The following is a 48,574-nucleotide window of genomic DNA, read 5'->3' on the forward strand; positions in this document are numbered from 1 at the left end:
TAATCGAGGACCTCGTCGAAGTTGTTGCCAACAGCCTTGAGCGCTGCGCTGTTTTTTGGACCCAAATACCCTTTTATGGAAAATATCAGCCTTTCGCCCGGCTTTATCTCTCTTTTGTCTCGCGCGACCGTTACGTGGAGGCCCTCCTCGCCTATCGGGTTGGCCTCGATAACCTTCGCCGGCTCATCGGGAATGCACCCCATGGTAAAGTACTTGCTGTCCACGGCCACCCAGTTGGCATAGGTCTTGGGGCCCTTCCCCTTGCTTATCTTCTTTATGGTGAACCTCTTGACGTCCGTGCCGATTTGCGCCACGAGCCCCTTGAAGGAATACCGGTCTCCCGCCAGCGCCCCACTGTAGACCTGTGAGATCTCCAGGCCCGGGACAACCTGCATGCTGTAGGGGGTTGTGTTGTGATATTCCGTCACCATATCGACCAGGTAGGAGTCCCGGTAAAATGTGTAGGTCCGTTGGATCTTGAATCCCTCGCGGGAGCTCCAGGTGAGGGTGAGCGCTCCCTTCTCCTCCTGGACGATATCCAGGGATTGCTTGTCGGCCTGAAAAACGAAGTCGGCGGGCAGGGGGGGGCTGAAGTTGCCCAGCAACATATCAAAGGGCAGGGGCCTTAGGCTTCCCTCCCCGACGATATTCACCGGTACCCCCTCTTTGCCGGGGCTATCGCGGTACTTTTTGAGGTCGAAGTGCTCGAACCCCCCGCCGCTGGTACGCAGCAGGGCCCGGTAGCGGGGAGTCTCCACCTTGATAGATCGGGGCGCCTTCTTTTCTGCGGGTCTCAGCGCACCCGTGTCGACCCTCGGCTTCTCCGGCACCTCTTGTATCTGTTCCCCCGGCGGTTTCACCAGGGCCCCCGTTTCGGGAGGCTTCACCTCTTCCACCTGCTCTGGTTCTCCGGGGCTTCGCTTCTGCTGCTTCTGCATGTACATCTGAAAGGCAAACAGAACCGCGAGAGACAGCACCATCGCTAATAGCGTTCTCTTGACCATTTCCAAACCTTTCTTCTGATGTTCTTGGGGAAATCGACTCCGCCGGGAAAGAGGGGGCTGCACCGGAGAATCCTGGCTACTCCCTGCAAAAGGCCGATGATCGACCCGTTAAGCAAAACCGCCTCGATCATGTATTCAGAGCAGGTGGGATAATACCTGCAACACCGGGGCAGCATCGGTGAGAGAATCCTCCTGTACGCCCGCACCGCCCCGATTATGGCTCTGCCCGTCATATCAGGCATCGTCCTCACCGTCAAGCGATCCCAGAGCCGCCCGAAACTCTCCCGCCACATCCTCCAGGCCGCGAATGCCCTTTAAGTCCTTCACGATTGCCACCATGTCAATGCCCTCGGGAAGGCCCGCCTTTTCCAGGCGGAAGGTTTCCCTGAGTAGCCGCTTGATTCTGCTCCTTCTTGCCGCCCCTCCTACTCTGCGGCTGATGGAAATGCCGAGCCTCCTTTTTCCCTCATCCTTTCGATATACGTAAAAAATGAAGTGGTGGGTAACAATCCTCCTGCCTGACGAGAGCACCTTCTTGAATTCGGAGGGCCTTCGTAATCGCTCTTCCCTGCCAAAACCAAATAGCTTTGCCATCTACTTTCTATTGCTTCCCGCCGGCAACCGCAGCGAGCCGTTTTCTTCCCTTGGCTCTCCTTCGTCTCAGAATTCGTCTCCCCCCCGCTGTTGACATTCTCTTTCTGAAGCCGTGTTTCCTGTGCATTCTCAGGTTGGAGGGCTGGTACGTCCGCTTCATCTCTCACCTCGCTATCAGAACTCGACCAAGTGATATAGTCTATTTTTCCTTTATCACAAAAGTCAACAACAAATACAGCCCCCCTTCTCTTCCCACGCCGGGCGGGAGGGAGAAATATTTTTTTACTTTCTTCTTGAAAACCCCCCTTCCCTGTGCTAATCTTCCAACTACTTCGTTGTGAGAATCAAGGGTTAACCTACCTCTTAAGGGAACATATTTGCCGCAGAGCGTTTTTTTGGCTGTTTTATTTTGGGGAGGGGTCTTTTTCGCTTAAAACACAGGGGCTTGCAGACTTATCCACAGATGTGGACAAGCCTGTTAATAACTTTTATCCCTGCGAGAATCTAGTGTCCTTGAATTGAACCGATTATTGCCTTGTTAGGGAGTGAAAAGGTGCGTTTTTGAAGTTTTGGGAAGACATACTGCTGGAGCTCGAGAAAAACCTCTCAGATCAGGTCGTGGACACATGGTTCAGGCCCCTGCGATATGTTGCCTTCGAGAATAAGAGCCTCTTGATGGAAGCGCCCCATCGGTTCTTCCGCGAGTGGATCGAGGAAAACTACCTGGAGCAGTTCCTTGCCACGGCTTCCCGTGTTGCCGGCAGCGAAATCTCCGTGCGGTTCATCGCAAACGACTGGGAGGAGAACGGCAACGCCATCTTCGATGGTCGGCCGCTGACACCGCATCCCCCCGAACCGGCAAGAGACCGGGTCTCCACCATTCTCAACCCCCAGTATACCTTTGAAAACTTCGTCGTCGGGCACAGCAATCAGTTCGCCAATGCGGCCTGCCTGGCCGTCGCGACGAACCCGGCAAGGCACTACAACCCGCTCTTTATCTACGGTGGCGTGGGCCTGGGAAAAACGCACCTGTTAAACGCCATCGGGAACCACGCGCTCAATAACAACCCGACCGGGAAGGTATGCTTCATGAGCTCGGAGAAGTTCACCAACGAGCTCATCACATCGATTCGCTTTCAGAAGATAGATCTCTTCCGGGAGAAGTTCAGGAGCGTCGACATACTCCTCATTGACGACGTTCAGTTCATTGCCGGTAAAGAGCGGACGCAGGAGGAGTTCTTCCACACCTTCAACGACCTCTACAACTCCAACAAGCAGATCGTGGTCACATCGGACAACCTCCCAAAAGACATACAGGATCTCGAAGAGCGGCTGCGCTCCCGCTTCGAGTGGGGGCTCATCGCCGATATACAGCTTCCCGACGTAGAGACGAAAGTCGCGATCCTCAAGAAGAAAGCCGAGATGCTCCGCATCGCGCTTCCCGACGACGTTGCTTTCTTCCTCGCATCGTCCGTGAAATCAAACATCAGGGAACTCGAAGGATCGCTGAAGAGGCTCCACGCATACTCTTCCCTCGCAAACAGGGACATAACGCTGAATCTCTCCAAGGAGGTCCTCTCCAGCATGCTCCCGGAGGGAGACAGGAACATATCCCCCGACCTGATCATGAAGGTCGTTGCGAGCTTCTTCCAGACGAAGATGTCGGACCTCAAGTCGAGCAGGAAACACAAGGTAATCACCCACCCGCGTCAGATTGGCATGTACCTGATGCGCCAGTTCACCAACCTCTCGCTGCCCGAGATCGGCCAGAAGTTTGGAGGGAGGGACCACTCGACGGTTATCCACGCCGTGAAGAAGATAGAGAGCAGGATAGCCGAGGACCCGCAGACCCAGCAGATCGTCGACAATCTAATCAACCTCCTGAAGAGTTCCTGATACTCCGGAGTGGAAATGCTGTGAACAAGCCTGTTTATAGTATCCCCTTTTCTGTGGATAAAAGATCAGGCAATGCAAATCTTGCAAGATGTGGTATAAACAGGTACGGTATTCAACAGCGGTGATAACAAAATTCATCCAAAAGAACGACCAGTTGGACACCTGTTCACAATTTCACAGCCCTTACTACTACTATTGAATTTATAAATATACTTAATACCAAAAGAGAGAGGGGTGGATAACATGGAGTTGATCATCAGCAAACAGGCTATTGAAAAGCTTCTCGCCAGGCTTCAGGGTGTTTCGGAGAAGCGTCATGCCATTCCTGTCCTTTCACACTTCAACCTGGAAACGAGCAAAAACCGGGTAAATGTAACGGCAACGGATCTGGACATCATCATTCGTGACTTTTGCGAAGCAGATGTAAAGAAAGAGGGGGGATACCTGATACCGACGCGAAAACTTCTCGATGTGGTGCGGGTGCTTCCCACCGAGACGGTTACGGTGAAACTTCTGGAAAACGGATTTGTGGAGGTAGTTTCGGGAAAGAGCAAGTTCAAGATCGCCGGCCTGCCGGTGAAGGAGTTTCCCGATCTCCCCGGAAAGGAGGAGGGAGAGTCGTTTACGATCCAGGCCGCGGTTCTGAAGTTCATGATAGACAGGGTGATAAGCTTCACGTCGACGGAAGACACGCGTATCGAGGTGTCGGGGGTGTTCTTCGAAAAGGTAGACACGGGGGAAGGAGAAAAGCTCCGCCTCGTCGCTACCGACGGGCACCGGCTCGCCTACGTCGAGGAGAGGGTCGACGGTTTGCCGGAGAGGCTCAGAGAGGGGATCATCGTTCCGAGGAAGGGTGTTGGCGAGCTCCGGAAGATGATAGACGAGATCGCAGGGGACGTGTCTGTCAGCGTGGGAGAGAACTTTCTCAGCGGCAGCCTGGATGGATCGGAGATAACAATCCGGCTCATCGGCGCAGAGTTCCCCGTGTACCGGGAAGTGATACCCGGTGCGTTTTCGAGGAAGGCCGTGGTGGACCGTGAGAAATTCAGCGAAGTGCTCCGAAGGGTATCGGTGATAGCAACGGAAAAGCTGAAATCCGTTATCCTCAGCCTCGAGGGAACCGAGATGGAAGTGTCCTCTGTGAGCCCCGATTACGGTGAAGCGAGCGACTACATCGATGTGAAGCTGGAGGGTGATGGGCTGAGGATTGGTTTCAACGCGCGGTATCTCCTCGACGTGACCGCAGCGTCGGGGGGGGAGAATCTCGTCATAGACATATCGAACGAGCTGTCACCGGTTCTTTTCAGACCCGAGGGGAGGGATGACTTCGTAGCCGTCGTGATGCCCATCAGGACGGCCGTGTAGGGAATGTTTCTGTCTTACCTCGAGCTCGAGAACTTTCGGAACATCGGGTCCCAGGGGATAAACCTTCAGCGGGGGATAACCGTCCTCTGGGGTGAAAACGGGGGCGGGAAGACGAACATCCTCGAGTCGATCTACTTTCTCTCCTACCTGCGCCCCCTTCGGCGCGGCGGCGTTGCCCAGCTCGTCCGGCATGGCGAGAGGGAGTCCCGGATAACCGGGAAAGTGAGAAGCGGCAGGGATGGCGAGGATCTCAGCGTTTTCCTGAAGCGGGGCGAACGGGTCACCGCGCTGCGGCAGAACAAGAGGGCGGCGAGCTTCAGGGAGTACGTGGGAGGCCTCTACAGCGTCGCCTTCGTGCCGGAGGATATCAGGGAGCTCTTCGGCCCACCCCCGGGCAGAAGACGGCTTATCGACCAGAGCGCCGCAATGGGAAAGCCCCTTCACCTCGATGTCCTCATGGCCTACCTGCAGTGCCTGCGGCAGCGCAACAGGCTCCTCTTCCTCATCCGGGAGGGGCGGGCGGAAGAGTCCACCCTCGAGCCCTTCGACAGGGAGATGAGCCGCCTTTCCATGGAGCTGTCCTCGCGCAGGAGGGAAGCGCTCCAGAAGATAGAGGGGCACTTTCAGTCCTGCTACGAAGCGATTGACGGTGAGGGCCGGGTGCGCCTGGAGGGAAAAATAGCCTTCGACGAGCAGGAGTTTGCGCGCTCGAGGGCCCGGGACATAGAGAGAGGCGCATCGACCTACGGCCCTCACAGAGATGACTTTTCTGTGCTGGTGGACGGCGAGGACGGGAGGCTCTTTGCCTCACAGGGAAAAAAGAGGGTCATTGCCGTTGCCTTCAGGCTTTCCCAGGCGCTTCTCCTCCATGATCTTTCCGGCCGGAGCCCGGTCATGCTGCTCGACGACATAACCTCCGAGATAGACCCCGGGAGGAGAAGGAGGCTCCTTAATATGATAGAGAAGCTGGGATTTCAGACCATCGTGACAACGACCGACGCGACCCTTATCCGCGAAGGATTTTCTCGCGAAGTGAGAGCTTTAAAGGTTCAAAAGGGAAGCATTCTGTAGTAAAATAGATTGGTTTTAAGAAAATGCCGTTGAGGCGGGGGTGCAAAGCCGTATGGAAAAGACGGATTCTTCCGAAAATGGTGGAAACATAAAGGAAAGTTTATACACGGCCGACAAGATAAAGGTTTTGAAGGGCCTCGAGGCGGTGCGCAAGAGACCGTCCATGTACATCGGGAGCACCGACTCCTACGGGCTCCATCAGCTCGTGTACGAGGTCGTCGACAACAGCGTGGATGAGGCGGTAGCGGGGCACTGCAACCAGATAAGCGTGGTCATACACCCGGACAACTCCGTCCTGGTGGAGGACAACGGCCGGGGCATCCCCGTTGAGGTGCACAAGGAGGAAAACCGCTCGGCCGCCACGGTTGTCCTGACGACCCTTCACTCGGGCGGGAAGTTCGACGGCTCCACCTACAAGGTGTCCGGGGGGCTGCACGGAGTCGGCGTGTCCGTGGTGAACGCCCTCTCGGAATGGCTGGTGCTCGAGGTGAAGCGGGAGGGAAAGCGCTACGAGCAGAAATTTTCGCGCGGCCGCCCCGAGACGGACCTGGAAATTTCCGGCACAACGAAAAAGCGCGGCACGCGGGTAACCTTCCTGCCCGATGGGCAGATATTTCCGGAAGTGGACTTCTCCTACGACACCATCGCGGGGAGGCTCCGGGAACTGTCATTTCTCAACGCGGGGCTGAAGATATTCGTATCCGACGAGCGAACGGGAAAGTCGGACGAGTTCTACTACAAGGGCGGGATCAGAGCCTTCGTTCAGCACCTGAACAGAAACAGGAGCGCCCTCTTCCCGAAACCCATCTACATCCTGGGTGATCGGGAAAACACCATCGTGGAGGTCGCCCTCCAGTACAACGACTCGTACCAGGAAACGGTGTTGTCCTTCGCCAACAACATTCGCACCCACGAAGGGGGCTCACACCTGGTGGGGTTCCGCAGCGCCCTGACCCGCCAGATAAACAATTACGCAAACAGCAGGAACCTCTTGAAAGGGGTAAAGGAAAACCTGCAGGGGGACGATGTCCGGGAGGGGCTTACCGCGGTCATCAGCGTAAAGGTCCCCGAACCGCAGTTCGAAGGGCAGACCAAGACGAAGCTCGGAAACAGCGAGGTGAAGGGGGTTGTGGACTCCCTGGTTTACGACGGGCTGATCAACTTCTTCGAGGAGAACCCGTCTGTCGCGAAAAAGATCGTGGAAAAGGGGACCGAGGCGGCACGGGCCAGGGAGGCGGCACGGAAGGCGAAGGAGCTCACCAGGAGAAAGGGGGCCCTCGATTTTTCGACGCTCCCGGGAAAACTCGCTGACTGCCAGGAAAAAGACCCTCTTCTCTGCGAGCTCTTCATCGTGGAGGGTGACTCGGCGGGCGGAAGCGCCAAGCAGGCCCGGGACAGGCGTTTCCAGGCCATACTCCCCCTGAAGGGAAAGATCCTGAACGTGGAGAAGGCCCGGTTCGACAAGATGCTCTCATCGCAGGAGATACGGACGCTCATCACGGCACTTGGAACGGGGATCGGAAAGGACGAGTACGACCCGTCGAAACTGCGCTACGGTAAGATCATCCTCATGACCGATGCCGATGTCGACGGGGCGCACATCAGGACTCTCCTCCTGACCTTCTTCTACCGGCAGATGAAGGAGATGCTCGAGCGGGGCCACCTCTTCATTGCGCAGCCGCCCCTGTACGGCGTCAAGAAGGGGAAGGCGAGCAGGTACCTTCAGGACGACGAGGACCTGGAGGAGTACCTGATCGACAACGGCAAGGAGGGGGTCAAAATCATACGGAACCACAGCAGCCCGATAATCGGCGCACGGCTGCTTACCTTTTCAAAAAGGATTGGCCGTTTCAAGAGCCTCATCGAGAGGAAAGGGCGCAAAGGGTACACCGAGGAGTTCGTCAAGCAGCTTGCCCTCGACGGCAGCCTCGATGCGGGCAGGATGGAAGACCGCGCCTTCCTCAAGGGCTATTTCAAAAAAATGGGGGATATCCTTGCCGCACCGGCATTGCAGATCACGGACTTCTCTTTCCAAGTGGACGAGGAGGAGGGAAACGGGAGTTATTTTGCATGGGTTTCCCTCAAGGAGAAAGGGATAGTGCGGTCCTGCAGGATCGACCACCGCTTCGTTGACTCGAGCGATTTCAAGGAGATGAAGTCGCTGGGGATCTCGCTGAAAAACACGGCCGAGCTGCCCTTTCTGGTGAGCGCAAACGGCGACGAAAGGGAGATCGCCGACTACCTGGAGCTTTTACGTCTCGTCACGGAGCAGGGAAAGAAGGGAGTCTACGTCCAGCGGTACAAAGGCCTGGGCGAGATGAATCCCGACCAGCTCTGGGAAACGACGATGAATCCCGAGACGCGGGTCCTGAAGAAGGTCACCGTGGAGGATGCGATCTACTCCGACGAGATATTCACCATTCTCATGGGGGACAGGGTGGAGCCGCGAAGGGAATTCATAGAGAAAAATGCCCTTGAAGTTTCCCACCTCGATATTTAATAATTACACGTTGGCCAACCGTTAACAGGAACCAAGACAGGGAGTTTGTCCCATGGAGCCGGGAAAAAACATACATTCGGTGACTATCGAAGACGAGATGAAGCGCTCCTACCTGGATTACGCCATGAGCGTCATCGTGGGGAGAGCGCTCCCTGACGTGCGGGATGGCCTCAAGCCCGTCCACCGGCGCATACTTTTCGCCATGAACGAGCTCGGCAACGACTGGAACAAGCCGTACAAGAAGTCGGCACGGATCGTCGGGGACGTGATCGGGAAGTTTCACCCCCACGGGGACACTGCCGTGTACGATGCCCTTGTGAGGATGGTTCAGGACTTTTCCCTCAGGTATCCCCTCGTTGACGGACAGGGGAACTTCGGCTCCGTCGACGGTGACGCTCCTGCCGCGATGCGGTACACGGAGGTCCGCCTTCAGAAGATAGCGGGCGAGCTTCTGCGCGATATAGAGAAGGAAACGGTCGATAAAGTCCCCAATTACGACGGGTCCCTGGATGAACCGACGGTCCTGCCCGCCAGGATTCCGAACCTGATCGTCAACGGTGCAACCGGCATTGCCGTGGGGATGGCGACGAGCATCCCGCCACACAATCTGAGCGAGGTGATCGACGCGCTCGTCGCGCTCATCGCGAACCCCCACATCGCCAATGAGGAGATGATGCAGTTCGTGCGGGGCCCCGATTTTCCCACGGGCGCCATCATCTACGGCACGGAGGGGATCAGGGAGGCGTACAGGACCGGGAGGGGGTCGGTCACGATCCGGGCCCGCGCCTACATGGAGCAGGCCAAGAGGGGGGACCGGGTGAGCATCATCGTGTCGGAAATCCCCTATCAGGTAAACAAGGCACGGCTCATCGAAAAGGTTGCCGATCTCGTGAAAAACAGGCAGATCGAGGAAATTTCCGATATCAGGGACGAGTCGGACAAGGAGGGGACGAGGATCGTCTTCGAGCTCAAAAAGGACTCCATCCCCGAGGTGGTCCTGAACAAGCTCTACAAGAACACCCAGATGCAGACCAGTTTCGGGATCCAGTTCCTGGCCATAGCAAACAACCAGCCGAAGACCTTCGCCCTGAAAGAGCTCCTCTCGGAATTCATCCTCTACAGAAAGGAGATCGTAACACGCAGAACGCTCTTTGACCTCGAAAAGGCGAGGGGAAGGGCGCATATCCTGGAGGGGTTGCTGATCGCCCTGGCCAACCTGGACGCAGTTATCGAACTCATCAAAAAGTCGAAAGACCCCAAAGTGGCCAGGGTCGGCCTGATGGAGAGATTTTCCCTCTCAGACAAACAGGCGGGGGCCATTCTCGAGATGAGGCTCCAGCGGTTGACGGGCCTCGAGAGGCAGAAAATAAAGGATGAGTACGCCGAGATCAAGAAAACGATCACGACCCTCGAGGCGGTACTGGCAGACGAGAAAGTAATGATGAAAGTCATCGCCGATGAGCTCATCGAGGTGCGGGAGATGTACGGCGACGAGAGAAAATCCCAGATCATCGAAGAGACGGAGGATCTGGGCATAGAGGACCTGATCGTCGATGAGGAGATGGTGGTAACCGTTTCCCACAGTGACTACATAAAGAGAAACCCCATCAGCTTCTACCGGGCCCAGAGGCGCGGAGGGCGCGGCAAGATCGGGATGGCCACCCGTGCCGAGGACTTTGTGTCGAAACTCTTCATTGCCACCATGCACTCCTATCTTCTGTTCTTCAGTGACCGGGGAAGAGTCTACTGGCGCAAGGTCCACGAGATCCCGGAAGCGTCGCGCACGGCAAAGGGAAGGGCTATTGTCAATCTCCTCCGCCTTCAGCCGGGTGAGAACATAACGGCCGTTCTTCCCGTCCGGGAATTCGAGCCGGGGAACTACATCATCATGGCCACGGAGCGGGGCCTGATCAAAAAGACGGACATGATGGATTTCAGCCGGCCCCGGAGCACGGGTATCATCGCCATATCGCTGAGGGACGAGGACCGGCTGATCGAGGCGGCGATATCATCGGGAGAGGACGAGGTAATTCTCTCTACCCGCAGGGGGCTTTCCATACGATTCAGCGAGAAGGACGTTCGGGGGATGGGGAGGCAGGCCACGGGCGTCAAGGCGGTGAATCTGGGCAAGGATGACATCGTGGTGAGCATGAAGATCGTCAGAGGGGGCGGGACGATCATGACCGTTACCGAGCTCGGATACGGGAAGCGCACGCCGGAGAGCGACTACCGGAAGCAGTCCAGGGGAGGAAAGGGTATAATCACCCTGAGGGTGACGGGAAAGACGGGACACGTGATCGGCTCGATATTCGTTAGCGATGACGACAACCTCATGCTGATTTCAGATAAGGGGAAAATCATCCGAATAAGGGTAAATGAGGTGCGTGTGGTCGGCAGGAATACCCAGGGAGTGAGACTGATGGAGATGGAGGAGGAGGACAGGCTGAAGGCGATAGACCGACTTGCGGAGAAAGAGGAATGACGCCTAGAGCGCTGAGAGGATTTGCCTGCGCCGTTCTCCTTGCCCTGTGCGCGGGCTGTGCGGAACCGGCAAAGAGGCTCTACGATGAAGCCGGTGCGAGCGCCAGCCAGGGAAAATGGGACAGGGCAAAGGAGATCTACACCACGCTCCTGGATATGTACCCCCAGTCGCGCTTTGCGCCGGGCGCAACGGAGAAGATCGCCGATATTTTCGCCTTCGTCGAGCGGGACTTCGAAGCGGCGATCGAGATGTACGACCTGCTCCTCTACAACTATTCCCAGTCCTCACTTGCCCCCGTGGCCCTTATGAAGAAGGCCGAGATATTGAAGGAGCGGAGGCAGGACCCCGTGGCGAGCCAGGAGCTGCTGGAGAGGCTGTACCAGAACTACCCCGGCTTCAGCGAGAGGGATCACGTCCTGATTCTCATGGCACGCTGCCTCGAGAGCACGGAAAATTTCACCCGGCAGCGGAAGTATCTCCGGGAGCTCATACTCACCTATCCTGATTCCCCTCACGCAGCGGAGGCGCACTACCTCTACGGCATGTCCTGCCTGGCCGACGGGCTCATCGATGAGGCGCTCCTGACGTTCAAGAACTTTCTCTGCGATTACCGGAACACCCGGTTTGCAGCGAGGGCGGAGATCGGTTACGCGGAAGCGCTTCAGGAGAAGCACGGCAAAAGCGAGGCGGCGAATTATCTCACGGCGATAATCGATCGCTACTCCACGCCGGAAAGGGGCATCCTGGCGGAGCAGATAAAGGTTCTTCAGAGCAAGGTACCCATCTCCCGGATCAAAATTCCCGGCAAACGACTCAGGGGGCGACGCTGATGGGCGGTAATGTTTACCGCTTCACCCAGAAGGCAAAACTGGAGGATCTGATACGCCTGGTCGTGGAAAACGACATTTCCGCGGACCGGCTCGAGGAGATCGCGGGCGACATGGTGCGCTTCGGCGACAGTGCCGTCCGGCCGCTTCTTCGGGAGCTCGACTGTGCAGAAGACGAGGAGAGCTTCAGCCGCCTCACCTACGTGATCGAGTGTCTCCAGAACTCCAGTTTCGTTGCGCCTCTTTTGAAGATGCTCCTGACGAGGAAGCTGTCACAATCCTTCCGGGCGCAGATACTCAACGTGCTGCACAATTTCGACGTCGATATATCGGATACCCTCCTCGGAGGGGTTTCGGGTGACCTGAGGGTTATGACGGAAAGTTTCGTCGATCTCACGATCCGGGACGAGAATCTCCTGGAGAACTTTCTCGAGGAGTTCCAATACCTGGGCTTCGACCTCCAGCAGAACATCATTCGGAGAATCGCCTCGACCAAGAGCACCCGCTCGGTGTTCATCCTTTTCATCATCGCCTCGGCGTATAACTCGTCCGTTGCCCTTCACGCCGCACGTGAGCTCGGCAGGATCAGGGATGGCATGGCCCTCTCAGCCCTCCGGCGGCTGATAAAGCGCACCCGGAGCCCGGAGGTGAAGATGCAGGCCGTGCGCTCCGTGCGGAGGCTGGAGCTTCTGGGCGTGAAAAAGGAGAGGAGGTTCTACCGTTTTCCCCAGGGGCCTATCTACCGGGTCGTGGTGAGCCGGGCGGACGGGATGGACGAGTTCACCGTCACCGTTTCCCGCTTTTACGATGAGAGGAAAAGATCCCTCGCCATGAGCATCTTCCAGGTAAACAGGTCATACGGCATCGTGGAGTGTTACGGGAATTTCAAGACCTCCCGGAAAGCCTTCGACAGCATCGTATCGGGTTTTGTGCGAGCCCGCAGCTCCCTCGAAGTTCCCTTCGAGTACGGGCTGCGCCTCATCCGGCACGGGATGTTCCTCACGGAGAAAAACGAGGGGCTCTACCCTGCCGAGATGCACCTCCGGGAGCAGATCCTGGACGCGGAAGATGTGTATCCGCAGGAGCACGAACACCTGATCAGGGGCCTGAGCCTGGAGGACGTCAGGGAGAACCTGGCCCTTCTCGAGAAGAGCGCCCACCTCATTTCCCTGCCCGAGTGTTCCGAGTGGATCCTCACGTCGAAGAGGACCTTCGAGTACGCCGAGGAGCTCGCGAAGGATCCGGCGCCGGAGAAACCATACGCGGATGACCCGAAGAAAAGGAGCCTTTTGAAGCAGTACATAAGGGAGTGCCTGTATCCCCTGCGTGATATCATCAGGGAGAGGCTCCTGTTCACGGCGGAACTGATGCAGCAGGGGGGCAGGTCAGCCAAGCACGTGAGGATGGCCCTCTGTGCGGCCCTCAATATTGGCGAGGGGGGAAATGTCTCCTTTACCCATCACCCGTTCATCGAGGCACTGGCGCGGGAGTCCCTCAGGGAGGCGGTAGAGTACCTGAGGGAGGGGGCTGACTATAAGGGTCTGTTCTATGAATACGGGGATGAGGAGTGAAGGCGGGGAAAAGATAGCGATTCTCGGGGCCGGATCCTGGGGAACGGCCGTTGCCATCGCGCTGAGCGTGAAGTTCAAGCAGATCTCGCTCTGGGCCCACCATGATGTAAATCTCGATACCATACGGGATACGGGCGAAAACGCCCTTTTCCTGCCGGGTTTTCGCATTCCCCCGAACGTGGCCCCCTCTTATGACCTTGCAGAGGTGATCGGAGGGGCCGAAATCGTCCTTTTTTGCGTTCCCTCCCTCTTTGCCCGCCAGGTGGCGGCTCGGGCGAGCCGGTACATGGAGAAAGGGCAGATTCCCGTCTCTCTCTCGAAGGGGGTCGAGACGGAAACCCTGAAACGGGTGAGCGAGATACTCGTGGAAGAGCTTCCAGAGGAGCAGGGGAGGCGGGTCTCGGTGCTCTCGGGCCCCACCTTTGCCCGGGAGGTCGCGGGCTTTAAACCCGCTGCTGCGACCATCGCCTCGGCGAGCCTCGATACCACGCGGATTCTCCAGAAAAAGCTGAGCACGCCCCATTTCCGGCTTTATGGAAACGATGATGTCGTCGGGGTAGAGCTCGGGGGGGCCGCCAAGAACGTCATTGCCATCGCAACGGGAATTGCCGATGGGCTCGGGTTCGGCCTGAATGCGCGGGCTGCGATCATCACGAGGGGGCTCGTGGAGATGAAGCGGCTCGGCGTGGCCTTCGGGGCTTCCCGGGAGACGTTCAACGGGCTGGCGGGCCTCGGCGATCTCATTCTCACCTGTACGGGTGACCTGAGCAGGAACAGGACCTTCGGGCTCCGCCTGGGCCGGGGGGAGAGCGCCCGGGAAATCCTGAGCGGGATGCTGATGGTCGCCGAGGGGGTGAAGACGTCTGTTTCGCTCCATGAGATGAGAAAAAAAGCACGGGTGGAGATGCCGATAGCAGAACAGGTGTATCATATATTATATGAGGGGAAAAAACCCGGGGCCGCGGTGAAAGAGCTCCTGGGGAGATCCCTGAAGCTGGAGAAAGAAGAGGAAGGGTGAAGATGGAGGATCTGAAGGAGAAGGTCGGCAGGGTACGGGAGCTTCTGCACGAGAGAAACGGGCTCCTCCTTGCGCACAATTATCAGCGTGACGAGGTCCAGGAAATCGCTGACGTGACCGGCGACTCCCTCGGTCTCAGCATGGAGGCGGCCAGGTCCGACGCCGAGGTTATCGTTTTCTGCGGCGTCCACTTCATGGCGGAGAGCGCCGCTATCCTCTCTCCGGACAAGAAGGTGATCCTCCCCAGGATCGAGGCGGGGTGCCCGATGGCCGATATGGTCACGGGAGATGATCTCAGGGAGTTTCGGGAGAGCAACAGGGAGCACGTGGTCGTCACCTACGTGAACTCGACGGCGGAAGTGAAAGCCTACACCGATATATGCTGCACCTCGGCAAACGCCATTTCGGTAGTCAGGCACATTCCGGAAGACAGGAAGATCTTCATGGTGCCCGACAAGAATCTCGCCCTCTATGTGGAAAAAAAGTCGGGGAGAAAACTGGAGTGGTGGGACGGCTACTGTCCGACCCACGACAGGTTGACTGCGGAAGAGGTGCGGAAAATGAAGGAGGCCCACCCCGACGCCTTCGTGGTGGTGCATCCCGAGTGCAGGCCGGACGTGGTGGAGATGGCAGACCACGTCTGTTCCACGTCGGGCATGTATACATACTGCAGGGAGTCGGCGGCGAAGAAGTTCATCATCGGCACGGAGATGGGCATTCTCTACAGGCTCAGGAAGGAAAATCCCGACAAGGAGTTCTATCTGGCGTCCGAGGTGCTCATCTGTCCGAACATGAAGCTGACAACGATAGATGACATCATCGAGTGCCTGGAGGGAATGAAGAATATCATCACCGTCCCCGAGGAAATCCGGGTGCCGGCGAAAAAAGCCCTCGATGCGATGCTCGGGGTGCCGAGAGACTCTTAAGTACCGTTATGGCCGATCAGCCGGGTAAAACAGCCCGAAATATGCAGAGCGCGGTGGGAAATGCGGCGGGGGTAACGTATGTGAGGATGGCCCCGCTCTCGGGCATCGTCTACGCCCTTTGCCAGCGCATAGGCAAGGGGGGCGATCGGGCGGTTCTCGTCGTTCCCGGGAAGAGGGAGGGAGAGGAAGCCCTCGTATGCGCCGAGACGTTCCTGGGAAGCGGGCATGCCCACATGCTCTCCCACTACGAGCTCAATCCCTACGAGGCATCATCGCCCGACCCCAACATCGTGGCCAGGCGCATCGAGACCCTCTTCGCGGTCATGGAGGGACGGTGCCGCCTGCTGGTGTCGACGGCGGAGGCATTCTCTGCATTCACGGCACCACCGACACAGCTTCGGAATATGCGGTTCGGCGTGGAGAGGGGTACGATCCTGGACAGGGAAGCGCTCCTCGGGTGGCTTGTTGGCGCCGGGTTCCAGCGGATCCCCGAAGTTTCGGACCCGGGAGACTTTGCCGTCAGGGGGGGCATAGTCGATGTGTTTTCGCCGGCCGTCAAGCTCCCCGTCCGCCTGGAGTTTGCCGGTGACGTGATCGAATCCATCCGGCTGTTCGACCCCTCGTCGCAGAGGACGGTTAAGAGTGCCGATGCGATCACCCTCTATCCCGCCTCTGAAATCGTCTGGCCCGTGAACGACCGCCCCTTGACGGAGGACCCCCTGCCCGGCGGGGTGGAAGATTTTTTGAGCGCGGGGGTCAGGTTTCCCGGCATAGAGTTTTTCATGCCCCGCATTTACGGAAAAAGGGGCGCAGCCCTCGACTATTTTAAAGGCCCGCCCCACGTCGTCATATATGATTACGCCGAGGTGAAGAAGCGGCAGCAGTTCCTGGCAGCCCTCGCGAGGGACATTTTTCGCAAGGGGGAGGAAGGCCTGCCCGCACCGGAGGAGCTTTTTTCCGAGGGGGACGGCGCCGGAGCGAAGGCGAAGGGCCAGACCCTGACCCTCATAGACAATTTTTTCAACAGGCCCGCGGAGAGAGAGCTGTTCGGCATCGACATCTCTTCCCCGGGGGGCCCATCACATCCCCGAAGGTCCCCCCTCCAGCTCAAGGGCGCCTTATCCCTTATTCAGAAGTCCCGGAAAAAGGGGATGCGTTGCTGTATCGTGGTACCCAGCCCCTACCGGCTCGACGTGATGAGAAGGATCATGGAGGAGAACGGGGTACATCCCCTGTCCACCATCGAAGACGGGCGGGGCGGATTCTCCGCGTGGCAGGGCGTGGCCCTTGCCACGTCAGGGATGAAAAGTGGATTTATCAGCAATAAAGGGGCAATTTTAGTCATCACAGACCATGATATCTGGGGAAAACGTACCTATTATAGGGATTATAAGCCATCTGACCCGGAAAAAGAAAGAATCGGGCTTCTTTCGCTCAGAAAAGAGGATTATGTGGTTCATGATGACTACGGAATCGGGCTTTTTGCCGGCCTTAAAACCATGAAAGTGGGGGGTAATACCGTAGAATTTGCGGTTATCGAGTATGACGGGGGTGATCTGCTCTATCTGCCCACGTACCGGCTGGACCTGATCCAGAAGTATGTCGGCGGCGACGGAAAGGGCCTGAAGCTCGACCGTCTTGGAGCGCGGCGGTGGGAGCTGGCAAAGCGCAGGGTCCGGGAGAAGGTGGAGCAGGTGGCCGCAGAGCTTCTCTCCATCCACGCAGAGAGAGAGGCATCCGAGGGGTTCGCCTGCGATCCGCCCGACGCCGCCTTCGAGGAGTTTGCCGCCGGCTTCGAGTTCGAGGAGACGCCGGACCAGGAGAGGGCGATAGGCGAGGTCATCGAAAACATGACGAACTCCCGCCCCATGGACAGGCTGGTCTGTGGAGACGTGGGGTATGGAAAGACGGAGGTGGGGCTCCGGGCGGCGTTCCTGGCCGTGATGGCGGGCAAGCAGGTCGCGGTCCTCTGCCCCACGACGGTGCTGGCACAGCAGCACTTCAAGACGTTCCGGGAGAGGTTCGAGAACTTTCCCGTGAGAGTTGCCTCGTTGAGCAGGTTTGTGAAGAGCAAGGAACAGAGGACGATACTGCAGGAGCTTGCAGGCGGCAGGCTCGACATCCTCATAGGAACCCACCGGCTCCTGCAGGGCGACGTGATTTTCCGGGACCTTGGCCTGCTCGTCATCGATGAAGAGCAGAAGTTCGGGGTGATGCACAAGGAGAAGTTGAAGAAGATGCGGACCACCGTGGATGTTCTGACCCTTTCTGCGACCCCCATTCCGCGCACGTTCCACATTGCCCTCTCCGGGATAAAGGACATAAGCATTATCCAGACGCCGCCGAAGGAGAGGTTGTCCGTCCGCACATTTGTGGTGGAGTTCTCCGAAGAGATTATCAGGGAGGGCATCGGAAGGGAGCTTCGGCGCGGCGGCCAGGTATATTACATCCACAACAGGATCCAGACCATCGGGAAGACGGAGCGGTTTCTCCGGGAGCTCTTTCCCGAGGCAAGGATAGAGGTGGCCCACGGCCAGATGGGCGAGGATGCATTGAAAGGGGTGATGAGGCGGTTCTACGGAGGCGGGGTGGATGTGCTGCTCTGCACGGCGATCGTCGAGTCGGGCCTCGATATCCCGAGGGCCAACACGATGATCGTCGACCGGTCCCACACCTTCGGCCTCGCCCAGCTCTACCAGCTCCGGGGGAGGATAGGCCGGGACCGGAGAAGGGCGTATGCCTACCTGATCGTGCCGCCGAGAAAAGCCCTTTCCCCGGAGGCCGTTGCGCGGCTCTCGGCCATCGAGGAGCTGTCCGAGCTTGGTTCGGGGTTTCAGATAGCCTCCTACGACCTCGACATAAGGGGAGGGGGTGACATTATCGGGCCAAGCCAGTCCGGGCACATCCAGCACGTGGGCTACGAGATGTACCTCCGGTTCCTCGAAGATGCGGTGGCCAGGCTGAAGGGAAAATCACCGGGCAGGAAGGCGCTGCCCGATGCGGAGCTCGGCGTGCCCGTGTTCATACCCGATGAGTACATTCACGACCCCCAGCGGAAGCTCGATTTTTACCGGAAGATCGCCCTGGTCCGCTCTGATGAAGATTACGACGAGGTCTTCCTCGAGCTTACCGACAGGTTCGGTGCGCTTCCCGAACCGGTTTTCAACCTGCTGCGGATTGCCCGGCTGCGATCCCTCCTCTCGCGGGAGGGCGTAAGGGAGCTCAAGGCCAGCGAAGGGAGAATCCATGTCTCCTTCGATGCGGACGCAGCCATTGACCGGAACCACATTGCGGGACTCGTCGCGAGAAAGGGGGAGAAGTACGGTTTTGACCGCCGCGGGATCCTGGTGGTCCGGACGGAATTTGACGGGACGAACTGGGATCGCCTGGTTTCCGACATGAATGCGGTCCTGGGCGGGGACAAGCTGGAGGGCGGGTTTTTCGGACGGGGAATTGCGAACCCGCGCGGAGACCGCTAAGATTATAACCATGACCGTTACCGGGTGGAAAGGGGAGATGTGGGATTGTACATGACGAAAACCATACGCGTGAAACGCGCCCTTGCGGGTATCCTCAGCGCCCTTCTTGTCTCCGGCTGCAGCGGCCTGTCGGACAATCAGGCCGGCAAGAAGGTGAAAGAGGTCGTTGTGGCCACGGTGGATGGTGGAAACATAACCCAGCGGGATCTTGCGAACGAGATCCTGGAAGTAAGGGGGTTTTCTTCGACCCTCGACGTCGAGGGGGCGACGAGGGAAGAGATCGTCAAGGCCCTTCAGCGCCTCATCCGCAAGGCGCTCATCATTGAGGAGGCGAAGAAGATGGGCGTCGACGTCGACGAAGGTGAGGTCGATCAGGAGATCATGCAGATAAAGGGCGACTATCCCGAGGGGACATTCGGAAAACTGCTGCTGAAAGAGGGAATCGATGAGAAGGTCTGGAAGGAAAAGCTGAAGCAGACCCTGCTCATCAAGAAGGCATCGGAGATCATCAAGGACAGGGCAACTCCCGCAACGCAGAAGGAGCTCTACCGATACCTGGCGAACAACAAGATCACCCTGAGAAAGAAAGTCGTCGTGCCGAAGAGGTGGTACCTCATCGAGTACGTATTTATTTCCAAAGACGATGCGGAAAGGGCCCGGGAGCTCGTCCAGAACAGCGATGGCTCGAAAGATGCAGAAATTTTAAACAGCGCCTCCCTTCCCGCCACCATTTACGACCTCGGTTATCTCTCGGAGCGGAGGATCGGCAAGGACTACGTGAATGAAGTGACGTCTCTCGAGGCACAGGGGGTTTCCAGGATCGTGAAGCTCCCGAGCTCCTACGCTTTTTTCCGGGTGCGAGATGTCCAGGAAAAGCACGTGAAGAGAAAGGAGGAGGCAATAGAGGAGATAAAAGGGAAGATCTCGATGCAGAAAAGGGAGGAATTCCTCTCGAAATGGCTGCAGCAAAAGTACAACGAGTCCACGATAAAGATAAACGAGGCGGCCCTCGGAAAGCTGGAAGGGGTGGGAAAGGGGGACCGATGATGAAGAGGATATGCGCGATGCTCCTTACCCTCGCTGCGCTCGCTGCGGGCGCTGAGCTGGCAGCCAAGGTCATCGATGGGGTTTTCATCAATATCAACGGCAACGCGGTGACCTACTCAGAATTCAGAGAGTTCGTGGCCCACCGGTTGCGGATATCAGAGGGGGACGCCGAAGAGTTCCTGAGCAAAGAGCGCTCCAGGGAGAAGCTGAAAGGCCTCACCAATGCATTCATCGACGCCAAGCTGATAAGCTTCGAGCTCGAAAAGCTCGGGGACAGGGTGAAGAAGCAAGATCTTGACGGCGTGATACAGCGGATCCTGGATGAAAACGGGTTCACCGAGGAGGATTTTGAGCAGGTCCTCGGGCGCGAAGGCATAACCCTTGGGGCATACAGGCAGAACCTCCGCCAGGAGATGGAAAAGAGCCGGGTTATCCGTGCCCTGAAGGGCAAGGAGGTGCTGGTTACCGATGAGGAGGCGAAGCATTTCTACCTCGAAAACCGGGATCGCTTCAAGCGGGACTTCAAGGTTATGCTCACCATGCTCTCGTTTCCCCTCCAGTTGCCCGAGGAGCGGGATGAGCTGATCCGGTTTCGCGAGATCGTCTCCGGTGCCGATGAAATTGTCGAGCACGGGGGCAAACTGGAGGAGGTGAGGGATTTTTTGCAGAGCAGGGGCATTCCCGTGAAATCCTCTGTCCTGGGTCCGGTGTCGGTGGACGACCTGAGCGGGGAGCTCAAGGACGAGGTTGCAAGCCTTTCCGGAGGGGAGACCTCCCGGTCGACGATCGTAAAGGACAGGGTCGCCTTCATCCAGGTGGCGGAACGGCAGGGAGGAGAGTACATGCCGTTTGAGGACGTGAAGGGGGCAATCAATGAGGAGATGGTGAGCAAAAGGAGCATCGGGGCGATAAAGGAGATAATACGGGATCTGCGCTCCCGTTCCTACATCGAGGTCTACCTTCAATAACGGGTCGCATGTCGCGGGAGTGTGGACTGCAGGATAATCTGCCCGTGGATGTGCATCTCTGTGTGTGCTCGCTTCATCCATCTATTGAGGAGTCATGGCCAGGCCAAAGATTGCGATTACCATTGGTGACCCGGCAGGTGTGGGACCGGAAATCATAGCCAAGCTTCTTGCCCAGGGCTCCATCTTCCGGCGATGTGAGCCGGTGGTGTACGGCGACAGCAAGATCCTGCAGAGGGCGTGCAAACTGATCGGCGTTCCGGGTGACGTTACCCGGGACGGGCTCGCCGTCGGGAAACGTGCCGTGTCCGTCGTCAGCCCCCTCGGGAAAGAGTATTCGAAAGGTCGGGCCAGGGACGGGACGGCGTGGGGATCGGTGTTGATGATGGAAGCGGTGAAAAGAGCGGTACTCGATGCGATGGAGGGCAGGGTTGCGGCTGTCGTTACCTGCCCCATCACCAAGGAAGGGATCGGGCGCGCGGGCTATGCCCATCCCGGCCACACGGAGTTCATTCAGGAGCTCACGGGAGCGGGAAGGGTCGTCATGATGCTCGCGGGGAAGCGCCTGAAGGTGGCTCTCGTTACCACCCACGCTTCCCTCAGGGAGGCGGTGTCGATGATTGACGAGGAACGGGTATTTGAGACGATAGAGATCGTGTGGAGGGACTTTGTGAACAAGCTGGGTTACGAGGAGCCGAACATAGCGGTTGCGGGCCTGAATCCCCACGCGGGAGAGGGGGGCCTTTTCGGCCGGGAGGAGGAGGATCACATCCTCCCGGCTGTTCACAGGGCCAGAAAAAGAGGGATGAATGTTTCGGGCCCCTATCCCCCCGATACGGTCTTTCGCCGGGCGTACAACGGCGGGTTCGACGTGGTCGTCGCCATGTACCACGACCAGGGGCTGATACCGCTGAAGCTGGTCCACTTCGACACGGGCGTGAACGTTACCCTGGGGCTTCCCGTGGTCCGCACCTCGGTGGACCACGGAACGGCCTACGATATCGCCTGGAAGGGGATCGCCCGGCCCACGAGCCTTCGCTCCGCGGTGAACTTTGCCCTGGACATGATACGGGGAGGCGCGCGTGGCCATCGATAAAATCGTGATAAAGGGAGCGCGTGAGCACAACCTGAAGAACGTGTCGGTGGAGGTCCCCCGGGACAGGCTCATCGTCATAACGGGGGTCTCGGGTTCGGGCAAGTCCTCTCTGGCCTTCGACACCATATACGCGGAAGGCCAGCGCAGGTACGTGGAGTCTCTGTCTGCCTATGCCAGGCAGTTTCTCGAGCTGATGGAGAAGCCAAACGTGGATTCGATAGAGGGGCTTTCCCCGGCGATTTCCATAGAGCAGAAGAGCGTGAGCAAGAACCCGAGATCGACGGTGGGGACGGTTACGGAAATTTACGACTATCTGCGGCTCCTCTTTGCGTCGGTCGGCGTGGTGATGTGTCCCCACTGCGGAAAGGAGATACGGTCACAGACGGTGCAGCAGATGACCGACGCGGTTCTGGCCATGGGCGAAGGGGCGAGGGTCGTGATCATGGCACCCGTGGTCCGGGGAAGGAAGGGTGAGTACAAAAAGGAGATCGAGCGGTTCAGAAAGGACGGTTTTGTCCGGATACGCGTCGATGGACAGATCTGCGACCTTGCAGAGGAGATCACCCTCGACAAGAAGAGAAAGCACGATATCGAGGTGATCGTCGACAGGATAGTGGTCAGCGAGGCGGCGCGCAGCAGGATTGCCGAATCCCTCGAGCTCGCGCTGCGGATGGGCAGCGGTGTGGTTACGATTCTGGATCACTTCGGAAAGGAGGGCTACTTCAGCGAGCGTTTCGCCTGCCCCGAGTGCAACTTCAGCCTCCCCGAGGTATCCCACCGGCTCTTCTCTTTCAACAACCCCTACGGGGCCTGTCCCGCCTGCGCCGGCCTGGGGGTGACGAACCATTTCGACCCGGATCTGGTGGTTCCGGATCCTTCCAGGTCGATACGGGAAGGGGCGATTGCCCCCTGGTCGAGGAAGGGCGTGCCGTCCCCGTACTACACGGCCATCCTCGAGTCGCTCGAGGAGCACTACGGGTTTTCCATCTACACTCCCTTCCGGGAACTTCCCCGGAACGTTCAGAACGTGCTCTTCTACGGCTCGGGAGAGGAGGAGATAAAGTTCTACTACGACGAGGGGAGGAGGAGGCATTTCTACTGGAGGCCCTTCGAGGGATTGATAGCGAACATCGAAAGACGCTTCCGGGAGACCGATTCGGAGGCGGTGAGGGAGGATCTGGAGCGGTACATGCGCCAGGTTCCCTGCAGGGATTGCGGCGGGGCCCGCCTGAACAGGGACGCGCTCCAGGTGACCGTGGGCGGCAGGAACATTTACGAGGTTACCCGGCTGGCGGTCAAGGAGGCAATCGGCTTTTTCGATCACCTCCCCCTCGGTCAGAAGGAATTTCAGATCGTAGAGCGGGTCCTCAAAGAGGTTCGGTCCCGCCTGGGATTCCTGGCGAACGTCGGTCTCGACTACCTGGCTCTCAACCGGGCATCGTCCACCCTGTCGGGCGGGGAGGGCCAGAGGATCCGGCTGGCCACCCAGATCGGGTCTTCCCTCGTAGGCGTGATGTACATCCTCGACGAGCCCAGCATCGGCCTTCACCAGAGGGACAACCGCCGCCTCCTCAGGACGCTGATGGAACTGCGGGACCAGGGAAATACGGTCATCGTCGTCGAGCATGACGAGGAGACGATAAGGAGCGCCGATTTCATCATCGACATGGGTCCGGGGGCGGGCATGTCGGGCGGAGAGGTCGTCGTGTCGGGCACCCTGGATCGAGTCTGCTCGGCCAAGGAGTCGATTACGGGGAAATACCTGTCCGGGCAGAAGACGATAGAGGCCCCCGATGAGAGAAAGGGAGGGACGGGGAAACACATCCGGGTTTTAGGATGCAGGGGGAACAACCTGAAAAACATCTCCGTGAGGATACCCCTGGGCGTCATCACCTGCGTGACGGGGGTCTCCGGGTCAGGAAAGTCCACCCTGGTGTTCGATACCCTCAGGCCCGCCGTCGCCAACCGCCTGACGGGGTCGAAGGACCGCCCTGCCCCCTTCGAGAGGCTCGAGGGAGTGGAGGACATCGACAAGGTCGTCAATATCGACCAGTCACCCATCGGCAGGACGCCGCGGTCGAACCCGGCCACCTACACGGGGGTGTTTACCTACATCCGGGAGCTCTTTGCCATGCTTCCCGAATCCCGGGCCAGGGGTTACCGCCCGGGGAGGTTTTCCTTCAACGTGAAAGGGGGAAGGTGCGAGGCCTGTCAGGGCGAGGGCGTCATCAAGATAGAAATGCACTTCATGCCCGACGTGTACGTGAGCTGTGACCTGTGCAGCAGGAAACGGTTCAACCGGGAAACGCTCGAGGTCACCTACCGGGGGAAAAACATAGCCGACGTTCTCGGCATGACGGTGAACCAGAGCTCCGAGTTTTTCCAGAATATCCCGAGAATCAAAAGGAAATTGCAGACGCTGAAGGATGTGGGGCTGGGGTACATCACCCTCGGCCAGAGCGCAACCACCCTGTCCGGCGGCGAGGCGCAACGGGTGAAGCTGTCGCGGGAACTTTCCCGGAGAGATACGGGCAGGACCCTCTACATGCTCGATGAGCCCACGACGGGGCTGCACTTCGACGACATAAAGAAGTTGCTCAGGGTCCTTACCATGCTCACGGAAAAGGGAAACACGGTGATCATAATCGAGCACAACCTCGACGTGATAAAATCAGCGGATTACATAATCGACCTCGGCCCCGAGGGGGGAGACGAGGGAGGGTTCCTGGTGGCCCAGGGAACCCCGGAGGAGATTGTTCGGGTCCAGGACTCTTTCACCGGACGGTACCTGAAAAAGCTCCTCGGCAGGGGAAAGGCGAAGGTGGCGATCGGGAAATAAAACAGCTCCACGTGCAGAGATCAACGTTCACGGGCAAAGGGAATCGACTTTTACTCGAAAACTACGGGCGGGGAAATATCCCCTGTGAACCTCGAACAGCCCTTCAGGGAAAGTGCTCTCTTTTTCGGTTGACCGCCGTTTGTTTTTGTGTTAGAAATCCACAATTTGTTGCTCACGTCACCTGCGGGGGCGACAGAGGTTTCGAGGGTCCCTTTGGGGGGCAAAAAGAAAAAATCAGTTCTCTTCCGGGAAATCGGCAAGTATGCCGCCCTCGGCCTCGAAATGGCCCTGTCGGTGATCATCGGGCTCGCAATCGGCGCTTTTCTGGATAAGAGGTTGAAGACAGGTCCGTGGCTGACCCTGCTCTTTCTTGTCCTGGGCTTCGCGGCTGGCCTGCGCAGCCTCATCCGGGCGGCGCTCAAGTCGCAGAAGGAGATGAACAACGAGGAAGAATCGGACGGGAAGCCTTGAACGAGGGAAAGGTACCCAGAAGGATTGAACTCCAGATCCTCCTCTCTGCGGCGGCAATAGCGGGCCTTTTTGTGATCTTTAACATGGCGGGGAAGGTGCCCGGGGTGATCGCAGGAGGCCTCGTTGCGTATCTGAACTTTTTTTTCATCAGGGTCATCATCCTGAGGACTTTTGCGCGGAAGGACAAAATCAGATTTGCAATCGCTCTGTTATATGGTGTAAAATTCCTGGCGGTCATCCTCGTCGTATACCTGATCGTCAGGAGCAAACGGTTCGACATGGTGGGTTTCCTCGCCGGGTTTTCGAGCCTTCTGCTGGGGATTCTCCTGGAGGGGATTCGCAGGGCCATATGGGAAGACAGGCCGCCGGAGGAAAGCGGATGAAGGTGAAAAGATCGGTGCCACTCGTTCTGGGTATGCTGGCTTTGCCGGGCGTGGCGCATGCCGCCGGAGAGCATGGATTTTCCTGGTTCAACCTCCTGAAGATACCGGGGGTCCCCCCGTACATCCTTGCTGCTGCGTGCGTCGCGATTTTCATCCTCCTCCTCTCCTTTCTCGCCGTGGGGTCGAAAAAGCCCGAGGACCTGCTGATTCCCGATGCAAAGTTCAACCTCAGGAACCTGCTCGAGCTCATCGTCATGTTCGTCTACAGCATCGGCAAGGACATCATCGGGGAGGAGATGAAAAATTACATGCCCCTCATTGCGACGGTGTTCATCTATATTCTGTTCATGAACCTGCTCGGGCTCGTCCCCGGCTTTTTGCCGCCCACGGACAAGATGACCGTGACCGTGGGGTGTGCCCTCGTCATATTTTTTGCCACCCACTATTACGGGGTGAAAGCAAACGGGATGAAATATTTCAAGCACTTTATCGGTCCCGTGTGGCCGCTGGCCCCCCTGATGATCCCCATTGAGATCATCAGCCATCTCGCGCGGCCCATGTCTCTCTCCCTCCGGCTTTTCGGCAACATAACGGGTGACCACCTCGTGGTTGGCATATTTCTCGGCCTCGTGCCGATTCTTGTGCCGTCGATCTTTTACGGCCTGGGGGCGTTCGTATCTTTCATGCAGGCGTTCATCTTCACCGTGCTCTCCATGATTTACATCGCCGGCGCCATCGAACACGGGGAAGACCATTGATTTAGAGGGTCGGCCGGCCCTTTGAATAAAATACATTTCCCATAAGGAGGGAAGTAGATGTCCAGAAAAGTTTCACTCACAACACTCCTCGCACTGCTGATCGTGGCAGTTGCATCGATTGCGTTTGGTGCGGAAGAGGCTGCAGCCGGAGCGGGGTCGGGCGTCAAGGCGTTCATCGCTATCGCGGCGGGATTCGGCATTGCGATCGCTTCTTTTGGCGGTGCGCTCGGCCAGTCCAAAGCCATCGCTTCGGGGCTTGAAGGAATAGCGAGAAATCCCTCTGCACAGAACAAGATCTTCATTCCCATGATCGTTGGCCTGGCTTTGATCGAGTCGCTCGTAATCTATGCGCTCGTTATCTCTTTCATCCTCGTTGGGAAGCTGTAAGCAGGAAGGAAGAGGGAAGAAATGGTGGGCTGCCTGCCGGCAGCCCCTTCTGTTTGAACCCGGTGTGCTTCAATGGGGCATGTCATTTGGTATTGTGGATTTCGGAATGCGGATTGCTGAATAGGGCCCGGTTACCCGTTCGGAAACGCGCTTCCCTCTTCCGGTCCTTCCCGGTTTAGTTCCGCAATCCGCAGTCCCCATTCCACGAGGCCGGAATACCCGGCCGGATTTTTTCCTACAAGATCTTCTTCAGCACGTTCTCTGCAGCCCTGATGGTTTGATCGATATCCCTGCGGGTGTGGGCTGCCGAAACAAAGGCCGCTTCGAACTGGGAGGGAGCGAGGTACACCCCCGCGTTGAGCATGGCGTGAAAATAGCGGCCATACGTTTTCGTGTCCGTGCTTCTTGCTGTGTCATAGTCGTACACGGCGGGCAGGCCGGTGAAGAAGGCCGTGAACATGGAGCCCACCCTGTTGATGGGGATGTTTGCCTTCAATCTGGAAGCTATGCCCGACAGGCCGTCTGCGAGAACGGAGGCCTTCTCCTCCAGTTCCCGGTAAATGCTTCTCTTTTCAAGCGCCCTCAGCGTGGCCAGGCCCGCGGAGACGGCGAGTGGATTTCCTGACAGGGTCCCGGCCTGGTAGACGGGGCCGGTTGGGGAGATATGATCCATGATATCGCCTTTCCCCCCGAAGGCGCCAACGGGAAGGCCCCCCCCTATTATCTTGCCCAGCACGGTAAGGTCCGGCTCAATCCCGAAAAGCTGCTGTGCGCCGCCCGGGGCCACCCTGAACCCCGACATGACCTCGTCGAAGATGAGCACGATCCCCTCCTTTGCCGTGGCTTCCCTGAGGCCCTCGAGGAATCCGGGTTTCGGAACGATCACCCCCATGTTTCCCGGCACGGGCTCGATGACGACGCAGGCGACCTTGCCCCGGTTCGCTTTTATGAGCCTGCTCACCGAATCCAGGTCGTTGAAGCGTGCCGTGAGGGTCTCTCTGGCAAGCCCCTTCGGAACGCCCGGGCTGTCGGGAACGCCGAGGGTCGTGGCGCCGGACCCTGCTTTGACGAGCAGGCTGTCACCGTGGCCGTGGTAACACCCGGCGAACTTGATGATGCGGTCCCGTCCCGTGTAGCCCCGCGCAAGCCGGATTGCGCTCATGGCGGCTTCGGTGCCCGAGCTGACCAGCCGTACCCGCTGCATTGAGGGGAAGAATTTTTTTATCAGCTTCGCCAGCTCGATCTCGAGCTTCGTCGGGGCGCCGAAGCTCGTCCCCCTCTTCGCCGCCTCGCCGACCTGTTTGATCACGGCGGCCGGGGCGTGTCCGAGTATCATGGGGCCCCAGGAGCCGACGTAGTCGATGTATTCGTTCCCGTCCTCGTCCCACACCCGGGATCCCTTTGCCCTGGCGATGAACAGGGGGGTCCCGCCGACGGACTTGAAAGCCCGGACGGGCGAGTTCACCCCTCCCGGAATATGATTTTTGGCCTGACGGAAGAGCTTTCTCGAAACAGCGGTCTTCATGGCATCCCTCCACGCATCCTTGATGTGTGAACCCATGAACGATAACCGGGCGGGCTTCCGGAACTCCGGCCGGGTAGCGTTTTTGCACGCCCGCTGAAGCTCGTTTCTGATGGGCTCCCGATAAGTAAACTACGGAAAATCGATCGTGTCAACCATCGGGGAGCGAGGAGGCGCTTCTTCGATGAGGGTGTGGCCGAGATGGAGAATATGGCTATAATATAAGGAAAGGGGGCGCAGAAGGCAGGCGGCACGAGAGCCTGATGGGAGGTTTCACATGGGCAAGCGGGACAAGGAGCTGATCGAGTCCAACTACGGGGCTCTGTGGTCGGGTTCGCAGGAGATAACCGTCATGGGAAAAGCCCTCGGGATCAGAGACGTGCTCCGGGCTATCGACCTGGATGCAGGGGATATCGTCCCGATAGACGTGGTGAAACTGGGGGAAGACCGCTTTGCCCTGCGCTACTTTGACGGGGACGACCGGTGCGTGGTTGCCCTCGAGATGGATCGCCGGTACAGGATCACCAGCGAGCACAGGGCCCACGTAGCGGAATGGCTCGAGGACACCTACCACGGTATAGGGAGAGAAGCCATTTCTCCTTACGAACTGGTAAGTTACCTGATGGACCTCTACGGTGTGGAGGACCGGTAGGGCCGGACCCGCTTTCCTTGAGAATGGCGGCCACCCTCTTCTCCCCGTCGATTCTTTCCCCCGGGATGCCTTGACCTTGGGAGAGAAAAGGGGTATAAGATATATTCCCCGGCACTGCATGCGGGACCGCAGGTGTTATTCGTCTGTCCTGCCAGTTAATTTGGGGGCAAAAATCCCGAAATATCTGCCCCGTTTAGGGTAGAATTGTTGAATATAACGAGGCTGTTTCGCCGGACAAGGGAGGAAAGACATGGGGGTGAAGGACAAGCAGCTGATCGAGCAGAAATACGGAAAGCTCTGGACGGGCAAGGATATAATAACCATCGGCGACAAGCTTGTCACGAAGGAGGACGCGCTCAGGGCGTTTGACATCTGGATGGATGCCGTACCCATCGATCTCGTGGAGCTGGGGGAGAACAGGTATGCCTTTCGCTACTATGACGGCGATGACCGGTGCGTGGGGGTGCTCGAGTTCGACGAGACGTTTCGTCTGCTCAAGGAGCACCGGGCACACATCGCCGATTTTCTCGAGGATGAGTCCGAATATTACGAGCTGGGCATAAAGGCGTTTATGCCCGAGGAGGTTGCCCGCTTCCTCAGGGAACGGTACGAGAAGGAGGGTGGGGAGAAAGAGGGCGATGAGTGAGGCGCGGTGCCTGAAAGCAAGTGAGAGGAGCTCGAGAATCCAGTATATGGTGGAGGGGGTTTTCGGGGACGAAGAGGGCATGAAGGTTCCGTTCTACGTGATGGTCCTTCCCCACCACGCTTCGTATCAGACCGTCGCGAACAGGGGAGGAGAGAAGCTAACCGAACAATTTATAAGGGTTTTTGGAACCCCGACCGATGGGCCAACGGTGGTCAAGGGCGGGTCGTGCGGGGGAGAAGTGGGAGGGCTCGCAGGGGAGCTGGACGTCCATGGCGCCATGATGTCCCTCCTCTGGGACGGTGATCGCTTTGACAGGGGGCAGTTTATCGAAACCCTCAAAAAATTTTTAAAGGGCTGCCTCTGAAATAATATCGTGAAATGGGATGTTTACATTGGAAAGTGACACGCTGCGAAAGTCGTGGAAGAGGCACTGTTCTCATCTATGAAGGGGAAAGCGTTGAGCAGTGCGGGAAGGAGAGGGTCTCCTTTCACTTCGTTATAAGAAGTGATATTTTCGTCGCCGACATCCTGGCCGAAACCACGGGCGGCTTTCGGTTCATCGAATTTTTAAAGGGGAAGTTCGGTGATCCGGAAGAGGATCCGCTTTATATCTTTCACGGCGAGTTCGGTGACGGCATTCCGGCCCTCCCGATATCGGCCTGGTGGAGAGTGGACCGGTACCGGGCGATTTCCGTCATGGATGAGATTTTAAAAGGAGAGGGGTAACGTCAATGGGAAAGAAAAAGGGGAAAAAAGAGGGGAAGAAAGGGCAAAAAGAGATAGAGTTAGAAGGTTTCGGTATGGAAGAGGAAGTTCCCGCCACCTACCGCTCTCTCGTAACCGGGAGATTGCTCGCCAGGGAAGGCGTCATCATGACGAAACTGTCGGAAATGCAGGAGAGAGAGCTTCGGTTCACGGTGAGGATCTTTGCTGACTGCATGGAAGAGGAGGATATGGAGAGGTTTCTCGACGGGTATTCGGAATATATGATCGAGGAAGATCTCATGAAATTCGTTGGAGATTTCGTCCCGAAGTATACCGCGTACGCAATTGCAGAGCTCGAACAGAGAAAGGAGAAGTCGGAAGGGTTCGAACCGGAGCAGATCACCGGGGAGGAACTTCAGGAGATGGCGATAAAGGAAAAATGGCCGAAGCTCGGGAAAAAACCGGAAGCTTTTTCGAGCCTTCGCCTGCGGAGGGAGATTGCCAAACTCGCCCTCTGCCTGAGGCCCTACATGCTCTCCGATCCCGGATGGAACGAATCTCTCCTGGAGTTTTCTCTCTACTACGATATCCAGGAAAAGCTGAAAGAGCTCCCGGTAGAGGAGATTCACGATGTCGTGAGGAAGATGGCATCCATGGTATTACAAGCAGATAAAGTAAAGGGTATAAAGGAAAAAGAAGAGGAATTGAGCAAGGTTAGGGCATACGTCCTTTCCCTCGCAGGTATGGAAGGGGACGTTAAAGAGCTCATCGGACCTCTCATGGAGCGGTACCCGAGGGAGGCTCCAGAGGGGTGGGAGCTTGCTGAATTCAGACATAATCTCAGGCAGATGAGCAAAAAAGATCTCCAGATGTCAGCGTTTGTTTACATAGAACTGCTGACCCTCTCGGAGATGGAGGAGCTTACCAGGCCGTTCATGGATAAATACAGCTCTTTCCATGAGATGGACAAGGAGACCCTGATCGATCTCATATGCGCTCTCGTATATGGCATCGGCGACAGACAGATTCTCGATTTTTTCGAGCGGTACACGAAGGGGAAGATGATGGTCGTGAAAGCCTATTCTCCAGAAACCTGGAAGCTGATCCCCAGAGAGAAGAAACTTCAGCATTTACGGGAAGATAACGACGAGATGGACATCGCGCTGATGGCCAGACACCTTGCGAGATTGTACATGACGGAGATGTACAGCAAGCTGTACGACTACGATTTCCAGGTAGACCTTATCAAAAACCCCGGATACATGAAGACACAGGGAGCACTGGTAAGCGGGATGGGAGAGGCCGGTGAGGGAAAGCTCCTTCGAGCGCTGAACGACGAGGTTACCGTTTCCATGATCGATGTGGTAAGCAGCAGGGAAGATATCCGGGAGAAGTATGCAGCCCTCAGAAAGCGTATAGCTTCCGCTCTGGGGTTCGAAATTTAATAGAACGCCTTTTGAATATAACTACTTAGCGAAGGAGGAGACGCATATGAAATGGGAATACAAGGACAGAATGGTGATGTTTCAGGAAACTCCCGAAGGGCTCACGAGCGATATTTCCTGGCTGAACGAAGAGGGAGATGATGGATGGGAAGTCGTCGGGACGGTTCCCCTTATTGCGCCGAACAGAGACGGCATCGCATACGGGACCGTGGGGACGCACATTTTGATGAAACGCCCCAAGAAAGCGAAGGCAGGGAAAAAATAAACTAACGTTAATTTTTTTCTTGACAATCTTCGGATGGTGGTAATAGAATAAAACACGTTTCTAGAATATCCCATCCAAAATAGTCGTGAGGGGGGGGGTTAAGGGTTTTATTTTTTGACAAGTGTCTGTTTTTATAGGCAGAAGTAGGCTGTTGAAAAATTCTTTGGGAAAGGGGGGATGCAAGGGGACAACCTCTATTTAAGTATCATTTACCCGTAAGGCTGTAGCAAGCAAGTCATTAAACAAGGAGGGGTAGAATGGCTTATCGTGAAAAAGGAAAAACTCTACCGACTATCAAGGTACTGAAATGGCCAGCGACGCCGACACCGACCGTTGACGAAGTCTACGCCGGAGTGAGCGACGAGGCGAAAGCCTACAACCTCTGGCTGGAAGCGGCGGTGCGGCAGGAGTTCAACCATGGCAAACCGGAGGCGCTGCAGGGAATCAGGGTCTTGGACTGCTCCCAGAGGATGATCATCGGCCACTGGGCTTCGTCCCATTTTTCCGAGATGGGTGCCGAGGTCATCATGGTGGAGCCGCCGACGGGAGACCCACTGCGGCAGCTCACGCCATTCGGCAGGGAAAACTACATGTTCGAGGACACGAAGGGCGAGAAGTGCGGCGCACGGTTCCTCTGCGAGGCGAGGAGCAAGCTCGCCGTCACCCTCGACCTGGAGAAGGAAGAGGGCCGTGAGATACTGAAGAAGTTCATTCCCCACACCGACGTCCTCATCGAGAACTACCCGCCGGGCCAGTTCGACGCCTGGGGCATCGGCTACCGCCAGCTCTCGGAGATCAACCCCCGCCTGGTGTACCTCTGGGTGGGACAGAGAGGGCAGTGGGGCCCGCTGAAGGATAAGCCCTGGATGCACGATCCCGTCGCCCAGAACGCCATGGGCTTCACCCACGGAACGGGCGCCCCGAAGGAGATGGGAGGCCAGCCGGTCCGCTCGGGATGGTGGATGGCCGAGCAGGTGGGCGGAACCTTCGCGTGTCTCGGCGTCATGGCGGCGCTTATCGCGAGAGATTCCTTTTACGGAAAAGGACAGTTCGTGGAAGGAACGGGTGCGGAAGGCGTCATGCGGATCATCGACTACAACTGGGGATGGTACGGCATGGACGGATCGGTCAGGCCCCGTTATGGAAACTGGGACCTCGCCATAAACATCTACGCCGTCAATCCCTGTTCCGACGGCCAGATCATGGTGGGCGGCGGCCACGACCGGCTCTGGTTCCGGATCTGGAGGACGGTGGGTAAGGAAAAACCCGAGATCGAAGACCATATCGTTGAGGATCCAAAGCTCAAGGTGGTCACCGACAGGCTCCCCCACTACATGCAGGTCAAGACCTACACCTGTCTCGTGGAGTGGATGAAGGACCACACCCGGTACGAGTGCGAGGTGGCCCTCCAGGAGGAGGAGGTCGCATCGGGCGGCGTTTCCTTCTTCGACGAGGTCTGCGAGTTTCCGCACTATAAGTACCGCGGGCACGTGGAGGAGATTCACGACAGCAACTACGGTACGGTCCTCATCGGATCATCGGTTTTCATCGGCCAGAAGACTCCCGGCCGGGTCAAGACGATCGGCAGACCCATCGGCCACGATAACGATGACGTGTATCGGAGGCTGCTCGGGTTCAACAGGGAAGACATGAAGAACTTAAAGAAATCGGGGGTGATCTGATGACATTATCAAAAGAACTCAAAGAAATGACCTTCGAAGACTTCTGCAGGAGCGTCTTCGATCCCAAGAAGAGGCACAGCAAGCCCCAGGTGCTCAAGGGGAAAGTGTCCATCTCGACTACCCAGTACATTCTCGGCCCGTCAAACGCGGCGTACCTGGCGGAGCTCGGCTCTCAGACCATCAAGGTCGAGCTGCCCAAGCGGGGCGAGCCCATGAGGCACACCACCCCCTTCAACGAGCCCTTCCTCTATCCCCTCTCCCGGTGGATGCCGGACAAGGGGACGGGGCTTGGCTTCTTCGGTGCCAACCACAACGAGTACTTCCTGGCTCTCGACTTCCATAAGCCCGAGGCCGTGGAGATCATGAGGATGTTGCAGGCCAAGGCCGACACCCAGAGCGAGAACTACCGTGCGGGTACCTTCGACCGGTGGGGCGTCGGCTACCGGCAGGCTGCGGAAGTGAATCCCCGCATCATCTACCAGTGGATGGGAGGCTTCGGCGGATGGGGCCCCGGAAGGAACAGGGCTTCCTACGACATCCTCGGACAGGCCCAGGGCGGCTGCTTCTCCGTCACCGGCCTGCAGGGCGAGAAGGGTGGCATGCCCTCGAAGCAGACCATCTGGATCATGGACTACTGGGGCGGTGCGATGGCTGCCTTCCAGATTCTCGCGAACATGTGGTGGAGGGACAACATCTCGGGCCAGGGCAACTTCATGGAATACTCACAGGTCCACGGAGCCCAGAGGCACCTCTCCGACTGCATCGCCCTCTACGGCAGGTACGGCCTCGTGTCACAGAGGTGGGGCCAGTGGGATATCCTCCTCTGCGTCCACGGCAACATCAAGTGCGGGAAGTCCTCTTACCCCAAGTCGGACAACCCCCAGGAGCTCGAGGAGGGCTACATTCTCGTTTCCGCACACGAAGATGACGACTACGCTACCCTCTGCAACATGATCGGAAAGCCTGATCTGGCGAAGAAGTTCCCCACCCACAAGGACCGTCTGCAGCCGGAGAACCAGTTCACGATCTACGCGGCGATCGAGGAGTGGGCTGCCGACAAGACGAAGGAAGAGGTCGCGGCAATTTGCGACAAGAACAACATCATCAACCAGCCCGTGTGGAACTCCAAGGAAGTCTCCGAGCACGAGCACTACAAGATGAGGGGAACCTGCGAGTTTATCGACGATCCCCACTTCGGGGACCTGCAGATCCAGTCGGCCGGGTACCTCATGTCCGATACGCCTCCGCGGACCAACTGGGCGTTCAAGCCCGTGGGAGCCGATAACGAAGCGATATTGGCGAAGTTCTGCGGCTTTGGCGGCAGCGACATCGAAAAGCTGTACGAGGAAGAGGTTATATAATCACTACTGAAACAACAATAGGGGGTACAATATGAGCTTTTTCAAAACGACGTCACTGATCGTGGAGCACGACTGCGGGGTGAGAAATTACCTCGACCCCTTCACCTTCTGGAACTTCAAAGGGAAGATCAAGTGCGCAGGGTGTGACGCTGTCTTCTCCTATGCGCTGAGAAAAGGGGTACGGCAGAGCGGCCCGGATCCGGCCGACCCGCCCCACGACATGCTGCCCGGATATGCCGAGGACCAGGAGTGGGGGGCGATCACCGATCCGACGAAGGTGAACAAACCACCCCAGGCGAGGGCGGACTTCCAGGGGAAGCCGATCCCCATCACCAAGAGCGTGCGGGGGAAGAAGGTGTCAGGATCGCCCCTAACCGAGGCTGATCTCGTGGGGTCGGTTCCGAAATTCCTCATCGAGGATTGATGAGCAGCTACTGAAAAAAACAAGGAGGTCTTATCGTGGCTAAAAAAGTTCCTGATTGTCAAAATTGCCAGAACTTCAGCCCGGCCCTGGACCCCTTCATCGCCGAGGCCTACATCGGCCAGTGCATGAAGATCGAGTATCCATTAGCGATCAATATTCCCAAGGATGGAATAGAAGGAGAGTGTGGTTACTTCGAGAAGGCATAGTGCCGGTCTGAAAGATGTTCAACGGTAAATAAGGTAAATCCACGGCCGGGTTCACCGGCCGTGGATTTTGCTGTTTTTGGCCCAAAATCAATAAAACGCTTTTTCAAAATCAAAGTGAAGGAGGTTATCGAGCCATGAAAGTTGAGTTCTACTACAGCAGTGCTGTGGACCCTGCGAAGCAGTATTTCTGCGACATCCCCAAGACCCTCGAGCTTTTGGAGCAGCTGAAGGGAAAGGAAGGGTTCATCGTGACCGTAACGGATATGAAAACCTTCGAAGGGAACATCTTCAGGACCTACAATGCCTCCTGCACCGGTCCTCCCGCTCCCAAAAGGGGCGTGTTCGGCACCAAAGGCGCCCTCGAAGAGGACTTCGGCACAACCGTTCCCGCCCTGCTCGTTTTTGAAAAGGATGATTCGAGATATCCCGACGAGGTCTTTCCCCGGATGGACAGGGAGCTGGGCAGGCTCATGCCCTGTGAGGAAGCGGCGCAGAACCTTGTCGACAGGTAGGGATTTGAAACACCATTTCACGGGAGGAGGTTCCAATGGGAAAGATACCGGAAAGCTATCTGCCGCCGAAGGAAAGCTGGCCCGAGAGGCCCTATGACCTGGCAGAGTACAGGGATGTCCCCCAGAACTTCAACGCCTGCGAAGAGCTGATCGACGCGAACGTCAAGGCGGGGAGGGGGGACAAAGTAGCAATTAAATTCATGGACCAGGAGATAACCTACGCGCAGTTTTTGTCCAACATCTGCAGGGTTGCCAATGGGCTCAAGAAACTCGGGATAGAGGAAAACGACAGGGTCTTTTTGCGTATGCCCAACATCCCGCCCCTTCTCTACTGCAACTTCGCGGCCCTGAGGATCGGTGCGGTTGCCCTGCCCACGTCGATACTGTTCGCCAGGACAGAGATCGCCCATGTGGCCAATCTCTCCGAGTCGAAGATCATCATCGTCTCCGCCATGTTTCTGGAAGAGGTGGAAAAGGCGAAGGAGGATCTCCAGACGGTGGAGCAGATCGTCGTCGTCGGCGGTGAGGAGGACGAGATCCGGGGGAAAGGGTTCATTCCTTTTTCGGACCTGATGAAGAATCCCGACACCTGCGAGGCGGTTCCCAAAGAGCGCATGGACGTGGGCCTTCTGCTCTTCACGTCGGGGACGACGGGCCTTCCCAAGGGGACCGTTCATTTCAACGAGGAATTTCTCATCATCCCCGACGGGTTCGGAAAGTACTGCTGGGAAGTGAATGAGAACGATGTCATCGGGGGTCCCGCACCCCTCGCCATGGCTGCGGGCTACTCCACCATCGGAACGATCCCCTTCCGCTTCGGGGCAGCCGTGTCGCTCATCCCGCGGTTCACTCCCGAGGATCTCTTCAAGAACATCGAGAACCACAAGATCACCATCCTCTCGGCCCTTCCCACCGCCTACCGGAAGATGCTGGTTGATATCAATCCCGCCGACTGGGATTACAGCTCTCTTCGCATCTGCACCGGCGGCGGCGAGGCGCTGACGGCGAAAACCTACGAGGACTGGAAGGAAAAGTTCGGCCTCGAAATCTTCGAGGGTCTCGGGACGACGGAGATGATGTTCGTCTTCGTCTCGAGCGCCGTGACGAAGAAGGTAAAGCCCGGATGGATAGGGACGGCGGTGCCGGGGTATGTTGTCAAAGTCGTCAACGACGAGGGCCAAGATTGCAAGCCCGGCGAGATCGGAAAGATGGTCGTCGTAGGCCCAACGGGTACCATCTACTGGAGAGACCCGGAGAGACAGGGCACCTCCGTGAAGGATGGCTGGTGCCAGGCGGGCGACGTGGTGACCATGGATGAAGATGGGTACATACAGTTCCTCTCCCGGGAGGATGACCTGATTAAATCTTCCGGGTACAGGATCGGGCCCGAGGAGATCGAGGAGGCGCTCGTGACCCATCCCTCCGTTGCGGATGCGGGCGTTATCGGTATCCCCGACGAAGTCATGGGTCAGAAAACGAAGGCCTTCGTGGCGCTCAACGAGGGAGTCGAGCCATCTGAAGAGCTGAAGAAGGAGCTCGTCGAGCACTGCAAGGGAAAGATCGCCGTTTACAAGCTGCCCAGAGAGATCCAGTTTATCGACGCCATGCCGAGGACGATGGTGGGCAAGCTCCTCCGGCGGAAGCTCAGGGATCTGGAAACGTCCTAGTAGCGTAAAAGATCAGGCAGGGGGGAGACGCTCCCCCCTTTTTTCTGATGTCCGAAAAGTGCGCTTTCATATACCATCCCGTGTATGAGGACAGGGGCCTCTCTCCTTTTCCCTCTGTCTGGCAGCGATATGCCCTCACGAAAGATCTGCTCGAAAAACTCGGTATCATTCCGGTGTCGGTGGCCGTTGTCGAGCCGCCGGTGGCGGATGAAGAGCAGCTCCTGCTCGCGCACGCGAAGGAGTATATTGAATTTGTCAAGAAAAAGAGCGTAGAGGGAACGGGATTTCTCGATTACGGCGACACACCTGCATACCCCGGGGTTTTCAATCGCGCTTCTGCCAGCGCCGGCGGTTCCGCCGAAGGGGCGCGGCTCATCGCCCGGGGGGAATACGACCATGTCTTCAATCCCGGAGGAGGGCTTCATCATGCCCGGTACAGCAGCGCGGGGGGTTTTTGCGTGTTCAACGATCTGGCCCTTGCCGTCAGGGTTCTCACCTCGGAGTTCGATATCGAGCGGGTTGCCGTTGTCGACATCGACGGGCACCACGCCGACGGGACCCAGGAGTATTTTTACCGGGAGCAGATCCTCACCGTCTCCCTGCACCGTTTCGACCCTCTTTTTTACCCGGGAAGCGGCTCCACCTTGGAACTCGGGGAGGGGCAAGGGTATGGATACAGCGTAAACGTGCCCCTTCCGGCGAGAACGCCGGGCGACCTCTTCCTGGAGGCCTTCGAGTCGATTGTCCCCCCCCTTCTCCGATGGTACGCGCCCGAAGTGGTCATTCTCCAGTGCGGGGTAGACGGCCACTACCAGGACCCCCTCGTCCGCCTGTATCTGACAACGCACACCTTTGAGGCGGTTGCCGGGTCCATGCACGACCTGGCCCACGAACTCTGCGGGGGGAAGCTCCTCCTCCTGGGAGGTGGGGGGTACAGCCCGGAGAACGTTGCGAGGTGCTGGGCGGTCATGTTTGCGGCCATAACCGGTGCCGTGGCGGAGGACAAAAAGGAGCTCCTCGCATCTATCCGCGACGTGGCAATAAAAAATCCTCAAGCCGATATCAGCGAGGCGGTCAGGGAGAGCGTGGAGAGCCTCAAGGGCAGACTCGAGCATATCCACGGCCCGATTTTTTAAAGAGAGGAGGACCGGGTGTCCAGTGCAAGGATAGAAAGGCGTGTGCGGTTCGGGGATACGGACCCCTTCGGAGTTCTCTACTTTGCCGCCCTCCTCGACTACTACAAGGACAGCGTGGACGAGTGGTTCCGGAATGTGGGAGAGGCGCCGGAAAAGATCTACCGGAACAGGGAGGAGCGCTTCGGGTTTCCCGTTGTGCACGTCGAGGCAGATTACATGAAGCCCGTCCGGTACGACGAACTCGTCGTCCTGGAGTGCGCCGTCGACTCCGTGGGAGACAAGAGCGTTACCTTTGCCGTCGTTGCGCGGGCGGGGAATGAAATCGCATCGAAGGGAAGGCTGACCTTCGCCTCCATATCGGATGACTGGAAGCCGATACCGTTGCCGGAGCGGATTGCCAACCTCGTAAAAAAGAAGAAATAAATTCAAATTCATAGTTCCGAGTCCAGAGTCCCGCGTCCCGAGAAAGAACCAGAACATCAGAAACTCAGAAGTTAAGAAGTTAAGCAATTCTCAACTTCTCTTATTTTCGGGACTCGAGACCCGGGACACGGGACTGCCTTATCGGCCTGCTCTCTCGAGGGCCTCTCTCACCTTCTTGACCATCCCCACGATCTCCTCGAGCTTTCTGTACCTGCCCTCTATCTTGAAGACATCGACGCCCGCATCTACCCAATCGCCTATATTGCCGGTGATGTCGTGGTCGGGATGTGACCCGAGAATGCCCCTGCAAACGGTGTGGCAGAGGCCGGTCTTTTTCGATGACCGAAGCGGGGCGGCGGCGGATGCATCACCCGCCAGGAGGTACCCCGCGAGCATGCACTTGCCCTGCGTGACCGGTTCGGCCCTGCAGATGGCGAAGACCTCCACCGCTATTTTCGAGACCCTTTTTATTTCTGCGATGTCGCCGGGAGAGGCAATGAGAGGCATGACCATCGAACGGGCGCCCAGCCGCTCCAGAAAGAGTGCGTCGTAGGGGTTTATCGCACAGAGGCCGACACTGACGGAGGGAGATGCCTCGGGAAAGCTCCGCGTGATGAGCTGCAGGAGGCCGTGCTCGTTCACGACAAAATTCCTGTATCCAGCCCGCAAAAGGGCCTCCAGGGACGAGGTGATCCCCTCCCAGTCTCTGGCGGGGGCGACGACGTTTATGGCCACGTGGATCTTTTCCGCGATACCGGGATTATCCCGTTCGAAATCAATAAGGTCGCGCTCATCGGGAGAGGTGCGAACCCCCTCGCGGGAAAATTTCCGGAGGCCGGTCAGGAGGCGGTCGGCACCTGCCTCGAAGAGGTCATGGCTCATCCCTATGGCTGGAAGGGGGGCGAGAATATCGGCCATCACTTTTCGGGTCTGCCCTGCTGTTTCATGCTACAATTATTATAGATAATTACTGGCGACAGAGTCAAAAACGACAAACCACTCCACGATATGGTAAGGTATGTTTTAAAAATGCCCAAACTGGCGTATAATGAATTTTTGCTTGACATCCCCCCGCGGGGTGATGTTGTATACTGTTGATTGTATACATTAAGGGTCAATTCCTAGACCATACAACGGAAAAGCTGGTTTGGCGTTTATTAAGTGGAGATTTTTTTGCGCCTGCGCAACCGTAAGTGGGAGAGATGAGTGATGCTTCTGCATTACGCCACGGTGCTCGTGTTTATCATTCTGGCAGCATTTACCGTTACGGTAATGCTCCTTCTTTCCCGGCTGATCCATCCGAGAAAAGAGAACCCCGTGAAGAGGCAGACCTACGAATGCGGGGAGGTCCCTTTCGGGCAGTCCTGGATCCAGTTCAACATCCGCTTCTACGTGGTAGCCCTCATTTTCATCATATTCGACGTAGAGGTCGCCCTCCTCTATCCCTGGGCCGTGGTCTTCAAGAAGCTGGGGATGGTGGCCTTCGTGGAGGCCTTCATATTCATCGTGATACTTCTGGTCGGTCTCGCCTATCTCTGGAGGGAGGGTGATCTTGACTGGGTCAGATTGCTCCCGGCCGATGAGGGATCCGGCCCGTCAAAAGAGAAGGAGGAAGAGAAGGTAGCGGCATGAGAGGGAATCCGAACCAGGCCCCTGAAGCGGGGGTGTTGCTCTCGACGGTGGACAGGTTCATAAACTGGTCGCGAAGGTCGTCGCTCTGGTACCTGCTCTTTGCCACAGCCTGCTGCGGCATAGAGCTCATGCAGACAGGTGCCTCGCGGTATGACCTCGATCGGTTTGGGGCCGTCTTCAGGGCGACACCGCGCCAGTCGGACCTCATGATCGTGGCCGGGACCATAACCCACAAGATGGCGGAGCGGGTGAAGCGGCTCTACGATCAGATGCCCGAGCCCAAGTACGTGATCGCCATGGGGTCCTGCGCCAACACGGGAGGGCCTTTCTACAAGGATTCCTACTGTGTCGTGAAAGGGGTCGACCTCGTGATTCCCGTAGACGTCTACGTTCCGGGATGCCCTCCGAGGCCCGAGGCCCTGCTCGACGGAATCATCAAGCTTCAGAAGATGATCGACGTGAAGAAAAACTTCGGGGAGAAAGCCTGAGTTGGAGGAAAAAGCGATCTACAGCCTTTTGGAGGAGCGGTTCGGGGAGGGCATCGTCGGCGATTTCCAGGAAGAGGGGTCCGGCCCCGCAGCCGTTTACGTCAAGTCCGATGAAATACAGGAAGTGTTGCGATTTCTGAAAGAAGACGGCCGGACAGCGTTCGACTCCCTCATGTGCCTTTCCGGAGTCGACTTTGAGGAGGAGATCCAGGTTGTGTACCACCTGCACTCCATGACCCATCGCCACACAATAGCGCTCAAGGCGAAACTGAACAGGGAGAGGCCGCTGATTCCAACCGTGGAAGGCATCTACCCCGTTGCAAACTACCACGAGAGGGAGGCCTACGATCTCCTGGGGATAATCTTCTCCGGTCACTCTGACCTCCGCAGGATCCTCCTTCCCGAGGACTGGCCGGGACACCCTCTCAGAAAAGACTATATCTACCCTGATCAGTATCACGGCATCAAGGTGTGATCATGGAGCGGCAGCTACCAAAGAGCGACGAAATACTCATAAACATGGGGCCCCAGCATCCTTCAACCCACGGGGTGCTGCGGGTCATATTGAAGACGGACGGCGAAGTCGTAACCGACGCATCTCCCGACATCGGCTACCTTCATCGGGCTCTCGAGAAGATAGCCGAGAGGGTTACCTACGCCCAGTACATGCCGTTCACCGACAGGCTCGATTACCTGGCTGCAGCCAACTGCAACTGCGCCTGGGCCTGGACGGTGGAAAAGGTCGCCGGGATCGAGGTGCCCGAACGGGCAGAGTTCATCCGGGTAATCGTGTCGGAGCTGAACAGGATAGCGAGCCACCTGATCGCCTTCGGCGCCTTTACCGCCGACATGGGCGCCTTCACGCCCTTCCTGTACGGCATACGGGAGAGGGAGCGGATAAACGACCTTTTCGAAATGATCTGCGGAAACCGCCTTACCTACAACTATGCCCGGATCGGTGGCGTGTCCCACGACCTTCCCGACGGTTTCCTGGACAAAGTGACCGAATTTCTCGACTATTTCGAGCCGAAGATCGACGAGTACAACGAGCTGATCTCCTACAACAAGATCTTCGTCCACCGGCTTGCGAACGTGGGCATCGTATCGAAGGAAGACGCGGTAGCCTACGGCCTGGTGGGCCCGAACCTGCGGGGGTCGGGCGTCGAGTGGGATATCCGGAAAGACGAGCCCTACTCGGTGTACGACCGGTTCGATTTCGACGTCATCGTCGGCACGGGGGAGAAGGGGACCCTGGGCGATGCCTTCGACCGCTACATGGTGCGAATCAGGGAGATGAAGGAAAGCGTGAAGATACTCCGCCAGGCCCTTGAGCAGCTACCCGACGGCCCGGTTCAGGCAAAGGTCCCGCGGGTCTTTAAACCCGAGGCGGGCGAGATCTACTTCAGGTCCGAGAACCCGAGAGGGGAGCTCGGTTTTTACCTCATCAGCAATGGAACGACGAGCCCCTACAGGGTGAAGATCAGGACCGGTTCGTTTACCGCCATGACCATATTCAACAAGGTAACGCGGGGGCTCATGATAGCAGATATCGTGGCCGTTATCGGGAGCCTGGATATCATTCTGCCGGAAATCGACCGGTAAGGGAGAAAGATGGAAGGCGCAATCAATTCTCTGACCCAGGCCATACCATTCCTGGGTGCCGTTCCCCTCTGGGTGATGCAGGCGGTCTTCATGATCGTCGTGGCAGGAGTTATACTCGGTTTTGCCCTCCTGTACGAGGGGGTTGCCTCCTATATAGAAAGGAAGGTGGCTGCCGATATTCAGGTCAGGATAGGGCCGAACAGAGTCGGCCCCAACGGATGGTTCCAGTTTATCGCCGACGGCGTTAAGCTTCTGCTCAAAGAGGATCTCATCCCGGCGAAAGCGGATAAGTTTCTCTTCGTTCTCGCTCCCTTCTGCTGCTTCGTCGGCTCCTTCGCCGCCTTCGTCGTCGTCCCCTTCGGGATCGGCCTCATCGCGGCGGACCTGAACATCGGCGTCTATTATGTCATAGCCGTCACGTCGCTGGTCGTTATCGGTATCCTCATGGCCGGGTGGGCATCGAACAACAAGTGGGCCCTTCTCGGCGGAATGAGGGCAGCAGCGCAGATCGTGAGCTACGAAGTCCCGGTGGGCCTGGCGCTCATGCCGCCCATCCTCCTGACGGGCAGCCTGTCTCTGCAGACGATCATAACGAATCAGGGGGGGTTCCTCGGCATCTTCGGCTGGAACATCTTCCACAACCCCTTCATGATATTTTCATTCGTGTGCTACTTCATCGCAGCCCTCGCAGAGTCGAACAGGACACCATTCGATTTGCCCGAAGCGGAATCTGAGCTCGTGGCGGGTTACTTCGTCGAGTACTCGGGCATCCGTTTTGCTTTTTTCTTTCTGGCAGAGTATGGGGACATGTTCGTCGTCAGCGCCCTCGCTGCGGCACTCTACCTGGGGGGTTGGCAGGTTCCCTTCGTAAACGTGGCCGGGCTCCCACCGCTTCTCGGGAAGCTGCTCTCACTGGGCGTTTTCCTCGGGAAAGTGTTCTCGCTGATCCTTCTCATGATGTGGGTGCGCTGGACGCTTCCCCGGTTGCGCGTCGACCAGTTGATGAGAATGTGCTGGAAATACCTGGTTCCCCTGACCTTCGTGAACCTGCTCGGCGTGGCGCTGTGGGCGCTCATGTTTGACGGAAAGGGAATACCCGCATTAATAGCCTCGATGATTGGGGGTTGACGTTTGATGGGCTTCAGGAAGTACGTGAAAAATATCTGGGAGGCCGTGTACACCATAGCCCTGGGAATGAAGATTACGGCCCGTTACGGGGTGGACCCGAGAGAGGAGATAACGGAGCAGTACCCCGAGGATGTCTGGGAGCCCTTCGAACGGTTCAGAGGATTTCTGCACAACGACGTGCCGCGGTGCATATCCTGCTCCATGTGCGCCAGGGTCTGCCCCGTTGACTGTATCGAGCTCGAATCGTTCATGGGCCCCGATAAAAAAAGGGTCCTCACCCGGTTCGACATCGACATAGGCCGCTGCATGTACTGCGGTCTCTGCGTCGAGGTCTGCCCGACGAAGTGCCTGACGCACACGGCAGGCTACGAGGGAAGGTCCTCCGTTTCCCGGGGGGAGCTCATACTCAATTTCGTCACCGAGCCTCCCGAGATGCCTCCCCCGAAGGAGGAAGAGAAGAAGGAAGAGGAAGTGAAGGTTGCCGGGGAGGGACCGGCAGATGAGGATAAGGCGAAGGAGGCGGACACGCAAGGGGAGATGGTAGGCGCTTCCGCGGGAAGCGCGCCGATCAGTCCCAAGAGCGACCCGCCTGACAAGGATGGAGAGGGCGAGTAGATGAAGGGTCCGGCGGATATCATATTTTACGCAATCGCTTTCGTTACGGTCGTTTCGGCCGTTCTGGTTGCCCTCCTGCCGAACATCATCCACGCTGCGATTGCCCTTCTCTTTACCTTTGCGGGGGTGGCGGGCCTCTACGTCTTCATGAGCGCGGATTTCCTGGCGGCCACGCAGCTGCTCATATACGTGGGGGGGATTTTGGTGCTCATCCTGTTCGCCGTGTTTCTCTCGAGCAGGATTTCGAGCGTGAAGATGAGTAACCCCGCGCGGTTCATGATCCCGGCGGGGGTTGCTTTCCTGGGGATCCTGGGCGGGCTGATCTACGCCCTCCACAACACGCAGTGGGCGGGCAGCGGCGAGGTCGTCTACGATCCGACCACGGCAAAGCTCGGGGAGCTGCTCATGACGAAATACCTTTTGCCCTTCGAAGTGGCATCGGTGCTGCTTCTGGCGGCCCTGGTGGGAGCTGCGCTGCTCTCGAGGCCGGGGGATTGAGAGGGGTGGTTTGATGGTCGAAAAAGTTCTCATTGTTTCAGCCGTCCTCTTCTGCAGCGGGCTCTTTACCATCATTACGAGGAAAAACGCCGTGGCGATACTGATGGGCGTCGAGCTCATCCTGAATTCGGCGAACATCAACTTCATCGCATTTTCCAAATCAGCTTCAAATATACTGGGGGGCCAGATATTTGCGATCTTCGTGATCGTCCTGGCCGCCGCCGAGGCGGCCGTGGCTCTCGCCATTTTCATCAGGTTCTATTCCATTGCCGGGACGGCGGATGTGGATTTCGCCGATAGACTGAAAGGCTAAAGAGGGGTGACGAAGTGTTCGAATATGCGTTCCTGATCCCGCTGCTTCCACTGATCGCCGCCTTCGTCCAGATTTTCGTGGGAAAGAGGCTCCCCCGGAAGGGCGACTGGGTTTCCATCTCTGCGATTCTTGCTTCATCGGTGGTATCCTTCGGGATCTTCGCGCAGGCGCTCAGGATTTTCGACCCGGAGCTCCTCTACCGGGCGAGCTATCCCTGGCTCGATATCGGCGGGCGCTTCACCATCGAAATGGGCATCCTCATTGACAATATGACGGCGGTGATGCTCGTGGTGGTCTCCGTCGTATCGGCGCTGGTGCACATCTACTCGGTGGGGTACATGCACGGGGACCCCCGGTACAGCAGGTTTTACGCGTACCTTTCCATATTCTCCTTCTCCATGTACGGCCTGGTCCTTTCGGACAACCTCTTTGCCATATACATATTCTGGGAGCTCGTCGGCGTCTCTTCCTACCTCCTCATCGGGTTCTGGTTCGAGAAGAAGTCGGCCGCCGATGCCTGCAAAAAGGCGTTTTTGACCACCCGGGTCGGCGACGTGGGGATGTTCATCGGGATCTTGATCTTCTTCCTCACCACGGGGGTGTTCAATTACTTCGACGTCTTCAAGGCCGTTGCCGACGGGCAGATTTCCGGAACGCTCCTCACCGTGGCGGGTATCGGGATATTTTTCGGGGCAATAGGGAAATCGGCCCAGTTCCCCCTCCACGTGTGGCTTCCCGATGCCATGGAGGGCCCGACGCCCGTTTCGGCATTGATCCACGCGGCCACCATGGTCGCGGCCGGGGTCTACCTCGTTGCCCGTGTCTACCCGATATTCACCCCCGATGCCTTTCTCTTCATAGCCTACATCGGGTGCATCACCCTCTTTATCGCCGCCACGATAGCCATCGTTCAAAACGACATAAAACGCGTGCTCGCATACTCCACGATCAGCCAGCTCGGGTACATGATGCTCGGGCTCGGCGTGGGCGGCTTCACGGCGGGTATGGCACACCTGACCACCCACGCTGCGTTCAAGGCATGCCTCTTTCTCGGGTCGGGAAGCGTCATCCACGCTGTCCACACCCAGGACATACAGGAGATGGGCGGGCTCTGGAAGAAGATGCCCGTGACCTTTGCCACCTTCCTCATCGCCACGCTCGCCATATCGGGCGTGCCGCTCTTTTCTGGCTTTTACAGCAAGGACATGATTCTTGCCAAGGCGCTCGAGTTCGGCATGGTAAATTCCCGGCACATGGTCCTCTTTGTTTTCGCCGCCCTCACCGCCGGGATGACGGCCTTTTACATGTTCAGGATTGTGATCCTCACCTTCTTCGGCAAGACGCGGGACGAGGAAAAGTACCACCACGCCCATGAATCCCCGTTGAACATGACGGTGCCCCTGGTCATTCTCGCCGTGCTCTCCTTCAAGGTCTTCTTCACCTACAACGGCTGGTTCGACAAGCTCATGCACGGCCCCGTGTTTCCCAGGGAGCTCAAGGCACAGATGCTCACCCTGTCGGAGGTCCCCGCCCCCGCGCCGCATGGCGAGGCGGTGGTGATAGGAGAGGGGGAACACGCTGCCGTTGCGCCGGCCGCCGAGGAAGTGCACACGGCGCCAGCCCCGGGGCACGGTGAGGCGGAAGTGGCTGCCGGCCACGAAGCGGGCGCCGGCCACGATCGGGAGCACATAGCCCACACCGCACATTCCCTTGCGGGAAAGATCTCCCTGATCGTCGTGGCCATCGGCATCTCCCTGGCACTTGTCTTCTACCTGTTCGGCATGGTCAACGTTCAGAAGGTGGCTGCGGCGGTGAAGCCCGTGTATCTGTTTCTCTTCAATAAATGGTATTTCGATGAGCTCTACCACCACCTCCTGGTGAGGGTCATACTCGCGGTCAGCAGGTTCCTCGGCTGGTTCGACCTCTACATCGTCGACGGGCTGGTAAACCTGGCCGGCCAGCTCGGTGTCTGGGTATCGGCCCTGGCGGGGAAGTTCGACGACTTCGTCGTCGATGGGACGGTAAACGGCCTGGCGAACTCGACGATCGGCAGTGGCGGTTTCCTGCGGCGGTTCCAGACGGGAAAACTGCACCATTACATATTTGCCCTTGCAGGAGGGCTGCTGGTAATAATCATCGTCAAAGTATTTTAAAGGGGGTCCCGTAGCACATGGAAAACCACATCCTATCTCTGATGATTTTTCTGCCCCTCCTGGGCGCGTTCTTCATTCTCTTCGTCCCCAGGGGGAAGGACAACGTGGTAAAGATCATCGCTGCCCTGTTCTCCTTCATTCCGGTCCTTCTGTCGGTGAAGCTCTTTTTCGCGTTCAACAGGACACTGCCCGGCGTCACGGACTACGGGACGTTCCAGTTCATAGAGCACTACCCCTGGATCAGGGCGTTCAATATCGAGTACTTTATCGGCGTGGACGGGATCAGCGTCCCCATGGTTCTGCTCACGGCCCTGCTCTCCTTCCTCGCCGTGGTAGGGTCGTGGAACATCGAGAAGCAGATCAAGGGATACATGGCCCTCTTTCTTCTGCTCGAGACGGGGATGATGGGTGTTTTCTGCGCCCTTGACTTTTTCCTCTTCTACGTTTTCTGGGAAGTCATGCTCCTGCCCATGTACTTTCTGATCGGCATCTGGGGGGGGCCGCGACGGGAGTACGCGGCGATCAAGTTTTTCCTCTACACCCTCCTGGGGTCGGTTCTCATGCTCCTGGTCATGCTCGCCCTCTACTTCAACACGATGAACCCGGAGACGGGCGCCCACACCTTCAACATGCTCCACTACATGAACCAGGCTACCCACAACGCCTGGCTGAAAGGCTTCGACATACGGATCATGCTCTATATCGCGCTCTTTATCGGCTTCGCCATCAAAGTCCCCATCTTTCCGTTCCACACGTGGCTTCCCGACGCACACGTTGAGGCCCCCACGGCCATTTCTGTCATCCTGGCGGGCGTGCTCCT

47 protein-coding genes and 1 pseudogene (1 of these 48 cut by a window edge) are annotated in these 48,574 nt (G+C 57.6%); 42 read left to right on the top strand and 6 right to left on the bottom strand.

What is annotated here, in order from left to right:
* From yidC to rpmH, 4 genes are all read right to left on the bottom strand, one after another.
* Positions 1-1,004 (bottom strand): membrane protein insertase YidC (gene yidC / locus GTN70_00230; GenBank protein ID NIO15430.1); only part of this gene is annotated, 1,004 nt, incomplete at its 3' end.
* Entirely contained in the window at positions 983-1,237 is a 255-nt protein-coding gene (gene yidD / locus GTN70_00235; protein ID NIO15431.1) for a membrane protein insertion efficiency factor YidD, read from the bottom strand. The genes yidC and yidD, both read right to left, overlap by 22 nt.
* A gap of 1 nt (position 1,238) precedes the next feature.
* Positions 1,239-1,598: a ribonuclease P protein component gene (gene rnpA, locus GTN70_00240; protein NIO15432.1), complete on the bottom strand. Its 360-nt coding sequence runs from the start codon at positions 1,596-1,598 to the stop codon at positions 1,239-1,241.
* A 7-nt stretch (positions 1,599-1,605) separates the two neighbouring features.
* A complete protein-coding gene (gene rpmH, locus GTN70_00245; protein NIO15433.1) occupies positions 1,606-1,758 on the bottom strand; it encodes a 50S ribosomal protein L34 in 153 nt (50 codons plus the stop codon).
* A gap of 401 nt (positions 1,759-2,159) precedes the next feature.
* Here rpmH and dnaA point away from each other — a divergent pair, with 401 nt between their 5' ends.
* The 18 genes from dnaA (at position 2,160) to GTN70_00335 (ending at position 26,679) form a co-directional block, all read left to right on the top strand.
* Positions 2,160-3,494, top strand: coding sequence for a chromosomal replication initiator protein DnaA (gene dnaA / locus GTN70_00250; protein NIO15434.1), 1,335 nt, complete (start codon positions 2,160-2,162; stop codon positions 3,492-3,494).
* Between the two features lie 243 nt (positions 3,495-3,737).
* Positions 3,738-4,859: a DNA polymerase III subunit beta gene (dnaN, locus tag GTN70_00255; GenBank protein ID NIO15435.1), complete on the top strand. Its 1,122-nt coding sequence runs from the start codon at positions 3,738-3,740 to the stop codon at positions 4,857-4,859.
* A 3-nt stretch (positions 4,860-4,862) separates the two neighbouring features.
* Complete coding sequence (gene recF, locus GTN70_00260) at positions 4,863-5,930, top strand: DNA replication and repair protein RecF (protein NIO15436.1); 1,068 nt, start codon at positions 4,863-4,865, stop codon at positions 5,928-5,930.
* A gap of 52 nt (positions 5,931-5,982) precedes the next feature.
* The gene (gyrB, locus tag GTN70_00265) at positions 5,983-8,430 is read left to right on the top strand and encodes a DNA topoisomerase (ATP-hydrolyzing) subunit B (protein ID NIO15437.1); all 2,448 of its coding nucleotides are present in this window, start codon (positions 5,983-5,985) and stop codon (positions 8,428-8,430) included.
* Positions 8,431-8,482: 52 nt separating this feature from the next.
* Positions 8,483-10,912, top strand: a complete 2,430-nt coding sequence (gene gyrA, locus GTN70_00270; GenBank protein ID NIO15438.1) for a DNA gyrase subunit A — start codon at positions 8,483-8,485, stop codon at positions 10,910-10,912.
* Positions 10,909-11,742, top strand: a complete 834-nt coding sequence (locus GTN70_00275; GenBank protein ID NIO15439.1) for a tetratricopeptide repeat protein — start codon at positions 10,909-10,911, stop codon at positions 11,740-11,742. The genes gyrA and GTN70_00275 overlap by 4 nt, the downstream gene beginning before the upstream one ends.
* Positions 11,742-13,310, top strand: coding sequence for a hypothetical protein (locus GTN70_00280; GenBank protein NIO15440.1), 1,569 nt, complete (start codon positions 11,742-11,744; stop codon positions 13,308-13,310). Before GTN70_00275 ends, GTN70_00280 begins: the two co-directional genes overlap by 1 nt.
* The gene (locus tag GTN70_00285; protein NIO15441.1) at positions 13,288-14,328 is read left to right on the top strand and encodes an NAD(P)H-dependent glycerol-3-phosphate dehydrogenase; all 1,041 of its coding nucleotides are present in this window, start codon (positions 13,288-13,290) and stop codon (positions 14,326-14,328) included. The genes GTN70_00280 and GTN70_00285 overlap by 23 nt, the downstream gene beginning before the upstream one ends.
* On the top strand, positions 14,325-15,254 hold the full coding sequence (nadA, locus tag GTN70_00290) for a quinolinate synthase NadA (protein NIO15442.1): 930 nt from the start codon (positions 14,325-14,327) through the stop codon (positions 15,252-15,254). Before GTN70_00285 ends, nadA begins: the two co-directional genes overlap by 4 nt.
* A gap of 53 nt (positions 15,255-15,307) precedes the next feature.
* Positions 15,308-18,733: a transcription-repair coupling factor gene (mfd, locus tag GTN70_00295; protein NIO15443.1), complete on the top strand. Its 3,426-nt coding sequence runs from the start codon at positions 15,308-15,310 to the stop codon at positions 18,731-18,733.
* Between the two features lie 51 nt (positions 18,734-18,784).
* Entirely contained in the window at positions 18,785-19,780 is a 996-nt protein-coding gene (locus tag GTN70_00300; protein NIO15444.1) for a hypothetical protein, read from the top strand.
* Positions 19,780-20,748, top strand: coding sequence for a hypothetical protein (locus GTN70_00305; GenBank protein ID NIO15445.1), 969 nt, complete (start codon positions 19,780-19,782; stop codon positions 20,746-20,748). The genes GTN70_00300 and GTN70_00305 overlap by 1 nt, the downstream gene beginning before the upstream one ends.
* A 94-nt stretch (positions 20,749-20,842) precedes the next feature.
* Positions 20,843-21,841 (top strand): 4-hydroxythreonine-4-phosphate dehydrogenase PdxA, encoded by a 999-nt coding sequence (gene pdxA / locus GTN70_00310; GenBank protein ID NIO15446.1) that lies wholly within the window; start codon positions 20,843-20,845, stop codon positions 21,839-21,841.
* The gene (gene uvrA / locus GTN70_00315) at positions 21,828-24,680 is read left to right on the top strand and encodes an excinuclease ABC subunit UvrA (GenBank protein ID NIO15447.1); all 2,853 of its coding nucleotides are present in this window, start codon (positions 21,828-21,830) and stop codon (positions 24,678-24,680) included. Before pdxA ends, uvrA begins: the two co-directional genes overlap by 14 nt.
* A gap of 282 nt (positions 24,681-24,962) precedes the next feature.
* Positions 24,963-25,151: a magnesium transporter gene (locus GTN70_00320; GenBank protein ID NIO15448.1), complete on the top strand. Its 189-nt coding sequence runs from the start codon at positions 24,963-24,965 to the stop codon at positions 25,149-25,151.
* A complete protein-coding gene (locus tag GTN70_00325; protein ID NIO15449.1) occupies positions 25,148-25,534 on the top strand; it encodes a hypothetical protein in 387 nt (128 codons plus the stop codon). The genes GTN70_00320 and GTN70_00325 overlap by 4 nt, the downstream gene beginning before the upstream one ends.
* Positions 25,531-26,292, top strand: coding sequence for a F0F1 ATP synthase subunit A (gene atpB / locus GTN70_00330; protein NIO15450.1), 762 nt, complete (start codon positions 25,531-25,533; stop codon positions 26,290-26,292). The genes GTN70_00325 and atpB overlap by 4 nt, the downstream gene beginning before the upstream one ends.
* 57 nt (positions 26,293-26,349) lie before the next feature.
* Positions 26,350-26,679: an ATP synthase F0 subunit C gene (locus tag GTN70_00335; GenBank protein NIO15451.1), complete on the top strand. Its 330-nt coding sequence runs from the start codon at positions 26,350-26,352 to the stop codon at positions 26,677-26,679.
* A gap of 235 nt (positions 26,680-26,914) precedes the next feature.
* Here GTN70_00335 and hemL read toward each other — a convergent pair whose 3' ends face one another.
* The gene (hemL, locus tag GTN70_00340) at positions 26,915-28,204 is read right to left on the bottom strand and encodes a glutamate-1-semialdehyde 2,1-aminomutase (protein NIO15452.1); all 1,290 of its coding nucleotides are present in this window, start codon (positions 28,202-28,204) and stop codon (positions 26,915-26,917) included.
* A 274-nt stretch (positions 28,205-28,478) separates the two neighbouring features.
* On the opposite strand from hemL, the gene GTN70_00345 reads away from it, so the two are divergent.
* The 14 genes from GTN70_00345 to GTN70_00410 all read left to right on the top strand — a co-directional run bounded on the left by GTN70_00345 (position 28,479) and on the right by GTN70_00410 (position 39,325).
* Positions 28,479-28,853, top strand: coding sequence for a hypothetical protein (locus GTN70_00345; protein ID NIO15453.1), 375 nt, complete (start codon positions 28,479-28,481; stop codon positions 28,851-28,853).
* 250 nt (positions 28,854-29,103) lie between these two features.
* Entirely contained in the window at positions 29,104-29,499 is a 396-nt protein-coding gene (locus GTN70_00350; protein NIO15454.1) for a hypothetical protein, read from the top strand.
* Complete coding sequence (locus GTN70_00355; protein ID NIO15455.1) at positions 29,474-29,863, top strand: hypothetical protein; 390 nt, start codon at positions 29,474-29,476, stop codon at positions 29,861-29,863. Before GTN70_00350 ends, GTN70_00355 begins: the two co-directional genes overlap by 26 nt.
* 35 nt (positions 29,864-29,898) lie before the next feature.
* Entirely contained in the window at positions 29,899-30,225 is a 327-nt protein-coding gene (locus GTN70_00360) for a hypothetical protein (GenBank protein NIO15456.1), read from the top strand.
* 5 nt (positions 30,226-30,230) lie between these two features.
* Positions 30,231-31,649, top strand: a complete 1,419-nt coding sequence (locus tag GTN70_00365; protein ID NIO15457.1) for a hypothetical protein — start codon at positions 30,231-30,233, stop codon at positions 31,647-31,649.
* Between the two features lie 46 nt (positions 31,650-31,695).
* On the top strand, positions 31,696-31,914 hold the full coding sequence (locus tag GTN70_00370) for a hypothetical protein (GenBank protein NIO15458.1): 219 nt from the start codon (positions 31,696-31,698) through the stop codon (positions 31,912-31,914).
* 257 nt (positions 31,915-32,171) lie between these two features.
* Positions 32,172-33,596, top strand: a complete 1,425-nt coding sequence (locus GTN70_00375) for a hypothetical protein (GenBank protein ID NIO15459.1) — start codon at positions 32,172-32,174, stop codon at positions 33,594-33,596.
* On the top strand, positions 33,596-34,957 hold the full coding sequence (locus GTN70_00380; protein ID NIO15460.1) for a CoA transferase: 1,362 nt from the start codon (positions 33,596-33,598) through the stop codon (positions 34,955-34,957). The genes GTN70_00375 and GTN70_00380 overlap by 1 nt, the downstream gene beginning before the upstream one ends.
* Before the next feature lie 31 nt (positions 34,958-34,988).
* On the top strand, positions 34,989-35,381 hold the full coding sequence (locus GTN70_00385; GenBank protein ID NIO15461.1) for a hypothetical protein: 393 nt from the start codon (positions 34,989-34,991) through the stop codon (positions 35,379-35,381).
* Positions 35,382-35,416: 35 nt separating this feature from the next.
* Positions 35,417-35,587, top strand: a complete 171-nt coding sequence (locus GTN70_00390) for a hypothetical protein (protein ID NIO15462.1) — start codon at positions 35,417-35,419, stop codon at positions 35,585-35,587.
* A 134-nt stretch (positions 35,588-35,721) separates the two neighbouring features.
* Positions 35,722-36,099: a hypothetical protein gene (locus tag GTN70_00395; GenBank protein ID NIO15463.1), complete on the top strand. Its 378-nt coding sequence runs from the start codon at positions 35,722-35,724 to the stop codon at positions 36,097-36,099.
* A gap of 35 nt (positions 36,100-36,134) precedes the next feature.
* On the top strand, positions 36,135-37,766 hold the full coding sequence (locus GTN70_00400) for an AMP-binding protein (protein ID NIO15464.1): 1,632 nt from the start codon (positions 36,135-36,137) through the stop codon (positions 37,764-37,766).
* Positions 37,767-37,813: 47 nt separating this feature from the next.
* The gene (locus GTN70_00405) at positions 37,814-38,902 is read left to right on the top strand and encodes an acetoin utilization protein AcuC (GenBank protein ID NIO15465.1); all 1,089 of its coding nucleotides are present in this window, start codon (positions 37,814-37,816) and stop codon (positions 38,900-38,902) included.
* A 15-nt stretch (positions 38,903-38,917) separates the two neighbouring features.
* Positions 38,918-39,325, top strand: coding sequence for a hypothetical protein (locus GTN70_00410; GenBank protein NIO15466.1), 408 nt, complete (start codon positions 38,918-38,920; stop codon positions 39,323-39,325).
* Positions 39,326-39,463: 138 nt separating this feature from the next.
* On the opposite strand, the gene GTN70_00415 is transcribed toward GTN70_00410, so the two are convergent.
* Positions 39,464-40,243, bottom strand: a complete 780-nt coding sequence (locus tag GTN70_00415; protein ID NIO15467.1) for a hypothetical protein — start codon at positions 40,241-40,243, stop codon at positions 39,464-39,466.
* A gap of 291 nt (positions 40,244-40,534) precedes the next feature.
* On the opposite strand from GTN70_00415, the gene ndhC reads away from it, so the two are divergent.
* The 10 genes and pseudogenes from ndhC to GTN70_00465 all read left to right on the top strand — a co-directional run.
* Positions 40,535-40,957 carry an NAD(P)H-quinone oxidoreductase subunit 3 gene (ndhC, locus tag GTN70_00420; protein ID NIO15468.1) on the top strand — a complete coding sequence of 141 codons (423 nt, stop codon included), beginning with the start codon at positions 40,535-40,537 and terminating at the stop codon, positions 40,955-40,957.
* Positions 40,954-41,445, top strand: coding sequence for an NADH-quinone oxidoreductase subunit B (locus tag GTN70_00425; protein NIO15469.1), 492 nt, complete (start codon positions 40,954-40,956; stop codon positions 41,443-41,445). The genes ndhC and GTN70_00425 overlap by 4 nt, the downstream gene beginning before the upstream one ends.
* A gap of 1 nt (position 41,446) precedes the next feature.
* Positions 41,447-41,920 carry an NADH-quinone oxidoreductase subunit C gene (locus GTN70_00430; protein NIO15470.1) on the top strand — a complete coding sequence of 158 codons (474 nt, stop codon included), beginning with the start codon at positions 41,447-41,449 and terminating at the stop codon, positions 41,918-41,920.
* A 2-nt stretch (positions 41,921-41,922) separates the two neighbouring features.
* Entirely contained in the window at positions 41,923-43,047 is a 1,125-nt protein-coding gene (locus tag GTN70_00435; protein NIO15471.1) for an NADH-quinone oxidoreductase subunit D, read from the top strand.
* A gap of 9 nt (positions 43,048-43,056) precedes the next feature.
* Entirely contained in the window at positions 43,057-44,175 is a 1,119-nt protein-coding gene (gene nuoH / locus GTN70_00440; GenBank protein ID NIO15472.1) for an NADH-quinone oxidoreductase subunit NuoH, read from the top strand.
* 3 nt (positions 44,176-44,178) lie between these two features.
* A complete protein-coding gene (locus GTN70_00445) occupies positions 44,179-44,790 on the top strand; it encodes a 4Fe-4S dicluster domain-containing protein (GenBank protein NIO15473.1) in 612 nt (203 codons plus the stop codon).
* Positions 44,791-45,288, top strand: coding sequence for an NADH-quinone oxidoreductase subunit J (locus GTN70_00450; protein NIO15474.1), 498 nt, complete (start codon positions 44,791-44,793; stop codon positions 45,286-45,288).
* A 13-nt stretch (positions 45,289-45,301) separates the two neighbouring features.
* Entirely contained in the window at positions 45,302-45,601 is a 300-nt protein-coding gene (nuoK, locus tag GTN70_00455) for an NADH-quinone oxidoreductase subunit NuoK (GenBank protein NIO15475.1), read from the top strand.
* Between the two features lie 14 nt (positions 45,602-45,615).
* Entirely contained in the window at positions 45,616-47,754 is a 2,139-nt protein-coding gene (gene nuoL, locus GTN70_00460) for an NADH-quinone oxidoreductase subunit L (GenBank protein NIO15476.1), read from the top strand.
* 29 nt (positions 47,755-47,783) lie between these two features.
* Positions 47,784-48,574 (top strand): annotated as a pseudogene (locus tag GTN70_00465) (NADH-quinone oxidoreductase subunit M); it runs 674 nt beyond the window's last position.

This window comes from Deltaproteobacteria bacterium (assembly GCA_011773515.1).
Lineage (GTDB): Bacteria > Desulfobacterota > Deferrimicrobia > J040 > J040 > WVXK01.

Excerpts from the sequence above, each read along its gene's own strand:
- yidD (NIO15431.1), bottom strand. The coding sequence starts at position 1,237 with ATGACGGGCAGAGCCATAATCGGGGCGGTGCGGGCGTACAGGAGGATT.
- rnpA (NIO15432.1), bottom strand. The coding sequence starts at position 1,598 with ATGGCAAAGCTATTTGGTTTTGGCAGGGAAGAGCGATTACGAAGGCCC.
- rpmH (NIO15433.1), bottom strand. The coding sequence starts at position 1,758 with ATGAAGCGGACGTACCAGCCCTCCAACCTGAGAATGCACAGGAAACAC.
- dnaN (NIO15435.1), top strand. The coding sequence starts at position 3,738 with ATGGAGTTGATCATCAGCAAACAGGCTATTGAAAAGCTTCTCGCCAGG.
- recF (NIO15436.1), top strand. The coding sequence starts at position 4,863 with ATGTTTCTGTCTTACCTCGAGCTCGAGAACTTTCGGAACATCGGGTCC.
- gyrB (NIO15437.1), top strand. The coding sequence starts at position 5,983 with ATGGAAAAGACGGATTCTTCCGAAAATGGTGGAAACATAAAGGAAAGT.
- gyrA (NIO15438.1), top strand. The coding sequence starts at position 8,483 with ATGGAGCCGGGAAAAAACATACATTCGGTGACTATCGAAGACGAGATG.
- GTN70_00275 (NIO15439.1), top strand. The coding sequence starts at position 10,909 with ATGACGCCTAGAGCGCTGAGAGGATTTGCCTGCGCCGTTCTCCTTGCC.
- GTN70_00280 (NIO15440.1), top strand. The coding sequence starts at position 11,742 with ATGGGCGGTAATGTTTACCGCTTCACCCAGAAGGCAAAACTGGAGGAT.
- GTN70_00285 (NIO15441.1), top strand. The coding sequence starts at position 13,288 with ATGAATACGGGGATGAGGAGTGAAGGCGGGGAAAAGATAGCGATTCTC.
- GTN70_00300 (NIO15444.1), top strand. The coding sequence starts at position 18,785 with ATGACGAAAACCATACGCGTGAAACGCGCCCTTGCGGGTATCCTCAGC.
- GTN70_00305 (NIO15445.1), top strand. The coding sequence starts at position 19,780 with ATGAAGAGGATATGCGCGATGCTCCTTACCCTCGCTGCGCTCGCTGCG.
- pdxA (NIO15446.1), top strand. The coding sequence starts at position 20,843 with ATGGCCAGGCCAAAGATTGCGATTACCATTGGTGACCCGGCAGGTGTG.
- GTN70_00320 (NIO15448.1), top strand. The coding sequence starts at position 24,963 with ATGGCCCTGTCGGTGATCATCGGGCTCGCAATCGGCGCTTTTCTGGAT.
- atpB (NIO15450.1), top strand. The coding sequence starts at position 25,531 with ATGAAGGTGAAAAGATCGGTGCCACTCGTTCTGGGTATGCTGGCTTTG.
- GTN70_00335 (NIO15451.1), top strand. The coding sequence starts at position 26,350 with ATGTCCAGAAAAGTTTCACTCACAACACTCCTCGCACTGCTGATCGTG.
- hemL (NIO15452.1), bottom strand. The coding sequence starts at position 28,204 with ATGAAGACCGCTGTTTCGAGAAAGCTCTTCCGTCAGGCCAAAAATCAT.
- GTN70_00345 (NIO15453.1), top strand. The coding sequence starts at position 28,479 with ATGGGCAAGCGGGACAAGGAGCTGATCGAGTCCAACTACGGGGCTCTG.
- GTN70_00350 (NIO15454.1), top strand. The coding sequence starts at position 29,104 with ATGGGGGTGAAGGACAAGCAGCTGATCGAGCAGAAATACGGAAAGCTC.
- GTN70_00365 (NIO15457.1), top strand. The coding sequence starts at position 30,231 with ATGGGAAAGAAAAAGGGGAAAAAAGAGGGGAAGAAAGGGCAAAAAGAG.
- GTN70_00370 (NIO15458.1), top strand. The coding sequence starts at position 31,696 with ATGAAATGGGAATACAAGGACAGAATGGTGATGTTTCAGGAAACTCCC.
- GTN70_00375 (NIO15459.1), top strand. The coding sequence starts at position 32,172 with ATGGCTTATCGTGAAAAAGGAAAAACTCTACCGACTATCAAGGTACTG.
- GTN70_00380 (NIO15460.1), top strand. The coding sequence starts at position 33,596 with ATGACATTATCAAAAGAACTCAAAGAAATGACCTTCGAAGACTTCTGC.
- GTN70_00385 (NIO15461.1), top strand. The coding sequence starts at position 34,989 with ATGAGCTTTTTCAAAACGACGTCACTGATCGTGGAGCACGACTGCGGG.
- GTN70_00395 (NIO15463.1), top strand. The coding sequence starts at position 35,722 with ATGAAAGTTGAGTTCTACTACAGCAGTGCTGTGGACCCTGCGAAGCAG.
- GTN70_00400 (NIO15464.1), top strand. The coding sequence starts at position 36,135 with ATGGGAAAGATACCGGAAAGCTATCTGCCGCCGAAGGAAAGCTGGCCC.
- GTN70_00405 (NIO15465.1), top strand. The coding sequence starts at position 37,814 with ATGTCCGAAAAGTGCGCTTTCATATACCATCCCGTGTATGAGGACAGG.
- GTN70_00415 (NIO15467.1), bottom strand. The coding sequence starts at position 40,243 with ATGGCCGATATTCTCGCCCCCCTTCCAGCCATAGGGATGAGCCATGAC.
- ndhC (NIO15468.1), top strand. The coding sequence starts at position 40,535 with ATGCTTCTGCATTACGCCACGGTGCTCGTGTTTATCATTCTGGCAGCA.
- GTN70_00425 (NIO15469.1), top strand. The coding sequence starts at position 40,954 with ATGAGAGGGAATCCGAACCAGGCCCCTGAAGCGGGGGTGTTGCTCTCG.
- GTN70_00435 (NIO15471.1), top strand. The coding sequence starts at position 41,923 with ATGGAGCGGCAGCTACCAAAGAGCGACGAAATACTCATAAACATGGGG.
- nuoH (NIO15472.1), top strand. The coding sequence starts at position 43,057 with ATGGAAGGCGCAATCAATTCTCTGACCCAGGCCATACCATTCCTGGGT.
- GTN70_00450 (NIO15474.1), top strand. The coding sequence starts at position 44,791 with ATGAAGGGTCCGGCGGATATCATATTTTACGCAATCGCTTTCGTTACG.
- nuoK (NIO15475.1), top strand. The coding sequence starts at position 45,302 with ATGGTCGAAAAAGTTCTCATTGTTTCAGCCGTCCTCTTCTGCAGCGGG.